Source organism: Rhodococcus daqingensis (assembly GCF_042665615.1).
GTDB lineage: Bacteria > Actinomycetota > Actinomycetes > Mycobacteriales > Mycobacteriaceae > Rhodococcus_G > Rhodococcus_G daqingensis.
The window spans coordinates 226,426-281,340 of record NZ_JBHTCS010000017.1 but is presented as its reverse complement, the minus strand read 5'-3'; the positions used below and the strand labels follow the sequence as shown (position 1 = coordinate 281,340).

Annotated in this window: 57 protein-coding genes (2 of these 57 cut by a window edge); 34 read left to right on the top strand and 23 right to left on the bottom strand. The window is 69.5% G+C overall.

Annotated elements, in window-relative coordinates; genetic code table 11:
* Both ACFQS9_RS15465 and ACFQS9_RS15460 read right to left on the bottom strand, forming a co-directional pair.
* Positions 1–881, bottom strand: partial view of a hypothetical protein gene (locus tag ACFQS9_RS15465; protein ID WP_378406144.1) — the 5' portion only. Its footprint begins 4 nt before the window's first position; only the first 881 of its 885 coding nucleotides appear in the window; it begins with the start codon at positions 879–881; its stop codon lies beyond the left edge, outside the window.
* On the bottom strand, positions 878–2,071 hold the full coding sequence (locus ACFQS9_RS15460; RefSeq protein WP_378406143.1) for a homogentisate 1,2-dioxygenase: 1,194 nt from the start codon (positions 2,069–2,071) through the stop codon (positions 878–880). The genes ACFQS9_RS15465 and ACFQS9_RS15460 overlap by 4 nt, the downstream gene beginning before the upstream one ends.
* Before the next feature lie 127 nt (positions 2,072–2,198).
* Between ACFQS9_RS15460 and ACFQS9_RS15455 the strand changes: the two genes are divergently transcribed.
* Both ACFQS9_RS15455 and ACFQS9_RS15450 read left to right on the top strand, forming a co-directional pair.
* Positions 2,199–2,624, top strand: a complete 426-nt coding sequence (locus tag ACFQS9_RS15455) for a winged helix-turn-helix transcriptional regulator (protein WP_378406141.1) — start codon at positions 2,199–2,201, stop codon at positions 2,622–2,624.
* Positions 2,625–2,687: 63 nt separating this feature from the next.
* Positions 2,688–3,017 carry a thioredoxin family protein gene (locus ACFQS9_RS15450; protein WP_378406139.1) on the top strand — a complete coding sequence of 110 codons (330 nt, stop codon included), beginning with the start codon at positions 2,688–2,690 and terminating at the stop codon, positions 3,015–3,017.
* Positions 3,018–3,059: 42 nt separating this feature from the next.
* Here ACFQS9_RS15450 and ACFQS9_RS15445 read toward each other — a convergent pair whose 3' ends face one another.
* The 3 genes from ACFQS9_RS15445 to ACFQS9_RS15435 form a co-directional block, all read right to left on the bottom strand.
* Positions 3,060–3,485: a RipA family octameric membrane protein gene (locus tag ACFQS9_RS15445; protein ID WP_378406137.1), complete on the bottom strand. Its 426-nt coding sequence runs from the start codon at positions 3,483–3,485 to the stop codon at positions 3,060–3,062.
* Positions 3,486–3,707: 222 nt separating this feature from the next.
* On the bottom strand, positions 3,708–6,404 hold the full coding sequence (locus ACFQS9_RS15440; RefSeq protein WP_378406135.1) for a TIR domain-containing protein: 2,697 nt from the start codon (positions 6,402–6,404) through the stop codon (positions 3,708–3,710).
* 206 nt (positions 6,405–6,610) lie between these two features.
* Positions 6,611–9,424, bottom strand: a complete 2,814-nt coding sequence (locus ACFQS9_RS15435; RefSeq protein WP_378406133.1) for a TIR domain-containing protein — start codon at positions 9,422–9,424, stop codon at positions 6,611–6,613.
* A 338-nt stretch (positions 9,425–9,762) separates the two neighbouring features.
* Here ACFQS9_RS15435 and ACFQS9_RS15430 point away from each other — a divergent pair, with 338 nt between their 5' ends.
* The 11 genes from ACFQS9_RS15430 to ACFQS9_RS15380 all read left to right on the top strand — a co-directional run bounded on the left by ACFQS9_RS15430 (position 9,763) and on the right by ACFQS9_RS15380 (position 20,501).
* Positions 9,763–10,623 (top strand): MlaE family ABC transporter permease, encoded by an 861-nt coding sequence (locus ACFQS9_RS15430; protein ID WP_378406131.1) that lies wholly within the window; start codon positions 9,763–9,765, stop codon positions 10,621–10,623.
* Positions 10,623–11,468 (top strand): MlaE family ABC transporter permease, encoded by an 846-nt coding sequence (locus ACFQS9_RS15425; RefSeq protein WP_378406129.1) that lies wholly within the window; start codon positions 10,623–10,625, stop codon positions 11,466–11,468. Before ACFQS9_RS15430 ends, ACFQS9_RS15425 begins: the two co-directional genes overlap by 1 nt.
* Complete coding sequence (locus ACFQS9_RS15420; protein ID WP_378406127.1) at positions 11,465–12,679, top strand: MCE family protein; 1,215 nt, start codon at positions 11,465–11,467, stop codon at positions 12,677–12,679. The genes ACFQS9_RS15425 and ACFQS9_RS15420 overlap by 4 nt, the downstream gene beginning before the upstream one ends.
* Positions 12,679–13,689: an MCE family protein gene (locus ACFQS9_RS15415; protein ID WP_378406125.1), complete on the top strand. Its 1,011-nt coding sequence runs from the start codon at positions 12,679–12,681 to the stop codon at positions 13,687–13,689. Before ACFQS9_RS15420 ends, ACFQS9_RS15415 begins: the two co-directional genes overlap by 1 nt.
* Positions 13,686–14,678 carry an MCE family protein gene (locus tag ACFQS9_RS15410; protein ID WP_378406123.1) on the top strand — a complete coding sequence of 331 codons (993 nt, stop codon included), beginning with the start codon at positions 13,686–13,688 and terminating at the stop codon, positions 14,676–14,678. Before ACFQS9_RS15415 ends, ACFQS9_RS15410 begins: the two co-directional genes overlap by 4 nt.
* Positions 14,678–15,769 carry an MCE family protein gene (locus tag ACFQS9_RS15405; protein ID WP_378406121.1) on the top strand — a complete coding sequence of 364 codons (1,092 nt, stop codon included), beginning with the start codon at positions 14,678–14,680 and terminating at the stop codon, positions 15,767–15,769. The genes ACFQS9_RS15410 and ACFQS9_RS15405 overlap by 1 nt, the downstream gene beginning before the upstream one ends.
* A complete protein-coding gene (locus ACFQS9_RS15400) occupies positions 15,769–16,851 on the top strand; it encodes an MCE family protein (protein ID WP_378406119.1) in 1,083 nt (360 codons plus the stop codon). Before ACFQS9_RS15405 ends, ACFQS9_RS15400 begins: the two co-directional genes overlap by 1 nt.
* On the top strand, positions 16,848–18,140 hold the full coding sequence (locus ACFQS9_RS15395; protein ID WP_378406117.1) for an MlaD family protein: 1,293 nt from the start codon (positions 16,848–16,850) through the stop codon (positions 18,138–18,140). The genes ACFQS9_RS15400 and ACFQS9_RS15395 overlap by 4 nt, the downstream gene beginning before the upstream one ends.
* Positions 18,137–18,688 carry a hypothetical protein gene (locus ACFQS9_RS15390; protein WP_378406116.1) on the top strand — a complete coding sequence of 184 codons (552 nt, stop codon included), beginning with the start codon at positions 18,137–18,139 and terminating at the stop codon, positions 18,686–18,688. The genes ACFQS9_RS15395 and ACFQS9_RS15390 overlap by 4 nt, the downstream gene beginning before the upstream one ends.
* Positions 18,689–18,719: 31 nt before the next feature.
* Entirely contained in the window at positions 18,720–19,061 is a 342-nt protein-coding gene (locus ACFQS9_RS15385; RefSeq protein WP_378406114.1) for a hypothetical protein, read from the top strand.
* 120 nt (positions 19,062–19,181) lie between these two features.
* Complete coding sequence (locus ACFQS9_RS15380) at positions 19,182–20,501, top strand: class I SAM-dependent methyltransferase (RefSeq protein WP_378406112.1); 1,320 nt, start codon at positions 19,182–19,184, stop codon at positions 20,499–20,501.
* On the opposite strand, the gene ACFQS9_RS15375 is transcribed toward ACFQS9_RS15380, so the two are convergent.
* The 3 genes from ACFQS9_RS15375 to ACFQS9_RS15365 all read right to left on the bottom strand — a co-directional run bounded on the left by ACFQS9_RS15375 (position 20,498) and on the right by ACFQS9_RS15365 (position 22,675).
* Entirely contained in the window at positions 20,498–21,535 is a 1,038-nt protein-coding gene (locus tag ACFQS9_RS15375) for an SDR family oxidoreductase (RefSeq protein WP_378406110.1), read from the bottom strand. The two genes, ACFQS9_RS15380 and ACFQS9_RS15375, sit on opposite strands and share 4 nt — an antisense overlap.
* Positions 21,532–22,137: a TetR/AcrR family transcriptional regulator gene (locus ACFQS9_RS15370; RefSeq protein WP_378406108.1), complete on the bottom strand. Its 606-nt coding sequence runs from the start codon at positions 22,135–22,137 to the stop codon at positions 21,532–21,534. The genes ACFQS9_RS15375 and ACFQS9_RS15370 overlap by 4 nt, the downstream gene beginning before the upstream one ends.
* Before the next feature lie 70 nt (positions 22,138–22,207).
* On the bottom strand, positions 22,208–22,675 hold the full coding sequence (locus ACFQS9_RS15365) for an Lrp/AsnC family transcriptional regulator (RefSeq protein ID WP_378406106.1): 468 nt from the start codon (positions 22,673–22,675) through the stop codon (positions 22,208–22,210).
* A gap of 119 nt (positions 22,676–22,794) precedes the next feature.
* Between ACFQS9_RS15365 and hppD the strand changes: the two genes are divergently transcribed.
* Together hppD and ACFQS9_RS15355 are read left to right on the top strand one after the other, a co-directional pair.
* Positions 22,795–24,003: a 4-hydroxyphenylpyruvate dioxygenase gene (gene hppD, locus ACFQS9_RS15360; protein WP_378406104.1), complete on the top strand. Its 1,209-nt coding sequence runs from the start codon at positions 22,795–22,797 to the stop codon at positions 24,001–24,003.
* A 76-nt stretch (positions 24,004–24,079) separates the two neighbouring features.
* Entirely contained in the window at positions 24,080–24,439 is a 360-nt protein-coding gene (locus tag ACFQS9_RS15355; RefSeq protein WP_378406102.1) for a hypothetical protein, read from the top strand.
* A gap of 10 nt (positions 24,440–24,449) precedes the next feature.
* On the opposite strand, the gene ACFQS9_RS15350 is transcribed toward ACFQS9_RS15355, so the two are convergent.
* Complete coding sequence (locus ACFQS9_RS15350; protein WP_378406100.1) at positions 24,450–25,988, bottom strand: ATP-binding protein; 1,539 nt, start codon at positions 25,986–25,988, stop codon at positions 24,450–24,452.
* A gap of 181 nt (positions 25,989–26,169) precedes the next feature.
* Between ACFQS9_RS15350 and ACFQS9_RS15345 the strand changes: the two genes are divergently transcribed.
* The 5 genes from ACFQS9_RS15345 (at position 26,170) to ACFQS9_RS15325 (ending at position 31,164) form a co-directional block, all read left to right on the top strand.
* Complete coding sequence (locus tag ACFQS9_RS15345; RefSeq protein WP_378406098.1) at positions 26,170–27,612, top strand: DUF1254 domain-containing protein; 1,443 nt, start codon at positions 26,170–26,172, stop codon at positions 27,610–27,612.
* Between the two features lie 89 nt (positions 27,613–27,701).
* Positions 27,702–29,033 (top strand): glutamate-1-semialdehyde 2,1-aminomutase, encoded by a 1,332-nt coding sequence (gene hemL, locus ACFQS9_RS15340; RefSeq protein WP_378406097.1) that lies wholly within the window; start codon positions 27,702–27,704, stop codon positions 29,031–29,033.
* A 33-nt stretch (positions 29,034–29,066) separates the two neighbouring features.
* Positions 29,067–29,735, top strand: coding sequence for a histidine phosphatase family protein (locus ACFQS9_RS15335; protein WP_378406095.1), 669 nt, complete (start codon positions 29,067–29,069; stop codon positions 29,733–29,735).
* Positions 29,732–30,325: a TlpA disulfide reductase family protein gene (locus ACFQS9_RS15330; RefSeq protein ID WP_378406093.1), complete on the top strand. Its 594-nt coding sequence runs from the start codon at positions 29,732–29,734 to the stop codon at positions 30,323–30,325. Before ACFQS9_RS15335 ends, ACFQS9_RS15330 begins: the two co-directional genes overlap by 4 nt.
* Before the next feature lie 5 nt (positions 30,326–30,330).
* Complete coding sequence (locus ACFQS9_RS15325; RefSeq protein ID WP_378406091.1) at positions 30,331–31,164, top strand: cytochrome c biogenesis CcdA family protein; 834 nt, start codon at positions 30,331–30,333, stop codon at positions 31,162–31,164.
* 34 nt (positions 31,165–31,198) lie between these two features.
* Here the strand turns inward: ACFQS9_RS15325 and ACFQS9_RS15320 are convergent, their stop codons facing one another.
* A complete protein-coding gene (locus ACFQS9_RS15320; protein WP_378406089.1) occupies positions 31,199–32,404 on the bottom strand; it encodes an RNA-guided endonuclease InsQ/TnpB family protein in 1,206 nt (401 codons plus the stop codon).
* Between the two features lie 32 nt (positions 32,405–32,436).
* On the opposite strand from ACFQS9_RS15320, the gene resB reads away from it, so the two are divergent.
* The 4 genes from resB (at position 32,437) to ACFQS9_RS15300 (ending at position 38,146) form a co-directional block, all read left to right on the top strand.
* Positions 32,437–34,140 (top strand): cytochrome c biogenesis protein ResB, encoded by a 1,704-nt coding sequence (resB, locus tag ACFQS9_RS15315; RefSeq protein ID WP_378406087.1) that lies wholly within the window; start codon positions 32,437–32,439, stop codon positions 34,138–34,140.
* A gap of 16 nt (positions 34,141–34,156) precedes the next feature.
* Complete coding sequence (gene ccsB, locus ACFQS9_RS15310; protein WP_378406085.1) at positions 34,157–35,140, top strand: c-type cytochrome biogenesis protein CcsB; 984 nt, start codon at positions 34,157–34,159, stop codon at positions 35,138–35,140.
* 28 nt (positions 35,141–35,168) lie between these two features.
* Positions 35,169–36,338, top strand: a complete 1,170-nt coding sequence (locus tag ACFQS9_RS15305) for a MinD/ParA family ATP-binding protein (protein WP_378406524.1) — start codon at positions 35,169–35,171, stop codon at positions 36,336–36,338.
* Positions 36,339–36,487: 149 nt separating this feature from the next.
* Positions 36,488–38,146 carry an NTF2-like N-terminal transpeptidase domain-containing protein gene (locus tag ACFQS9_RS15300; RefSeq protein WP_378406083.1) on the top strand — a complete coding sequence of 553 codons (1,659 nt, stop codon included), beginning with the start codon at positions 36,488–36,490 and terminating at the stop codon, positions 38,144–38,146.
* Positions 38,147–38,179: 33 nt separating this feature from the next.
* Here ACFQS9_RS15300 and ACFQS9_RS15295 read toward each other — a convergent pair whose 3' ends face one another.
* Together ACFQS9_RS15295 and ACFQS9_RS15290 are read right to left on the bottom strand one after the other, a co-directional pair.
* On the bottom strand, positions 38,180–38,383 hold the full coding sequence (locus ACFQS9_RS15295) for a hypothetical protein (protein WP_378406082.1): 204 nt from the start codon (positions 38,381–38,383) through the stop codon (positions 38,180–38,182).
* Positions 38,384–38,499: 116 nt separating this feature from the next.
* Complete coding sequence (locus ACFQS9_RS15290) at positions 38,500–39,123, bottom strand: TetR/AcrR family transcriptional regulator (protein ID WP_378406080.1); 624 nt, start codon at positions 39,121–39,123, stop codon at positions 38,500–38,502.
* A 139-nt stretch (positions 39,124–39,262) separates the two neighbouring features.
* Here ACFQS9_RS15290 and ACFQS9_RS15285 point away from each other — a divergent pair, with 139 nt between their 5' ends.
* On the top strand, positions 39,263–39,802 hold the full coding sequence (locus ACFQS9_RS15285; protein WP_378406078.1) for a DoxX family protein: 540 nt from the start codon (positions 39,263–39,265) through the stop codon (positions 39,800–39,802).
* 151 nt (positions 39,803–39,953) lie between these two features.
* Here the strand turns inward: ACFQS9_RS15285 and ACFQS9_RS15280 are convergent, their stop codons facing one another.
* Together ACFQS9_RS15280 and ACFQS9_RS15275 are read right to left on the bottom strand one after the other, a co-directional pair.
* Positions 39,954–41,159 carry a lipid-transfer protein gene (locus ACFQS9_RS15280; RefSeq protein WP_378406076.1) on the bottom strand — a complete coding sequence of 402 codons (1,206 nt, stop codon included), beginning with the start codon at positions 41,157–41,159 and terminating at the stop codon, positions 39,954–39,956.
* A complete protein-coding gene (locus ACFQS9_RS15275; RefSeq protein WP_378406075.1) occupies positions 41,156–41,638 on the bottom strand; it encodes a Zn-ribbon domain-containing OB-fold protein in 483 nt (160 codons plus the stop codon). Before ACFQS9_RS15275 ends, ACFQS9_RS15280 begins: the two co-directional genes overlap by 4 nt.
* 143 nt (positions 41,639–41,781) lie before the next feature.
* Between ACFQS9_RS15275 and ligD the strand changes: the two genes are divergently transcribed.
* On the top strand, positions 41,782–42,756 hold the full coding sequence (gene ligD, locus ACFQS9_RS15270; protein WP_378406073.1) for a non-homologous end-joining DNA ligase: 975 nt from the start codon (positions 41,782–41,784) through the stop codon (positions 42,754–42,756).
* A gap of 18 nt (positions 42,757–42,774) precedes the next feature.
* Here ligD and ACFQS9_RS15265 read toward each other — a convergent pair whose 3' ends face one another.
* Positions 42,775–42,987: a BldC family transcriptional regulator gene (locus ACFQS9_RS15265; protein WP_378406071.1), complete on the bottom strand. Its 213-nt coding sequence runs from the start codon at positions 42,985–42,987 to the stop codon at positions 42,775–42,777.
* A 162-nt stretch (positions 42,988–43,149) separates the two neighbouring features.
* Between ACFQS9_RS15265 and ACFQS9_RS15260 the strand changes: the two genes are divergently transcribed.
* From ACFQS9_RS15260 to ACFQS9_RS15250, 3 genes are all read left to right on the top strand, one after another.
* Entirely contained in the window at positions 43,150–43,488 is a 339-nt protein-coding gene (locus ACFQS9_RS15260; RefSeq protein WP_378406069.1) for a DUF4229 domain-containing protein, read from the top strand.
* The gene (gene cds1 / locus ACFQS9_RS15255) at positions 43,485–44,582 is read left to right on the top strand and encodes an L-cysteine desulfhydrase Cds1 (protein ID WP_378406067.1); all 1,098 of its coding nucleotides are present in this window, start codon (positions 43,485–43,487) and stop codon (positions 44,580–44,582) included. Before ACFQS9_RS15260 ends, cds1 begins: the two co-directional genes overlap by 4 nt.
* A 91-nt stretch (positions 44,583–44,673) precedes the next feature.
* On the top strand, positions 44,674–45,762 hold the full coding sequence (locus ACFQS9_RS15250; RefSeq protein ID WP_378406065.1) for a tetratricopeptide repeat protein: 1,089 nt from the start codon (positions 44,674–44,676) through the stop codon (positions 45,760–45,762).
* 330 nt (positions 45,763–46,092) lie between these two features.
* Here the strand turns inward: ACFQS9_RS15250 and ACFQS9_RS15245 are convergent, their stop codons facing one another.
* Both ACFQS9_RS15245 and ACFQS9_RS15240 read right to left on the bottom strand, forming a co-directional pair.
* Entirely contained in the window at positions 46,093–47,979 is a 1,887-nt protein-coding gene (locus ACFQS9_RS15245) for an ABC transporter ATP-binding protein (RefSeq protein WP_378406063.1), read from the bottom strand.
* Between the two features lie 131 nt (positions 47,980–48,110).
* The gene (locus tag ACFQS9_RS15240) at positions 48,111–48,584 is read right to left on the bottom strand and encodes a cupin domain-containing protein (protein WP_378406061.1); all 474 of its coding nucleotides are present in this window, start codon (positions 48,582–48,584) and stop codon (positions 48,111–48,113) included.
* A gap of 317 nt (positions 48,585–48,901) precedes the next feature.
* Between ACFQS9_RS15240 and ACFQS9_RS15235 the strand changes: the two genes are divergently transcribed.
* Both ACFQS9_RS15235 and ACFQS9_RS15230 read left to right on the top strand, forming a co-directional pair.
* Positions 48,902–49,270 (top strand): hypothetical protein, encoded by a 369-nt coding sequence (locus ACFQS9_RS15235; protein WP_378406059.1) that lies wholly within the window; start codon positions 48,902–48,904, stop codon positions 49,268–49,270.
* Positions 49,271–49,345: 75 nt separating this feature from the next.
* A complete protein-coding gene (locus ACFQS9_RS15230; RefSeq protein WP_378406058.1) occupies positions 49,346–49,822 on the top strand; it encodes a DUF8021 domain-containing protein in 477 nt (158 codons plus the stop codon).
* Positions 49,823–49,858: 36 nt separating this feature from the next.
* On the opposite strand, the gene ACFQS9_RS15225 is transcribed toward ACFQS9_RS15230, so the two are convergent.
* Complete coding sequence (locus ACFQS9_RS15225; protein ID WP_378406056.1) at positions 49,859–50,161, bottom strand: hypothetical protein; 303 nt, start codon at positions 50,159–50,161, stop codon at positions 49,859–49,861.
* 114 nt (positions 50,162–50,275) lie between these two features.
* Here ACFQS9_RS15225 and ACFQS9_RS15220 point away from each other — a divergent pair, with 114 nt between their 5' ends.
* Positions 50,276–50,491, top strand: coding sequence for a helix-turn-helix domain-containing protein (locus ACFQS9_RS15220; protein ID WP_378406054.1), 216 nt, complete (start codon positions 50,276–50,278; stop codon positions 50,489–50,491).
* Between the two features lie 2 nt (positions 50,492–50,493).
* The gene (locus ACFQS9_RS15215; protein ID WP_378406052.1) at positions 50,494–51,069 is read left to right on the top strand and encodes a Clp protease N-terminal domain-containing protein; all 576 of its coding nucleotides are present in this window, start codon (positions 50,494–50,496) and stop codon (positions 51,067–51,069) included.
* A gap of 25 nt (positions 51,070–51,094) precedes the next feature.
* Here the strand turns inward: ACFQS9_RS15215 and ACFQS9_RS15210 are convergent, their stop codons facing one another.
* Positions 51,095–51,400: a hypothetical protein gene (locus ACFQS9_RS15210; RefSeq protein WP_378406050.1), complete on the bottom strand. Its 306-nt coding sequence runs from the start codon at positions 51,398–51,400 to the stop codon at positions 51,095–51,097.
* Between the two features lie 76 nt (positions 51,401–51,476).
* Entirely contained in the window at positions 51,477–52,022 is a 546-nt protein-coding gene (locus tag ACFQS9_RS15205; protein ID WP_378406048.1) for a GNAT family N-acetyltransferase, read from the bottom strand.
* Positions 52,023–52,089: 67 nt separating this feature from the next.
* On the opposite strand from ACFQS9_RS15205, the gene ACFQS9_RS15200 reads away from it, so the two are divergent.
* Positions 52,090–52,473: a phage holin family protein gene (locus tag ACFQS9_RS15200; protein ID WP_378406046.1), complete on the top strand. Its 384-nt coding sequence runs from the start codon at positions 52,090–52,092 to the stop codon at positions 52,471–52,473.
* 72 nt (positions 52,474–52,545) lie between these two features.
* Here the strand turns inward: ACFQS9_RS15200 and ACFQS9_RS15195 are convergent, their stop codons facing one another.
* The 3 genes from ACFQS9_RS15195 to ACFQS9_RS15185 form a co-directional block, all read right to left on the bottom strand.
* On the bottom strand, positions 52,546–53,415 hold the full coding sequence (locus ACFQS9_RS15195) for a 1,4-dihydroxy-2-naphthoate polyprenyltransferase (RefSeq protein WP_378406044.1): 870 nt from the start codon (positions 53,413–53,415) through the stop codon (positions 52,546–52,548).
* Positions 53,416–53,483: 68 nt separating this feature from the next.
* The gene (gene menE / locus ACFQS9_RS15190) at positions 53,484–54,644 is read right to left on the bottom strand and encodes an o-succinylbenzoate--CoA ligase (protein WP_378406042.1); all 1,161 of its coding nucleotides are present in this window, start codon (positions 54,642–54,644) and stop codon (positions 53,484–53,486) included.
* A 4-nt stretch (positions 54,645–54,648) separates the two neighbouring features.
* Positions 54,649–54,915, bottom strand: partial view of a MarR family winged helix-turn-helix transcriptional regulator gene (locus ACFQS9_RS15185; protein WP_378406040.1) — the 3' portion only. It continues 192 nt past the right edge of the window; the window shows 267 of its 459 coding nt (coding positions 193–459); its start codon lies beyond the right edge, outside the window; it ends in the stop codon at positions 54,649–54,651.

Here is a 54,915-nt window from a genome sequence, read left to right as displayed (position 1 = left end):
GTTGATCCTCCACCTAGTCCGAAAGTGCCTGGCCCACCGTCCGATCGGGTGGGTGCCAGGCCGAGCCGCACCGCCTCGAGCATCGGGGTCTCGGTGTCGCACGACCCGAAACAGGTCAGCACCGCGCGTGCGGGCACCGGGTCGTGCAGGGCGCGGGCGGTCGCGCGCAGCCGGTTCAGGTCCTCGTCTGCCAGCACCCTCTCGGTGTCCGCGGCGGACCCGGAGCGGGCGGTGTCCGCGGCCAGGACAAGATTGAGGAAGCCGTGATGGGTGAGGCCGGTCGCCGGGTCGGTGCGGCGGATCGCATGGTGCAGGCCCGCGGTGGCCTTGGCGGGCACCCCCGCGCCTGCGGCCGCGACCAGCGCGGCGGCCAGCGCGGCCGGGGTGGGGAACAGCTCCGGTCCGGTCCCGCCGCAGCGCAGCTTCACCCCGAGCGGGCTCCCGTCCGCGGACCGACGCTCGGCCAGTGCCGAGATCAGCTCGGGGGCACCGGCGATCGTCGCGGGCTCGAGGAACAGGGGGACCGCCGCGGCCGTGGCGGCGTCGATCAGCGTCGTGAGGGCGGCGCGGGAATCGTCCGGTCCCGCAGGCAGAGTCGCCTCGATGCCGACCAACGTCGCGCCGGGGGAGCGGTGCAGCGCCGCGACGGCCTCGGCGAGTGCAGGGGCGTCGACGGTGACGAGCACCGCGAATCGGTCGTCGGCGTCGAGATGTGCGAGCAGTTCGGGTACCCGGGAGGCGGGGCACAGGAACCGGTCGGTGAGCATCGGTTGGCCCGACGCGGTGTCGCGGCGATGGCGCGCCACCGCCGCTGCCATGTCGAGCGCGGCGGGTTCGTACAGGCCGGCGTCGTCGACCAGGTGGGCGAGCAGCGCGGTCATGACGACGGTCCTCGTCCCGCCCAGGACCAGGCGTAGGAGGGATCCTCGACGGCCGCCCCGCCCTCGCCCAGCGCGAGCGGCCGGAAGGTGTCGACCATGACGGCGAGCTCGTCGAAGAACTCCGCGCCGATGCTGGCCTCGGCCGCCCCCGGCTGCGGTCCGTGCGCTATTCCGCCGGGGTGCAGCGAGATCGAGCCGCGCGCGATGCCGGAGCCCTTGCGCGCCTCGTAGTCACCGTCGACGTAGAACATCACCTCGTCGGAGTCGACGTTGGAGTGGTAGTACGGCACCGGGATCGCGAGCGGGTGGTAGTCGACCTTGCGGGGAACGAAGTTGCAGATCACGAACCCGGTGCCCTCGAACACCTGATGGGCCGGCGGGGGTTGGTGTACCCGGCCGGTGATCGGTTCGAAGTCGGCGACGTTGAAGGTGTACGGATACAGGCAGCCGTCCCAGCCGATGACATCGAACGGGTGCGTGGGGCAGACCAGGCGGGTGCCGACGAGCCCGGTTCCGCCGCGGTGCTTGACCAGCACTTCGACGTCGGTTGCCTCGCGCAGCAGCGGCTCGGTGGGTGCGTGCAGGTCGCGCTCGCAGTAGGGCGCCTGTTCGAGCAGTTGCCCGAATCTCGACAGGTACCGGTGGGCCGGGCCGATGTGGCTGCTCGATTCGATCGTGTAGGCGCGCAAGGGTTCACCGGGGTTCGGCAGCCATCGATGGGTGGTGCCGCGGGGGAGCAGCACGTAGTCGCCGCGGCGGGCGCCGAGCGCGCCGAACACGGTCTCGACGGTGGCGGATCCGGCCTCGACGAAGACGCACTCGTCGCCCACCGCGTTCCGGTAGAGGGGCGAATCCTGCTGCGCCGTGACGTAGGAGATCCGGACGTCGTCGTTGCCGAGGACGAGCCGGCGACCGGTCACGGGATCGGTGTCCATCGGTGTTCCGGACAGCTCGTGCAGCCGGAGGTGCCGCGACCTGAGGGGGTGGTTGGGGGTCAGCGTCTGGTCGGGCAGTTCCCACGCCGTGGCGTCGACGATCGCCGAGGGGGTACCGCGGTGGTAGAGCAGGGCGGAATCGGAGGAGAAGCCCTCCTCGCCCATGAGCTCCTCGCGGTAGAGACCGCCGTCGGGCGCGCGGAACTGCGTGTGACGCTTCGGCGGTACCTGGCCTACCTGGCGATAGAAGGGCATGGCGTTCCTCCCGACGACGCTCTGCGGACCGCCCCCTCAGCCCTTGATGTGATGCGGATCACATCTGTTGTCACTATATAGCCGAGGGCCTTTGCTGAAGCTAAGTCCTAGGTCTAGACTCAGCACCGTGACATGCACCCTCTCAGAGACCCTCGCCGTGATCGGGGAGCGATGGGCCCTGCTGATCGTTCGCGAGGTCGCGCTCGGCCTGCGCCGTTTCGACGAGCTCCGAACCGCGACCGGTGCCCCGCGCGGGGTGCTGTCCGATCGCCTACACCGACTCATCGCCGCAGGGGTGCTCACCACCAGGGACTACCAGGTCCCGGGTAGCCGGGCCAGGCACGAATACGTCCTCACCGACGCGGGCCTGGACCTACTGCCGGTGCTGGCCGCGTTCTCCGACTGGGGTGAGAAGCACCTCGCGTCGGGCGCACAGCCTGAGGTGGTCTACCGGCACACGGGGTGCGGCGGCCGGGTGACCGCACGGCTGGTGTGCGAGTGCGGCGGGGACGCGGATGTGCACGAACGCGTCATCGCTCAGGTCAATCGCTGAGCACGGAACCCGGGAAGCCCATCGTCCTACCGACACAGTCGTATCGAGACAAAGGAGGACTCCATGTCCCTCGCCACCACCACCGACGCCGCCTTCGCCGCCGACGTCCTCTCGTCCGCGACGCCGGTTCTCGTCGAGTTCGGAGCGCAGAGGTGCGGCCCGTGCAAGATGGTCGGGCCGGTGCTCGAGCAGATCGCCGACGATGAGTCCGGCCGACTCGCCGTCGTCGCGATCGACGTCGACGAGAATCCCGCGACGGTCAGGGAATATCAGGTGATGGGCACGCCGACCATGGCATTGTTCGTGGGCGGCGAGTTGGTGACGAGGGTGGTCGGCGCCAAGCCTCGTGCGGCGATCATGCGGGCGCTGGAGCCGCATCTGCCTGGGGCCTGACCGTCGCCGGCCGGACGACCTCCATCTGCGAGGCGTGCGAACTCAGGCGAACACGATGGCGAGGAACCCCGCGACGTACGCGAGAGCGAAGAGGATGGGAATCCACTGCTCGATGTGGGACAGCGGCCAGTACCGGGATCGGTCCTTCCCCTCGCCCAGGGCCCACCATTCGGCACGCCAGAAGGGGGAGGCGGGAAGTCGTTCCTCGAGGGCGCCGACGACCTGGTACTTGGCGCTGTTCAGGAGCCGGTAGCTGCGCACCAGATAGAACCAGGCGAAACACTGGCCCAGGATCGCCGCGAGAGGGATCGCCAGCCACCCGGCCATGTCCTGCGGCGGGGCCTTCGCGAACGCAGCGACGAACGTGAAGATGCCGGTGTTCAGCGTCAGGAAGAACGAATTCGCGAGTCCTCGTCGTGCGCTGACGCGGTCGGCCATCTCGACGTAGAGGCGGTACTGCTCGAGCACCGCGCTTTCGTAGGGCGTTGTGCGACTGTCGGATCCGGTCTTGTTTGGTGCGTCATTCCACAGTCTGCTGCCAAGCTCGGATCGGTGATCGTTGTGGTGCACCGTCCCCCACCTCCTTGCGGCTCGCAGTGTCTTGCTGGCGGATCCATTCTTCCGGGGCTCCTATGCACGGATCTCGCGTCTGAGTTCGTACCAAACCTGCACGATTCGCGGCCGGCAGGGTCACTCCGCATAGGGGCATGCCGTCTCCCAGCTCGATGGCACGTACTCGTGTACTTGGGCTCGGGTCACGTAGGGGACGGCGAGTTCACACGCCTCGTCTATGTCCCAGAGGCCGTCCCACAGCCGCACGGTGCCGTCCTGGCCGGCGGAGGCGAGTCGGGTACCGTCCGGGCTGAAGGTCACCGCGAACACTGTGCCGGTGTGGCCGGTGAGCGGCTCGCCGACCGGTTGCCCGGTGGCTACATCCCACAGCCGCACGGTGCCGTCGTCGCCGGCGGAGGCGAGTCGGGTGCCGTCCGGCCCGAACGTCACCGTCACCACGGTGCTGGTGTGGCCGGTGAGCGGGTCGCCGACCGGTTGTCCGGTGGCCGGGTCCCACAGCCGCACGGTGCGGTCGACGCCGGCGGTGGCCAGTCGGGTGCCGTCCGGGCTGAACGCCACCCCGTTCACCGGGTAAGTGTGGCCGGTGAGCGGGTCGCCGACCGGTTGTCCGGTGGCGGGATCCCATAGCCGCACGGTGCCGCCGGCGCCGGCGCCGGCGGTGGCGAGTCGGGTGCCGTCGGGGCTAAACGCCACCGTCACCACGGGGCCGGTGTGGCCGGTTAGCGAGTCGCCGACCTGTTGCCCGGTGGCCGGGTCCCACAGCCGCACCGTGTCATCCCAGCTGGCGGAGGCGAGCCGAGTGCCGTCCGGCCCGAACGCCACCGCGGTCACCGGGCCGAATGCCACCTCGTTCACCGGGGCGGTGTGTCCGGTGAGCGGGTTGCCGATCGGTTGCCCGGTGGCGGGATCCCACAGCCGCACGGTCCGATCAGCGCCGGCGGTGGCCAGCCCGGTGTCGTCCGGGCTGAACGCCACCCCGTGCACCGGGTCGGTGTGGCCGGAGAGTGGGCCGCCGACCGGTCGGCCGGGCGACAGGTCCCACAGCCGCACGGTGGAGTCGACGCCGGCGGTGGCGAGCCGGGTGTCGTCGGGGCCGAACGCCACCGTCACCACGGTGCCGGTGTGGCCGGTGAGCGGGTCGCCTACCTGTTGCCCGGTGGCGGGATCCCATAGCCGCACGGTGCCGTCGGTGCCGGCGGTGGCCAGTCGGGTGCCGTCCGGGCTGAACGCCACAGCGTTCACCGGGTCGGTGTGGCCGGAGAGTGGGTGGACGACCGGTTGTCCGGTGGCGGGATCCCACAGCCGCACGGTGCCGTCGGTGCCGGCGGAGGCGAGTCGGGTGCCGTCGGGGCCGAACGCCACCGACCACACGCTGTCGGTGTGGCCGGTGAGCGGTGTTCCGACCGGTGCACCGGTGGCGGGATCCCACAACCGCACCGTGTCATCCCAGCCTGCGGTGGCGAGTCGGGTGCCGTCGGGGCTGAACGCCACCGTCACTACAGGGCCGGTGTGGCCGGTGAGCGGGTCGCCGACCTGTTGCCCGGTGGCGGGATCCCACAGCCGCACGGTGCGGTCTTCGCTTCCTGACGCCACCCGGGTGCCGTCCGGGCCGAACGCCACCGACCACACAGGTTCGGTGTGACCGGTTAGCGGGTCGCCGACCTGCTTGCCGGTAGCGGGGTCCCACAGCCGCACGGTCCGATCGGCGCCTGCGGAGGCGAGTAGTGTGCCGTCCGGGCCGAACGCCACCTCGTACACCGGGCCGGTGTGGCCGGTTAGCGGGTCGCCGACCTGCTTGCCGGTGGCGGGGTCCCACAGCCGCACCGCGCCGTCGGAGCCAGCGGAGGCGAGCCGGGTGCGGTCCGGGTTGAATGCCACCGCGTTCACCGTGTCGGTGTGGCCGGTGAGTGGGGCGCGCACCTGCTGCCCGGTGCGCTGCCCGAAGGCGACGCGGGCGTCGACCAACTCGCTGGTGGCCTGCCACAGTGGAGCGGGTGTCGCCCGGCTGCTCTCGGCGGCTAGAGCGAGAGCAAGAGCGCTGTCGCTGGTGGCGACATCGCGGGAGGCTGCGGCCAGGGCGAGAGCCACCGCCTCGTTGCGTTGGCGCACCGCGTCTCTCCGTTGCACGATCGCGATCGCCGCCGCAGCGACAGCAATTACGGTGAGGAGGGCCAGGCCGACGATGGCTGCGCGCCGCAGCCGGCGGAAGCGGCGTTGCTCGCGCAGGTCGTCGCTGGCGAGTTCGTATTTGGGTTTGCCGTGGATCGGGGCGGCCAGGTCGGTGACTTTCTCCCGGAGTATCGGTGCGCGTGGGTCCCATGGCGCATCGTCGGTGACGTCGACGTAGAACGGCTCGGTGGGAAGGACCCCTGGCTCGGTCAGCACCGGCAGCGCCACATCGGATCGGTCCGGGTCGAACCGTCCGGTGTCCTCGTCCCATTCCAGCTGGCCGTCGGTCACGACGAACAGCAGCTGGTCCGGACCGCGTCGCTCCAGCCAGTGGGCGACCTCCCTGTTCACCCAGCCCGAGGCGACCGCGTGTGGGGACAGCACCACGATGAAATAGCGGGCGCGGTCCATCGCGTCGATCACCTTGCCCCACAGATCCGGGCTGGCGGTCAGGTCCGTCGCGTCGCGAAACACCCGCAGCGCGTGCAGGTGGCCCATTCGCCGGCCGATGCGGTGCAGGCCTTTCTGGATCCCGGCGGCGACCGGCCGATCATCGTGGGCATAGGAGATGAAGGCGTCGTAGTCGAACGACGCCCCCGGCCCGTGTGTCTGCTGCTCCGGAGCCTTGGCAGCCTGAGCGCACATATGCCATCACCTCCCTGCCCGCCACATGTCTTCAGACAGTCGGGACTGTTCTTACTGCTGTGATGGTCCTCGCCCGCGCCGACGATGTCATGGGTGATTCCGTTCGCTAACCATGTGCAACCAGCAGGTCTGGCCTGACACGGCGTTCGTCTCGTCGTGCCGCGGGTGGAGACACGAGTCGGCCTGAGTGAGCCCCGTTGTCTGGGTCACCCCGCATATGGGCATGCCGTCTCCCAGCCAGATGGCACGAACTCCTGTACCTGGGCTCGGGTCACATAAGGGGCGGCGAGCTCACACGCTTCGTCCACGTCCCAAAGGGAGGCCCACAGCCGCACGGTGTCGTCGAAGCTGGCGGAGGCGAGCCGGGTGCCGTCGCGGCTGAACGCCACCGCAGCCACCGGGGCGGTGTGGTCCGTGAGCGGCGGGCCGAGCGGCTGCGATGCGGCCGGGTCCCACAACCGCACCGCTCTGTCGTATCCAGCGGAGGCCAGCTGGGTGCCGTCCGGGCTGAACGCCAACCCGATAACCAGGTCGGTGTGGCCGGTGAGCGGGGGGCCGACCTGTTGCCCGGTGGCGGGATCCCACAGCCGTACAGTGCCATCCAGTCCGGCGGAGGCCAGGCGGGTGCCGTCGCGGTTGAACGCCAGCGCCGACACTGCGCCGATGTGGCCGGTGAGTGGCGGGCCGGCCGGCCCGCCACTGGCAGGGTCCCACAGCCGCACAGTGGCGTCGGCGCTCGCGGAGGCCAGCCGGGTGCCGTCCGGGCTGAACGCGACGTCGAACACGCTGTCGGTGTGGCTGGTGAGTGGGTCACCGACTGTCCCTCCGGTGGCGGGGTCCCACAGTCGTATGGTGGCGTCGGCGCTGGCGGAGGCCAGGCGGGTGGCGTCGTGGTTGAACGCCACCGCCGTCACCGAGCCCGTGTGGCCGGTCAGTGGGTCACCGACTGTCCCTCCGGTGGCGGGGTCCCACAGTCGTATGGTGGCGTCGGCGCTGGCGGAGGCCAGGCGGGTGGCGTCGTGGTTGAACGCCACCGCCGACACTGTGTCGGTATGGCCGGTGAGTGGGGGGCCGACCTGTTGCCCGGTGGCGGGATTCCACAACCGCACTGTTTTGTCGTATGACGCGGAAGCCAGCCGGGTGCCGTCCGGGCTGAAGGCAACCCCGATCACGTCATTGGTGTGGCCCATGAGTGGGATGCCGATCTGTTCCACAGTGGTCGGGTCCCACAGTCGCACAGTCCCATCCCAGCTGGTGGACGCCAGCCGGGTGCCATCGCGGTTGAATGCCACCGAAACCACCGGGCCGGTGTTGGTGAGCGGGGCGCCGACCTGTTGTCCGGTGGCCGGATCCCACAGCCGCACGGTGTTGTCGGCTCCCGAGGTGGCCAGTCGGGTGCCGTCGGGGCTGAATTCCACCGCAGTCACAATGCCGGTGTGGCCGGTGAGCGGGGCACCGATCTGCTGGCCGGTGGCGGGGTCCCACAGCCGCACCGTGTTGTCATAGCTGGCGGTGGCCAGTCGGGTGCCGTCCGGACTGAATGCCACCCCGCCTACCGCGTCGGTGTGGCCGGTGAGTGGGGCGCCGACTTGTTGTCCGGTGGCGGAATCCCACAGCCGCAGGGTGTTGTCGGCTCCTGCTGTGCCGAGCCGGGTGCCATCGTGGTTGAACGCCACCTCGATCACCGAGCCGGTGTGGCCGGTGAGCGGGGCGCCGACCTGCCGTCCGGTGGCCGGGTCCCACAACCGCACAGTCCCGTCGGTGCTGGCGGAGGCCAGGTGGGTGCCGTTCGGGCTGAAGTCGACCGAATTCACCAAACCGGAGTGGCCGGTGAGTGGGGCGCCGACATGTTGTCCGGTGGCCGGGTCCCACAACCGCACAGTGCCATCGTTACTGGCGGAGGCCAGTAGGCTGCCGTCCGGGCTGAACGCGACCCCGTTCACAGTGTCGGTGTGGCCGGTGAGTGGGGCGCCGGCTTGTTGGCCGGTGGCCGGGTCCCACAGTCGCACGGTTTGGTCCTGGCTGCCCGAGGCCAACAGAGCGCCATCCGGCCTAAGCGCCACCGCAATCACCGGGGCCGTGTGGCCTGTGAGCGGCATGCGTACCTGCCGCGTGGTCCCCTGCCCGAAGGCGACACGGGCGTTGACCACAGCTCCGGTGGCCTGCCACAGAGGGTCCGGCGTCGCCCGGCTGCTCTCGGCGGCTAGAGCGAGAGCAAGAGCGCTGTTGCTGGTGGCGACATCGCGGGAGGCCGCGGCCAGGGCGAGAGCGACCGCTTCGTTGCGTTGGCGATCCGCCTCTTGTCGTTGGCTTTCCGCCTCGTCTTGTCGATCGAATGCGATGGCTGCGGCGGCGAGGGCAATAACGGTCAGCAGAACCAGGCCGACGATGGCGGCTCGCCGCAGTCGGCGGAAGCGGCGTTGCTCGCGCAGGTCCTCGCTGGCCAGCTCGTATTTGGGTATGCCGTGGATCGGGGCGGCTAGGTCGGTGACCTTCTCGCGGAACATCGGTGCACGTGGATCCCATGGCGAGTCCGCGCTGACGTTGACGTAGAACGGCTCGGTGGGAAGAACCCCGGGCTCGGTCAGCACCGGCAGCGCAACGCCGGATCGGTCCGGGTCGAACCGTCCGGTGTCCTCGTCCCATTCCAGCTGGCCGTCGGCCACGACGAACAGCAGCTGGTCCGGCCCGCGCAGCCGAAGCCAGTGGGCAACCTCCCTGTTCACCCAGTCCGAGGCGACCGCGTGCGGGGACAGCACCACGATGAAATAGCGGGCGCGGTCCATCGCGTCGATCACCTTGCCCCACAGGTCCGGGCTGGCGGTCAGGTCCGTCGCGTCGCGAAACACCCGCAGCGCGTGCAGGTGGCCCATTCGCCGGCCGATGCGGTGCAGACCCTTCTGGATCCCCGCCGCGACCGGCCGATCATCGTGGGCATAGGAAATGAAGGCGTCGTAGTCGAACGACTTCCCTTGTCCCCGAGCCTGCTGCTCCGGGGCCTCCGCAGCCTGAGCACACATGGTCATCTCCCCGCTCTCCAGGCGGTGTCGATTCGCGTGGACGGGATCATCTGAGCCTGACTCAAGCAGGAACGGATGTCGCGGGTAGCCGACTACTCGGTTTTCGCAGAAAGTGTGCAGGCACGCCGCGAACGTGCACCTGCCGGAGCATCGCCCGAGAGTGGGCGACGGCAGGTGCACGTTCGGCGAACCGCGGGCACCCGCTGCCGGGGTGCACCCCCGCAACTTACTCAAAAGTAACCTTACTCAAAAGTCAGGATGGTGCTAGGCTCACTGTCCTGTGACGGGCGCCACGGGGGGTGTGCCCGCGAGGATCGAGTCACACGCGAGGGAGCGGGATGGCGGCGACTGAACACCCGGTGGCGGCGCTCGCCGTGCCCGCCGCCGCGGAGCCCGCCGTAGCGCCGGACAAGCCGAACATGTTCACCCATTTCTTTGCGGAGATGGGTCAGCTCTTCGTGTTCACCGTCCGGGTCGCCCTCGCCGCGCTGACCAGTCTGCGCCACCGCCGGCTCGCCTGGCGCGAGTGCATCGACCAGATGTGGTTCCTCGCGCATGTCACCACCGTCGCCTCGGCGCTGGTGATGATCCCACTCGGGGTGGGAGTCGCGCTTCAGATCGGGTCGCTGGCCGACCAGATCGGTGCCGGCGCCTACAGCGGTGCGGTCGTGGCGTTCCTCATCATCGGTCAGGCGGGCCCGCTCGTCTGCGCCCTGATCATCGCGGGCGTCGGCGGGTCCGCGATCTGTGCCGACCTGGGCGCCCGGACCATCCGTGAGGAGATCGACGCCCTCGAGGTCCTCGGCCTGCCGGTGCTCGAGCGGCTGGTAGTGCCGCGGATGATCGCGATCGCCGTGGTGTGCGTGCTGCTCAACTCGATCGTGCTCGTCATCGGGCTGGGCGCGAGCCTGCTCGTGCACGTGCTCATCCTCGACGGCAACGCCCAGAGCTTCCTGCGCAACGTCGTGCAGTTCAGCCAGCCCGCGGACTTCGTGGTCTCCGGCCTCAAAGCCGTTGCCTTCGCCCTCATCTCGGGAATCGTCGCCAGCTTCCGGGGCCTCACGGTGAAGAAGGGCGCGCAGGGCGTGGGGGACGCCGTCAACGAGACCGTGGTGCTCTCGTTCATCCTGGTGTTCATCGCGAACCTGGCGATCACCCAGTTCTATCCGCTCTTCGTCTCGGTGAAGGGTGCCTACTGATGCACCTTCCCGTCGCGATCCGCACGAAGCGATTCGGTGAGCGAGCCGTCGCGCAGCTGGCCCGCCTCGGCGAGCAGCTCACCTTCTACGTCCAGGTCGTCGCCGCCGTCCCCGCCACCCTCGTCCGATACTGGCGCGAGGTCATGCGCCTGATCGCCCAGATCGCGTTCGGGTCCGGCACCCTGCTGGCCGGCGGGGGCAGCGTCGTCGTCATCTTCGCGATCTCCTTCTTCGCGGGCTCGCAGATCGGGCTCGAAGGCTATCGCGGGCTCAACCTGGTCGGGCTCGCGCCGCTGTCCGGGGTCATGTCGGCGATCGCGAACACCCGGGAGGTGGCGCCGCTGGTCGCCGCGATCACCTTGGCCGCCAAGGTCGGAACGGGTTTCACCGCCCAGCTGGGCGCGATGCGGATCTCGGACGAGATCGACGCGCTCGACGTGATGGCCATCCCGTCGCTGCGCTATCTGGTGACCACCCGGGTGCTCGCCGCCATGATCGCGGTCATCCCGCTGTATCTGGTCGGGCTGTTCGCCTCCTACATGGCCACGGCGCTCGCGGTGGTCGGTGTGAAGGGCCAGTCCCAGGGCACCTACGGCTACTACTTCAGCCTGTTCCTCTCGCCCAGCGACATCTGGCTCTCGCTGGTGAAGGTGTTGGTGTTCGCGGTGGTGGTGACGCTGGTGCACTGCTACTACGGGTACACCGCCACCGGCGGCCCCGAGGGGGTCGGCCGGGCCGCGGGCCGGGCGCTGCGCACCAGCATCGTCTTCCTCGCGTTCACCGACGTCGCCATGACCGTCGCGCTGTGGGGGCTCAAGCCGCAGGTACCCGGGTTGACCGGATGAGCGTTCGGTCGGCGGTACTCGGTGGCGGCACGGCCGGACTCGCGCTGCGCGGCGCGCTCGCCGTGCTCGTGTCCGCCGGCCTGTACATGTTCCTCTTCGCCTGGGGAGCACGGACATTCGAGTCGCCGGCCCAGGTCACCGCGACCGTCCCGGCGAGCGCGGGCGCGTTGAAGGTGGACTCGGCGATCCAGTACCGCGGAGTGAACGTGGGCAGGGTCGAGCAGATCGACGCGGGCACCCGGGATTCGCTGATCACCCTGGGATTCGACGAGAACGCGATGGCGAACATTCCCGCCGACGTCCAGGTGCGACTCATGCCGCGAACGGTCTTCGGTGACTACTACGTGGATCTGGTGTCGCCGGAGGCCGCCGTCCCGGCCGCGGCTGTGCCCTCCCTGCAACCGGGCGGCACCGTGCAGGCGGACCAGTCGGAGGCCGCCGTCCAGCTGTACCAGGCCTTTTCGCGGATCTACGAGTTGGTCGGCGCGATCGATCCCGCCGACCTCAATGCCGCACTGACGGCGGTGGCCACGGCGCTGGACGGGGAGGGTGCGCGGCTGGGGGAGTCGATCGACGCGCTGCACCGGAGCCTGGTCGCGTCGCAGCCGGTGCTGGACGGACTCGGCGACGACCTCGACGACATCGCCGAGCTGGCGGGAGACCTCGACTCGACGGCGCCCGACGTGCTCGCCTCCCTGAACAACTCGATCACGACGTCCCGGACCATCGTCGAGAAGCAGCAGGGCCTGGCCGCACTGCTCGCCGCCGGCACCCGGACCGTCGACGAGGCCGCCGTGTTCGCCGACAACCGCGATCGGATCATCACCCTCGTCGACGACACCGATCAGTTGCTCGACGCGCTCACCGCCAGGCCCGATCAGATCACCACCGTCTATCGGGGCCTGCAGAACCTGGTCACGACGCTGCCGCCCGCGGTGGCGGGCGGGCCCTGGTTGAACTCCGACCTCAAGCTCTCGGCCAAGGATCTGCAGCCGTATTGGAAGGCGCAGTGCCCCGAATACGGCGATCTCCAGGGGCCGAGCTGCACCCGGACCGCGCCGAACCCGTTCGCACCGCTGTTCGGTGGAACCGCGGGCCCGGTCGGCAGCCCTGCCGAGAAGTCCCAGATCTCCGAGTTGTTCGGCACGAGTGGGGATCTCGAGTCAGTGATGGCCGGACCGATCCTGCGCGGAACGACGGTGGTGCGCTGATGTCGGTCCGGTCCAGTCTGATCCGCTTCGCCGTCTTCGCCGCGCTGTCCTTGGCCAGCACCGTCGTCGTGTTCAGCACGCTCATCAACCCCGTCGCGGGGGCCTCATCCGAGTACAAGGCGGTCTTCACCGACAGCACCGGGCTGGTACCGGGCAGCGACGTGCAGATCTCCGGCGTGCGCGTCGGCCGGGTGAACGGTGTCGAGCTGGTCGACAACCAGGCGGTGGTGACCTTCCGGATGGAGTCCGATCAGCGCATCCCGCTCGACGGTCGCGCCGTGGTTCGCTACGCCGACCTGCTCGGGGCCCGAGCGGTGACCCTCGAACCCGGACCGAGCGGCCCGATGACGTCGGAGTTCCTGTCGCCGGGGTCGACGATCCCCGTCGAACGGACCCAGCCGGCCCTGGACCTCACCTCGGTGCTCGGCGGATTCCGTCCGCTGTTCGACGCGCTCGATCCCGCCGGGGTGAATCAACTCGCGCACGAGATCGTCCGGGTGTTCCAGGGCCAGGGCGCGACCATGGAGAGCCTACTGAACCGCACCGTCGCGGTCACCGAGAACCTCGCCTCGAAGGACGCGATCATCGACGAACTGATCGCGAACCTGAACGGGGTACTGGAGGTGACCATGGCCAACCGCCCGAACTTCGTCGAGTTGATCGACTCGTTGAACACCCTCGTCGCCGGGTTGGCCGAGGACCGCGACCAGATCGCCGACGCGCTGGATTCGGCGGGCGCCCTGGCGAGCAACCTGGCCGGGGTGTTCGACCAGGTGGAGCCCGATCTGGCGCCGACGCTGCGCTCGCTCGACGCGACCGCGGATGTGGTGGTCGCGAATCAGGCCGCCCTCCACGACGGCACCGTCGCGTTCGATCAGCTGTTCACCAAGCTCGGAGTCGCCGCGAGCTACGGCAGCTGGGTCAACATCTACCTGTGCAACGTCCGCTGGAGCGCACTGGACCGGACGGTGTCGCTCGAGGGTCCGCAGCGATCGGCGAGGTGCCGATGAACTGGTTGACCGTCAAGCACCCGGTCCGGGCCGGGGTGATCTGCGTGATCCTGGCGCTGGGGGTCATCGCGGCCGCGATCGGCGTCCCCAAGTTGATCCTGGCCTTCAAGACCGACGAGTACCACGCCCTGGTCGCCAACGCGACCGGACTCCAGCCGGAGGACACCGTCAACGTCGCCGGGGTGCCCAGCGGGGTGGTGACCTCGATGACGGTGCGCGGCAACAGCGTCGACGTCGGCTTCCGCTTGGACGACGGTGTCGTACTCGGAGACCGAACCTCGGCGGCGATCAAGATCTTCACCCTGCTCGGTCGACGGTCGCTGGACATCGTCCCCGCGGGCTCGGGTGAGATGGCGCCGGGCTCGACCATCGCCCTCGAGCGGACGAGCGTCCCGTTCACGCTCGACGATCTGGGCCGAAATGCCCAGAACACCACGGAGAACCTCGATCTCGAGCAGCTGCGCGCGATGGTCGAGACCATCGCGCAGGTCGCCCCCGACGATCCGGAGTTGATCGGGCGGTCGCTGGACGGCATCACGACCGTGAACGAGACCATCACCCGCAACTCCGATGCGATCGGAGCGCTCCTGACCGGTGCGCAGGCCACCACCCAGACCCTCGTCGACCAGAAGGACACCCTGGTGACCCTGCTGGGCAACGCCGAACTTCTCACCAGCACGCTCGCCGAACGCCGTGAGGTCATCGGGTCGCTCATCACCGACATCAACCGGCTCAGTACCGCGGCCAGCCAGTTCCTCGGCGAGAACCAGCCGCTGTTGGACTCCGTGCTCACCGAGCTCGACGCCGTCACGGCCGTGCTCACCGAGAACGAGCAGACCCTCACGACCCTGCTCGAGAACTTCGCGCCCAGCGTCCGCTACATCACCAACGCCACGGGCAATGGGAACTGGCTCGACCTGAACTCCCCGTCGACCCTGATCGGCGACAACTGGCTCTGCGTGTCCGGACTCGTGCAGGGGTGCCGGTGATGCGCCGGGCCGTCGGATGGCGTCTCGGCGCTCTCGCCGCCGTCGTGGCGGTCGCGGCCGGGCTCGTCTATTTCGTGGTGCGACCCGAGGCCACGATGACGATCACCGCCGAGTTCGCGCAGACGGACGCCGTGTTCCCCGGCAACCGGGTGACCGTGCTCGGGGTGCCGACCGGACGGATCGAGTCGGTCACCCCGGAGGGATCGCGCGTGCGGGTCACGATGAGCCTGCCGAGGGGGACGAAGATCCCGGCGGACGCGCAGGCCTGGGTGATGTCGCCGTCGGTGGTCAGCGACCGCACCGTGGAGCTGGACCCGGGCTACGTCGACGGGCCCAGCCTGCCGGACGGCGCGGTGATCCCGCTCGAGCGCACCCATTCCCCGCTCTCCTGGGATCAGCTGACCCGGTCGGTCAACGAGCTCACCCTGGCCCTCAACCCCGAGGCCACCGCACCCGGCGCGGGGATCGGCGACCTGCTGCACACCACGGCCGACGCGTTCGAGGGGAACGGTCAGCCCTTCCACGACGCCGTCACGACGATCACCCAGGCCACGTCGGTGGTGGCCGGGAAGTCCGCGGACATCACCCAACTCGTCGACAGTCTCAACGTCCTGGTGCAGACGATCTCCGCCAACCAGGGCACCGTCAACTCCCTCGTGAACTCGATCACCGTCACCGCCGACGAGTTCTCGGAGCAGCGCGACGACATCACCGGTGCGCTCTCCTCGCTGACCGACCTGCTCGGACAGGTGTCGGCGCTGCTGTCCGCGCACGGCGCGGGCCTGACCTCCGATGTCGCCCAGTTGGCGCAGCTGACCGGCGCGATCGCGACCAAGCAGGACCAGCTCGCGGAGATACTCGACACCGCGCCAACCGGATTCGAGAACGTGTCCAATCTCGTGACGGCCGACGGCAGGGCGAGGGTCCGGCTGAACGTGTCGACGAACCTCTCCCAGTTCCCCGCGACGAAGGCGCTGTGCGAGAGGCTCCCGATCCCGATGTGCCAGGGACCCGGACTGGTCAACCCGATCGAGTTCCCGCCGAACCTCGAGGGCACCGACCTGAGCCGCCTGTTCGCAGGGGGACAGTGATGGGCCGCGTGACCGGTTGCGCCGCAGTGCTCCTCGCGGGTGCCGTCCTCTCCGGGTGTGGTGCCAACTTCCAGCACCTGCCGGTGGGGCGCGATGTGGACGGCCCGTCGTACCCGATCGCCTTCGAGTTCACCGACGCCTCGCTGTTGCCGGTGGGCGGTGAGGTACGGATCGGCCAGGCCGTGGTCGGCCGGGTGAGCTCGATGACGGTGGAGCGGTTCCAGGCCGTGGTGCAGGCCGACATCGACGAGGACATCCGCCTCCCGGTCGGTACCACCGCCCGGATCGAGCTGACCACCCCCATCGGGGATGCGTTCATCAACCTGCGGGTGCCGGACCAGGGGGATGCGACGACCATCCCCGCGGGCGCGACGATCGACGCGTCCGACACCGCGCGCGGACCGGACGTGGCGCAGTTGCTCGCCGTCGTGGGGACGATGCTCAACGGCAGCGGGATCGCGCAGGTCAAGACGATCGTCGAGGAGTCGAACCAGATCCTGGCCGGCCGTGAGGACGTGGTCCGGGACCTGCTGGGGCGGGTGGACCACCTGCTGGGCACCCTCGACAGCAGGAGGGACTCGATCAACTCGGCCATCGATTCGCTCAATCGGCTGTCCGCGACGGTGGCCGCGGAGAGCGCGACGATCGACCAGGGCCTGCGAGCCGCCGCGCCGGCCGTCGATGTACTCGCCGAACAGCGGCAGTCCGTGGTGACGCTGCTCGAGAAGTCGCATGCGCTGAGCGTGCAGGCGAACGCGGTGCTGGAGCAGTCCGGTGACCAGATCGTCGACATCGTCGGCAGCCTCACCCCGATCCTCGACCAGTTCGCGGCGATGGGCCCGACGCTCGGAGACACGATGGGCAAGCTCGAGAGTGCACGGGACCTGGTGCTGCGCGCTGCTCCCGGTGACTACGTCAACATCGACCTCGACGTCGATCTCGGGGAGTCGGTGCGGGGACTGCTCAGTGAGGTCATCCCGGGTGCGGCGCCGCCCGTGCCCGCGCCGCCCCCGGCCGCGCCCGCTTCGCATCATCCTGCGATCGAGGGGCTCTCCCAGCTCGTGACGGGGGGCACGCGATGAAGAAGCGGACCATCTACTTCGAGATCGTCGCCTTCCTCGTCCTGGCCGTGGTGAGCTCGGTGTACGTGATCAAGCAGGTCGGCGGACCGGATCCGCTCCGGGGCTCCTACGAGGTCACGGTGCAGATGGACAACAGCGCCGGGATCGCGGAGGGTTCCGAGGTGGCCTACCGCGGCGTGACCGTCGGCAAGGTCAGCGCCGTCGAGCTGGCACCGGACCGATCCACCGTCGACCTCACCCTGACGCTGCGCAGGAACGCCGAGATCCCCGTCGACACGCACGCTGCGGTCGCACAGGACACCGCGGCACCCGTCCTCAAGATGCAGCTGTCCTCCGATTCGGATTCGGGACCGTTCCTGGAGCAGGGTTCGGTGATCCCCAGGGAGCAGACCAGCGTCCCGGTCCCGCTCGGCACCGTGATCGCGAACTTCAATGCGATCGCGGACACCGTGGATCCGGCGGACCTGCAGTCGCTCGCCAAGGAACTCGGTGACGGTCTGCGCGGGGTGGGACCCGACCTGCGGCAGACGGTGGAGAACTTCGACACCATCGTGACGATGATCGAGATGAACCAGCCCAAGATCGTCTCGATGGTGGACAGTTCGCGGGAACTGTTCGACGCGAACGAGCAGAACGTGCGGGCACTTCCGCAGATCGCGGCGTCGCTGCGCCAGATCACCGATCAGGTCCGTGAGGCGGATCCCGAGATCCGCGAGTTGCTCGACCAGACCCCCTCGATCCTGGCCCAGCAGGTGGTTCCGTTCATGGAACAGAACCGGGAGTCCTTCACGCTGCTGCTCGCCAACTCGCTGGTCTCCTCGCAGATCGTCTCCGCTCGCATGCCCGCCGTCGACGCGCTGCTCGTCGCGGTGCCGAACGGCTTCACCAAGCTCGGCGGCATCGTCGAGAACGGTCGCGCTCAACTCGATCTCGTGACCGCGGTCGGACCGGTGTGCTTCTACGACACCGAGCGCCGCTCCGTTCAGGACACGACCCCCCGCGAGCTGAACCGGGACCAGTACTGCACCGACGAGTCGGGCAGGGTGCAGAAGCGTGGTTCGCAGAACGTGCCGCGCCCGGACACGCCGAACCCGGCTTCGCCCGCGGTCGCGGATGTGCGGGAGTTCGCCGGCGTCACCTCCTACGACCCGGCCTCGGGTCGGATCCCGGCCGGCGATGGCACGGCCGTGCGGATGGGCCTGGCGGGCGGTCAGCAACAACTCTTTGACCAATACCCAAGCCTCGGTGACCAATCGTGGGCAGCTCTACTACTACAGGGAACGCAATGAGTGACAGCGAGACAACGACAGTCGAACCAACGGTCGAGCCGGACGCGGGAACCGTCGGGCAGGAAAGGGGTCCGCGGCTCACGCGGCGCGTGATCGCGGGACTCGCCGCCGCACTGGTTCTGCTCGGGCTGCTCGGCTGGGGTTCGTACGCGATCTGGGAGGGCCGCCAACTGGAGCAGTCCCGGACCGACGCGCTCGACGCCGGGCGGCGGTACGCCACCGACCTGGCGACCTACAGTTTCGAGAACCTCGACAACAACCTGTCGGTGGTCCGGGGGAACTCGGTCGGCGAGTTCGCCGGGCAGTACACGCAGGTGGCGTCGAATCTCAAGGACATGATCGTGCAGTACAAGGCGACCTCCTCGGCCGAGATCATCGCGGCCGGACTCGCCGAGGCCGACCGCGACAGGGCGGAGGTGATCGTGTTCCTCGACCAGACCGTCACCAACACCAACTCGCCGGAGCCGAGGGTGGATCGAAACCGCATGCGGCTCTCGCTCGTGCACGAGGGCGGGGCGTGGAAGCTCGCCAACGTGCAACTGCTCTAGTCCCATCCGTCAACCCCATCCAGGAGGACACATGACCCGCAGGAAGCGCAGGGCCGCACAGGCGTTGGTGACCGGGAGGGAGCCGAAGAACCCGGTGGTCATCCAGGCCCGCGGCGCGGACAGCCTGCCCGCACGGTTGCTCGGGGTGGCCCTGGCCGGCACCGGTGCGGCGCACTTCACCGCGCCGCGCGCCTTCGACGGGTTGACGGCGAAGGCCTTCCCCCGGGGGACGCGGCAGTGGACCTACCGCAACGGCGCGACCGAACTGCTCCTCGGGCTGGCGATCGTCTACCACCGGACCCGCGTCCTGGGCTCGGTCGGCCTGTTCGCCTACACCGCCTGGCTCGGCGGTCAGCTGGCCCGACGCCGCTGAGCGGTGGCCGCCGAGCGTGCACCTGCCGGGCGCATCGGCCGAGTGGGAGTGTCGGGAGGTGCACACTCGGCGGGCGTTCTAGGGTGAGCGGATCGGACTGCACACCTCGTTGGAGGCTCGATGAGTGCGACGCGTCCCGAACCGGGCTCGACAACCGCGGCAGCGCGGCTGCTGTCGGCGTTCGAAACGATCGCGGACGGCCCGCTCCCGGTGCGGGTGCGGGGCTGGGACGGATCCGTCGCCGGCCCGGCCGACGCCGAGGTTACGGTCGTCTTCCGAAACCGTCGGGCGCTGCGCCGAATCCTGTGGTCCCCCAACGAGTTGGGACTCGGTCGCGCCTACGTCGCGGGCGACATGGAGATCGACGGGGACATCTTCGCCCTGATCGACGGCCCGGACGTGATCGAGCGGGTCGGTCGACGCGATCTGCGCACGCTCGACCGCGCGAGCATCCGACGGGTCGCCTCGACCTTCCTGCGGCTCGGCGCGGTCGGGTTGCGCCCACCCCCGCCCGCCGAGGAGATCGGCAGGCGGCGCGGGACCAAGCACAGCAAGGCGCGCGACGCCGCGGTCGTCTCGCATCACTACGACGTCGGCAACGACTTCTACCGGCTCTTTCTCGGCCCGAGCATGGTCTACTCCTGCGCGTACTGGACCGACGCGGACACCGGCACCCTGGAGCAGGCGCAGGACGCGAAGCTCGACCTCGTCTGCCGCAAACTCCACCTGTCCCCGGGCATGCGGCTGCTCGACGTCGGCTGCGGCTGGGGCTCGATGGCCATCCACGCCGCGCGCCACCACGGGGTGAGTGTGGTGGGCGTGACGATCAGCCGGGAGCAGTGCGAGCTCGCCACCGCCCGTGTCGCGGAGGCGGGGCTGTCCGACCGGGTGCAGATCCGGCTCCAGGACTACCGGGACGTGGACGACGGACCGTACGACGCGATCTCCAGCATCGGGATGTCCGAGCACGTGGGCGAATCCCGGATCGGGGAGTACGCCGATCGGTTGGCGGATCTGCTACGGCCGCAGGGGCGCCTGCTCAACCACGCGATCGCCTCCGTCGCGCCGCTGGTCACCGAGCGGCACCCGAAGCCGGCCTTCGTCGACCGGTACATCTTCCCGGACGGCGAACTGCTGCCGCTCAGCCACGTCGCGGCCGCGTTCGAGCAGGCAGGCCTCGAGGTCCGGGACACCGAGGCGCTGCGCGAGCACTACGCGCTGACCCTGCGCCGCTGGGTCCACAACCTGCGCACGAACTGGGATGAGGCCGTGCGGCTGGTCGGCGCGGCGCGGGCCCGGACCTGGCTGCTGTACCTGGCGGCGAGCGCGCTGTCCTTCGAGCGGGGCCGGATCACCATCCATCAGGTCCTCGCGGTCCGTGCCGGGTCCGCCGGTGCGAGCGGGATGCCGCTGACCCGGGGAAAATGGTTGGGGGACTAGCGAACCGACGCCTGAGTGGTCGGCGCGGGGTCCTGCGCCCCGAAGTCGGTCGCGACCAGATGGTCCGTCCACGCCCGCAACGCCGGCAGCAGGGGAGGGAATGCCAGCCCGGCCCGCCCGGCCAGTTCTCGCGCGGATTCGGTGGGGTACCGGTCGGCGGAGAGGAAGCCGAGGGTCTCCGGGTCCGCGCCGGTCAGCTTCGCCGGCAGCCGGCGGATCACCCCGATCGGCACGTGGAGGCGTGGGGGCCGCACGTCGAGGCTCTCCGCGAGGATGCGGAGCAGCTCACCGAGCAGCGGCGTGTCCTCGTCGAGAACCCACAGCGCCGCACCGGGTTCCGCGTGCTCGGGCACGGCGGCGAGGAACCGCGCGAAGTAGTCCGCGGTGACCACCGGGACCCACACATCCTTGCCGCCGGGGATGACCGGGAGCTTCCCCGCGTGAAGGTCGCGGACCATTGCGGCCAGGCCGATGAACTGGGTGGTCTCGCCCGTGGTGGAGTCGCCGATGACGGTCGACGGGTTGACGATCGCGTACGGGATGCCGTGCGCCTCGGCGTGATCGCGCACCGCGTGGTCGGCTTCGACCTTGCTGGCCTCGTAGGCGCCCTTGTCCCGGTAGAGCTTCTCGCTCACGGGGGCATCGGCGACTCGGTAACCGCTGATGTGCACGAACCGTCGCAGGCTCGGCAGGGCCTGCGCCCAGCGCAGGGCGGCCAGGGCGCCGTCGACGTTGACCGCGCGGGCCTCGCCCTTGGTCAGTCCGAAGGCGAACCGGCCGCCGAGGTTGTAGACGTCGCGCACGGTCGGCAACGGGTCCAGCCCGAGCCCCGGCGCGGTCAGGTCCCCGTCGACGACGGTCAGCAGCTCGGTGTCCCCGCCGTGGGCGGCCACCCAACCCCGGAGTTCGTCGCCGCGTACGTCCGCGTTCCGGACCATCGCGGCGACGTGCCTGCCCTGTCGGGTGAGTTCGGGGATCAGCCACCGGCCGATCAGCCCGGTGGAACCGATGACGAGGGTGTCGGGCGTGCTCATGAGGCCTCCAGTGTTGTCGGGTCGCTCCGCGGGCTCCGCGCCAGTGTTGTCGGGTCGGTACGCGGGCTCCGCGCCAGCAGTTTCCGGACGGCGCGCACCGCCGCGTCGATGGGTTCGCGGGACCGCCGGACCCGGCCGACGAGGAGCGCGCCCTCGATGAGGGCGAAGACCTCGGTGGCCAGCGCGGCGTCCCCCAGGAGCTCCGCGAGTGATGCCTCCCAGGCGGTGTAGATCTCGGCGCACACCCCGCCGAGCGGGTCGGTGCCCGCCGTCTCGAGGGCGACCGTCGCGATCGGGCACCCCTTGCTGAAGTCGGAGGCGACCTGCCGGTCGGCGAGCGCCCCGAGGAACCGCGCGATGACATCGGCGGGCGAGCCGCCGAGGGAACCGGCCATCAAGTCGTCGAGGGTGCCCGCGCTCTGTCGGAGGGCGGCCTCGACCAATTCGTCCTTGCCGCCCGGGAAATGGAAGTAGAGCGAGCCGCGTGGCGCCCCGCTCCGTTCGAGAAGCTCGGTGACGCCGGTCGCCGCGACGCCCTTCTCCTCGACCGCGGCCGCCGTGACCGCGATCATCCGCAGCCTGGTCTCCTCGCCCTTCTTCATGCGGCAAATATAGACCGGTCTACATATTCTTGGGAAGGGTGGGTGCCGACCGGGATCCCCGACTGGGCGCTCAGCGCACCGCGGCCCGAACCAACGGCAGATGGCGAAGCGGGATCTGGTTCTCCAGGGCGATCACCGTGGACGACCGCAACACGTTCTCCCCGTCCACGATCTGGTTGATCACCCGCTGCAGGTCCGAGTGCGTCCGCGCGACCACCCTGATCAGCACGTCGCCCGCGCCGGTGGTGGTGTGGGCCTCGAGCACCTCGGGGATCGCGGCGAGGTGCTCGACGACGGCCCGATGCCCCCTGCCCTGGGCGATCTCCAGGGTGGCGAACGCGGTGACCGGGAATCCGAGGGCCTCGGCGTCCAGGGTGGGGGCCAGGTCGGCAATGATCCCGTCGCGTTCGAGCCGGTTCAGGCGGGCCTGCACGGTGCCGCGGGCGACGCCGAGCCGGCGGGACGCCTCGAGCACGCCCACCCGAGGCTCGGCGTGCAGGAGCTCCAGCAGGTCGGCGTCGAGGCGATCGATGCTCATCGGTGCGCTCCTGGTCAAAATGTCCAACAAATCACCGTCAACCTCCAGCATTCTGTACAGATTGAGCAGGGTCAATACTGATCGTTGCGCAACGACCGGGCCGAGCTCACAGTGACATCATGACGATCGCGGACATCCGGTTGACCCCGCACGAGCGTGCCGCGCACCTGCGCGCCCGAGATCTGCACCGGCTCGTTGGGCTGGTCGAACACGACGACGCGGCCGACCCCTTCCCGGTGGTCGGGATGGACGCGGTGGTGTTCGTCTGCGGCAACGCCACCCAGAGCGCCCACTACTTCGTCTCCACCTGGGGCATGACCCTGGTCGCGTACGCCGGACCGGAAACCGGTCAGCGCGACCACAAGTCGTTCGTGCTCGAGTCCGGCTCCGTGCGGTTCGTCCTCGAGGGAGCGGTCAGCCCGGACAGTCCACTCGCCGACCATCACCGCGGGCACGGCGACGGCGTGGTCGACCTGGCGCTCGAGGTGCTCGACGTGGACCGCTGCATCGAGCGGGCACGAGCGCAGGGCGCCACCGTCCTCGAGGAACCGCACGACGTCGCCGACGAGTTCGGCACGGTGCGCCGCGCCGCCATCGCGACCTATGGCAGCACCCGGCACACCCTCGTCGACCGGAGCCGATACACCGGGGTGTACCTGCCCGGATTCGCCCCGCGCAGTTCGGGTTTCATGCGCCGCCCCGGTGCGCCGGAGCGTCTGTTCCAGGCGCTCGACCATGCCGTCGGCAATGTCGAGATGGGTCGGATGGACCACTGGGTGCGCTTCTACAACCGCGTCATGGGCTTCACCAACATGGCCGAGTTCGTCGGCGACGACATCGCCACCGAGTACTCGGCGCTGATGTCCAAGGTGGTCGCCAACGGCAATCACCGGGTCAAGTTCCCGCTCAACGAGCCGGCACCCGGCAGGAAGAAGTCGCAGATCGACGAGTACCTCGAGTTCTACGGCGAACCCGGCTGCCAGCACCTCGCCCTGGCCACCAGCGACATCCTGCGCACCGTCGATGCGCTGCGGGCGGAGGGGGTCGAGTTCCTGGACACGCCCGACGCCTACTACGACGACCCCGAACTGCGGGCCCGGATCGGCCGGGTGCGGGTACCCGTCGCCGAGCTCAAACGTCGCGGCGTCCTGGTGGACCGGGACGAGGACGGCTACCTGCTGCAGATCTTCACCAAACCGCTCGGAGACCGGCCGACCGTCTTCTTCGAGCTGATCGAGCGGCACGGCTCGCTCGGCTTCGGCAAGGGCAACTTCCGGGCCCTGTTCGAGTCGATCGAGCGAGAGCAGGCGGCGCGCGGAAACCTCTGAGCCTGGATGGCCCGTGACCGGATCGGTATTCGTTGCGCTGGCGAACTGTGCACGAGTCGTGTTCTATCGACTAACTATGAGCTCAGTCACCCGCATCGTCGCCGGAACTCTCGGAGCAATCGCGATCGCAGCCGGTACGGCCGCGACGGCCACGGCCGCGCCCGCCCCGTCTGCTTTGCCGTACACCCTGCTGGTCGACGGCAGTCACACCGAGTACCAGGTCAACCCGGTGCTCACCGAGGACGACCTGCTGAACACCAACAAGGACTTCACCACGGTGCCCGGCGTCCGTGCGCACAGCCTCGACGGACGGAACTTCTCCTTCTACCGGATCGTCGACGGCGCCCGGATCGGGATGGTCCGGATCAACGAGGTCTGCCTGCCGACCGGCTTCTGCCACGGCGTGATCGTGGACAGCCCCAGCCCGGTCTTCTGACCGCGGGAGCTCACCCCGCCCAGGTGGTCGGCACGTCGCCGCCGCCCTCGGGACTGACCCGGGTACCCACCTGGGCGAGCAGCGGCACCGGCGCGATCGGCCCGGCGAACAGCGCCTGACCGAGCCCGAACCCGGTCGCGCGGTGCAGCATCGGCGCGGGCACGTGTGAGAACAGGGTGCTCAGGTCCTCGATGTCGGCGGCGCCGTTCATCCGCATCAGCACCAGGTTGTCGCACTGCGAGACCACGTTGGGGTGCACCTTGCCCGGCCGCTGGGTGGCGACGAACAGGTGCAGACCGAACTTGCGGCCCTCGCCGGCGATCAGCGCGCCGAGTTCGGCGGTCGCCGCCAGCAGCGGATCGTCGGTCGCCGCGGGCAGCACGTTGTGTGCCTCGTCGATGACGAGCAGCACCGGCTCGCGGTCCCGGCGACCGGCCCACCGCCTGCCGAGGATCGCCAGCGCGACCGCGGTCCGCTCGTCCGGCCGCGACAGGCTCCCGACGTCGACGATGACGCAGCGGGCGTTGCGGACGTCGTACTCGATCGCCGACCGCTCGTCGCCGCGCCGCCACAGGTCCCACTCGCCGATCCGGAGGTTGCCGATCCGGGCGGCGAGCCGCTCGGTGTCGTGGTGGGCGGCGGCCGCGGCCTCCAGGTCGTCGACGGAATACGGCGCCGTCAATGTCGCGGTGACCTGGCGTAGCGCACGGAAATCGTCGAGGTCGCGGATCGGGTCCATGCGCAGCAGCAGCGCCTGGGTGTCGAGGTCGAGGTCGCTGAAGTCCAGGCACAGCGTGTGCGCGGCGCCGTAGCCGCGCGCCCGGGCCACGTGCACCCCGTCTGCGACCTCGCGGTGACGCGCGGCGGCGGGCGAGCAGTCCTCGGGGTCGCAGGACCCGAGGAACACGTGATCGGAGTTCGGGTCGAGCACCACGATCGGCAGTTCGGTCGAGCCGAGCAGCCGCTCGAGGAGGCCCCCCGTGGTGTAGGTCTTGCCGGAACCGGACTGTCCGCACATGAACGTGTGCCGCGCGAACCCCGTCGACCGGAGCCGGGCCGGGACGCTCGACGCCTGCTTCAGCACTCCGATCTCGATGGAGGCTGCCGTCCCGGTGAGGCCCTCGGCGATCAGGGCGACCTCGTCCTCCGTCGCGGGACGGATCGGGCGTTCGCCGAACGGCTCGACCGCACGCCGATCGAGGAAGAAGGCGCCGTCGAACTCGCCGAGGGTGGTCGCGGATCCGCTGAGCGCGCGCATCAGCGGACGGGCGCTCGCTGAGACGATGCCGAGCTCGGCCATCTGGTCGCGCACACTGAAGTCGAGCCGGGGACCCTCCCGTTCGACCATGCGGACCTCGCGCACCTGCACCGCGACGCGGCGCGCGCCCTCGAACTCGATCACCGCGAACCCGCCGACCTCGACGCCGGTCTCGACCGGGCCCATGAAGGACACCTCCCGGCCGTCGGCGGACACGGCCACCTGCGCGGCCGCGAAGCGTTCGTAGAGCTCGTGTCGGTGGTCCTGGATCGCGTCCAGCATCGGTTCCATGCCGAACATCCTGGCATCAGCTCTCGCGGCCCTACGCACGCCAGCACCTACGCAGGCTTCCGGCTCGCGAGTCGGATCGCTCGCGTCGGCCGGCTTCACCCCCATCGCATGAGGCGGCCGGCCGATGCGAGTCCATAGCGTGGCAGCACAACGGTTCATTCTCGTGGAGAGGTTCTGTTCCATGATGGTTCACGGCAATCCCGACCCCCGGTCGACCCCGCAGGAGTTGCTCGAGGCAATCGCGTCCATCTCCTCGCCGGACGTCGTCGACACACCCTTCGGGCGACTCGACTTCTTCGACGGTGTCCCGCTGCCCGAGACGGTGTCGACGATCTACGACGCGCTGGACCTGGTCCGCGGGATCGACGTGTTCCTCAACTGCGTGCCCGGCGCCTCGCTGGTGGCGTTCCGTCGCGGCCTGCGCGCGCTCGGCATCGACTCGCCCCGCACCATCGCCTACTCGGATCCGCGGGCGAACTCGCGCGCCCTCGCCCTGACCCCGAACACCGAAACCACCTATGGCACCACCTTCCTCGATCTGAGGGCCTGGGGGCCGACGGTGGTCGAGGCGCCACCCAATTCGATGTGCGTCGTCGACGACTTCTGGTTCCGCTACGTCACCGACATGGGTATCCCGGGACCCGACCACGGTCAGGGCGGCAACTACCTGTACCTCCCGCCCGGCTACGAGGGCGACGTGCCGGACGGCTACTTCGTCCTGCGCAGCCCGACCTTCACGAACTGGGTGGTCCTGCGCGCGCTCGGCGGTGTTGCCGACATGAAGAAGGCGCGCATCTACCCGTTGAGCGAGGCGGATTCCCCGCGCGCCAACGAGTGGATCAACTGGGTGGAGGAGAGCTTCAACACGGTCCACGCGAACGACCTGTCGTTCTTCTTCGAGATCGACGAACTCGTCCAGGAGGAGCCGACCGAGGCGCTCGACCCCGAACGCGCCGGCCAGCTCGCCGCGATCGGGATCGTCAAGGGGCGGCCGTTCGATCCGGACGAGCGGATGCGCGGCATCCTCGACAAGGCGGCCCGCATCGGCGCCGGGATGGCGCGGACGCTGTCCTACGCGCCGCGCGATCCGCAGGCCTCGCTGTACGGGTCGTGGAACAACGCCTTCGTCGGCGGCAGCCACGAGTTCCTCCGCGACGGCGCCCGGCTCCTCGACGCGCGCACCCAGTTCCACTACATCGCCACCGTCATCACCCCGGCGATGGCCCGCGCCAGGGCCGGTGCCGGCTCGGCCTACGCCTACACGGTGCATGACGCACGGGGCGCGATACTCGACGGCGGCCGCACCTACCGGCTCCGTGTCGACCCGAACCCGCCGGTGAAGAACTTCTGGGCCGTCGACGTCTACGACACTCAGACCCGATCGCTGATCCAGGTCCCGTCGACCATCTGGCCTGCCGTGGCGAGCAACTCCGGCGAGCTGATCGCCAACGACGACGGCTCGCACGACCTCTTCTTCGGACCCAACCCGCCGGAAGGCGGGAAGTCCAACTGGGTCGAGACGATCCCGGGGAAGTCCTGGTTCCCTCTGTTCCGTCTGTACGGGCCACTCGAGCCGTGGTTCGACCAGACCTGGCGGCTGGGCGAATTCGAACCACTCGACTGACGCTCCGCGGGCTCCCCTCCGCTGTGTCCCCGGTCGCTCTCCTACACCCTGTCGTTGGCAATTTCTCGACAACTGGGACACTGGAGGCCGTGACTGTTCCCACCAGCGCCTCTTCTCAGCCCGCCAGCACCTCCGCCCAGCTCTTCGAGCGGGCGGGCGCGGTCATCCCCGGGGGCGTCAACTCCCCGGTGCGGGCGTTCCAGTCGGTGGGCGGCACCCCCCGTTTCATCGCCGAGGCGTCCGGTTGCATGCTCACCGACGTCGACGGCAACGATTACGTCGACCTCATCTGCTCGTGGGGGCCGATGATCCTCGGGCACGCGCACCCGGCGGTCGTCGAGGCCGTGCAGAAGGCCGCGACCACCGGACTCTCGTTCGGTGCCCCCACCGAGGGCGAGATCGAGCTCGCCGAGGCGATCGTCGACCGGGTCGCGCCCGTCGAGCAGGTCCGGCTCGTCAACTCCGGCACCGAGGCCACCATGAGCGCGGTCCGGCTGGCCCGCGGATTCACCGGCCGCACCAAGATCATCAAGTTCTCGGGTTGCTACCACGGTCACGTGGACGCGCTGCTGGCCGACGCGGGTTCCGGCGTCGCCACCCTCGGTCTGCCCACCTCGCCCGGCGTCACCGGCGCGCAGGCCTCCGACACGATCGTGCTGCCCTACAACGACCTCGACGCGGTCGCGCAGGCCTTCGCCGCGAACCCCCAGCAGATCGCGTGCGTCATCACCGAGGCCGCCGCGGGCAACATGGGCGCGGTCGCGCCGAAGCCCGGGTTCAACGAGGGCCTGCGCCGGCTGTGCACCGCACACGACGCGCTGCTGATCATGGACGAGGTGATGACCGGCTTCCGTGTCAGCTCGGCCGGCTGGTACGGGATCGACGGTGTCGCGGGCGACCTGATGACCTTCGGCAAGGTGATGAGCGGGGGATTGCCCGCCGCCGCATTCGGTGGCCGTGCCGACGTGATGGGCCACCTCGCGCCCGCCGGACCGGTGTACCAGGCGGGCACCCTGTCCGGGAATCCCGTCGCCGTCGCCGCCGGCCTCGCCAGCCTCCGCGCCGCAGATCAGAGCGTGTACGACGCCCTCGAACGCAACTCCGCGACCCTCGGCCGGCTGCTCGGTGACGCCCTCACCGAGGCGGGCGTCCGGCACCAGGTGCAATTTGCAGGCACCATGGTGAGCGTGTTCTTCGCCGACCGTCCGGTCACCAACTACGCGGAGGCGAAGGAAGCCGACACCTGGCGCTTCCCCGCCTTCTTCCACGCGCTGCTCTCCCGCGGCGTCTATGCGCCTCCGAGCGCCTTCGAGGCATGGTTCGTCTCCTCGGCCCTCGACGACGCCGCATTCGACCGTATCGCCGCCGCACTGCCGGCCGCGGCCAAGGCGGCTGCCGCCGCGCAGCCGCCCACCAACTAGCCCCCGCACCCCTAGATCACGGAGCCAATCCACGTGAGCACCCTCCATCAGACGCCGACGCCCGACCCCGCCGAGTCGCGCACCATCGTGCACGTCCTTCGCCACGGCGAGGTGCACAACCCGAAGGGCATCCTGTACGGCCGGCTGCCCGGCTACCGGCTGTCCGTGACCGGTCAGGCGCAGGCCCGCACGGTCGCCTCGGTGCTCGCCGGTCACGACATCACCCACGTGGTGGCCTCGCCGCTGCAGCGCGCGCAGGAAACAGCGGCCCCCATCGCGGGTGAGCACGGGCTGACCCTCGTGACCGACGAGAACCTGATCGAGGCGGGCAACGACTTCGAGGGGCTCAAGGTCTCGGTCGGCGACGGTGCCCTGCGCAGGCCGCGGCACTGGTGGAAGCTGCGCGACCCGTTCACCCCGTCGTGGGGCGAGCCGTACCTGCAGATCGCGCACCGCATGCTCGCCGCCGTCAACACCGCGCGCGTCGCCGCCGTCGGGCACGAGGCCGTGTGCGTCAGCCACCAGCTGCCGGTGTGGACGCTGCGCCGGTTCCTGCAGGGCGAGCGGCTCTGGCACGACCCGCGGCACCGCCAGTGCGGGCTCGCCTCGCTGACCTCGCTGGTCTACGAGGGCGACACGCTGGTCGACATCGTCTACTCGGAGCCCGCGGGCGCATCCGATCCGAGGGTGACCGGGGCATGAGGCGGTTCGTCCGGGTGGCAGCCGCGGTGCTGGCGGTCGCCGCCGTCACCGCCGGCTGCGGCACCGGCACCGATGCCGTCGCGCAGGGCGGCACGTTCGACTTCGTCTCGCCCGGCGGGCAGACGGAGATCTTCTACGACCCGCCGAGCGAACGCGGCACCATCGGCAACATCTCCGGTCCCGACCTCATGACCGAGGGCAAGACCACCTCGCTGTCGGACTTCGAGGGTCAACCCGTGGTCATCAACCTGTGGGGCCAGTGGTGCGGGCCGTGCCGCGGGGAGGCGGACGATCTCGAGAAGGTCTACGAGAGCACCAAGGACCTCGGCGTCGCCTTCCTCGGCATCAACGTCCGTGACCTGCAGCAGGACAAGGCCCAGGACTTCGTCATCGACAACAAGGTCGGATACCCCTCGGTCTACGACCCGTCGATGCGGACCCTGACCGCGCTCGGTGGCAAGTTCCCGACGAGCGTCATCCCCTCCACCCTCGTGCTCGACAAGGAGCACCGGGTCGCGGCGGTGTTCCTCAAGGCGCTGCTGGCGGAGGATCTCCAGCCTGTGGTGGAGAGGGTCGCGCGGGAACAGTGAGCACCATGAACGACGCCGTCCTGGCCGCGGGGATCGGCGAGACCTTCGGCAACACCGCGGCATCCGGCCCGCTTTTCCTCGCCCTCGGCGCCTGCGTGCTCGCGGGTCTGGTGTCCTTCGCCTCGCCGTGCGTGGTGCCGCTGGTGCCCGGCTACCTGTCCTACCTCGCGGGGATCGTCGGTGCGGACGCACCCGCGGTGACCGCGGCCGAGGCGGGGGCACTCAAGACCGCGACCGATACGAGGTCCGCGGCGCGCCTGCGGGTGGCGGGGGCCGCCGGGCTGTTCGTGCTCGGGTTCACGGTCGTCTTCGTGCTGGCGACGGCCTCGGTGTTCGGCCTGATCTCCGCGCTCACCATCAACAGGGAGGTGCTGCAGCGCGTCGGCGGGGTGATCACCATCGCGATGGGCCTGGTGTTCATCGGGCTGGTGCCGGCGCTGCAGCGGGACGTGCGCTTCGAGCCGCGGCGGGTGTCCGGACTGATCGGCGCGCCGCTGCTCGGTGGCGTGTTCGGTCTCGGCTGGACGCCGTGCCTCGGCCCGACCCTGGCCGGGGTGCTGTCCGTGGCGGCGGGCACCGAGGGCGCGACCGCCGCGCGGGGCGTGGCCCTGATCGTGGCGTACTGCATCGGCCTCGGGATGCCGTTCGTAATCCTGGCGTTCGGCTCGGTGAGTGCGCTGCGCGGGGTGGGCTGGCTGCGCCGTAACGCGCGCACCATCCAGATCTTCGGCGGCCTGATGCTGGTGGCGGTCGGCGTCGCCCTCGTCACCGGCGCCTGGGACGTCTTTGTCAGTTGGGTACGTGACGCGTTCATCTCGGAGGTGACGTTGCCGATTTAACGCTTCTCCCGCCGGAAGGCAGGAGATTCCAAGCTCAGACCGCAACCGGACCACCCACCCGAAGGGAGGGATCAGATTGACTGACGTCGTCAACACCTGTGTGGCCGCGCTCTGCCACAGCCAGAATCACCCTGGCAGCATTCCGATCCCGACCGGCGGTGTAGCCGCAGTCATGACAACGGAAGGTTCGTTGTGCGAGTCCGAGGCGCTGCTTGGCTCTCGCGAAACACCTCGAACACGTCATGGACGTGTACGCGGGCCGCACCAACACCACCTTCCGGCCGGCCCGCACACCACGATCGATCAACTCCCGCTTCGCCGCACCGATAGCCGCATCGGCGGCCTTGCGGGCCATCGTGGACTTCGCCAAGAACTTCGGCGTGAAGTCTTCCAACGCAATCAGCGCATGCCGGTCAACCACCGACTTCGCCCAAACCCGGGCATCGTGGACAGTCTGGCGGGCGGCCTTCTTGTGCATCCTCGCCGCATCCCGTTTCGCACGGTCGTAGCCCCGAGACTGCGGACCCTGCCTACCGCTACGGCGTCGCGACATCTTCCGTTGTGCCTTCGCCAACTCCGCCGCGCAGCGTTTGCGATGCCCGAGATGCGGCAGATCGAACTCACTGTTCGTCGTGGTGGCAGTGGTGGTCACACCCCAATCGATTCCAATCCCGCCCCCCATCTCGGGTGCAGGTACAGCAGCGCGGCGGACAACGAACGAGGCATACCAATGCCCCAACGAATCCTGGGTCACACGCACCGACGTCGGGTCCGACGGCAACTCCCGCGACCACACCACCGGGATACTCACACCCTTCGCCAGCACCAACCGCCCGTCGCGCAGGGAGAACCCCCGCACGGTGTACTCGAGCGAGGGCAACGACTTCTTTCGCGCCTTGAACACCGGCCGGCCCCGGCCCTTGACCCTGAAGGAATTGTCCAACGCCTGCGCATAGGTGCGGAGGATTTGTTGTTGGGCGACCTGCGATCCGTCCCGCAACCACACGCTGTGCGACCGGGCGTGCGTGAGGAGCTTCGACAGTTTCCCGAACGTCGGCCGCTGACCCGACTTCTGTTGATGGACAGCCTCATTCCACAGGAACCTGCACCGATGCCACTCAGCGATCAGGGCACGCTGCGCTGCCGCACCCGGCCGGAGCCGGTAGCTGTAGCGCACCACTTCGTCCACACCCGGCAACGTAATCGACACCACCGACAGGAAGGAGGACGGCGCATCCACTCCCTCGTGAACGACGGAGCGCCGAACCACCGATGACGGGCAACGAGGAACAGACCGCGAACAAGGCCGCGGCGTCGACCCCGCAGACCCGGCAATCCTTCGGTGGTCGCGCAGTCGCGCTGGTACGCAACACCTGGCGCGGGCTCACCTCCATGCGGACCGCGCTGGTGCTGCTGTTCCTGCTGGCGTTCGCGGCCATCCCGGGCGCGCTGCTGCCGCAGCGCAGCCTCAACGCGGGCAAGGTCGACGAATACATCGCGAACCGGCCGACCCTCGGTCCGCTGATGGACCGGCTGGAACTGTTCGACGTGTTCGGCAGCTTCTGGTTCACCGCGGTGTACGTCCTGCTGTTCGTGTCGCTGGTCGGCTGCATCACCCCCCGCTGCTGGGAGCACTACCGGGCGCTGCGCACCAAGCCGGTCGCCGCGCCCCGGAACCTGGCCCGGCTCCCGCACCACACCGAGGTCACCGTCGCCGACGACCCGGAGGCCGTCGCGGCCGCCGTCCGTGGGCAGCTGCGCGGCTGGCGCACGGTCACCCGCACCGGCGACGAGCTGCGTGCGGGCAGGCCCGGCGAGGTGACGGTCTCGGCGGAGAAGGGCTACCTGCGCGAGGCGGGCAACCTGCTCTTCCACCTGTCGCTGGTCGGCCTGCTGGCAGCTATCGCCATCGGGAAGCTGGTCGGCTACGAGGGCAACGTCGTGGTGATCGCCGACGGCGGCCCCGGTTTCTGCACCACCTCGCCGGCGGTGTTCGACTCGTTCCGGGCGGGCAACACCCAGGACGGCACCGGGATGACGCCGCTGTGCGTGAAGGTCAAGGACTTCAAGGCCGACTACCTGGACAACGGTCAGGCCGAGATGTTCACCTCCAACATCGAGTACCAGGCAGGCGAGGACCTGACGAACAACACCTGGCGCGAGGAGCGGCTGCAGGTCAACCATCCGCTGCGGGTCGCGGGCGACCGGGTGTACCTGCAGGGCCACGGCTACGCGCCGACCTTCACCGTGACGTTCCCGAACGGGGAGACGCGGACCGAGACCCTGCAGTGGCGCCCCGACGACGCGACCACCTTCCTCTCCAGCGGGGCGATGCGGTTCGACCCGCCGGGCGGGATGTACCCCGATCCCGCGGAGCGCCGCAAGAACCAGATCGGCATCGAGGGCCTCTTCGCGCCGACCGCGCTGTTCCACGGCAACCTGCTGGCGTCGAGCTACCCGGCGATGACCGATCCGGCCGTCGCGATCGACATTTACAAGGGCGACACCGGGCTCGATACCGGCAACCCCCAGTCGCTGTTCTCGCTCAGCAAGGAGCTCGTCAACCAGGGCCGGATGGCCAAGCAGGACCGGGTCAACCTGCGTCCGGGCGAGAGCGCGACCCTGCCGGACGGCACGAAGGTGCAGTTCGACGGGGCCAAGGAATTCGTCAACCTCCAGGTGTCGCACGATCCCGCGCAGCAGTGGGTGCTGGTGTTCGCGATATCCATGATGGCGGGCCTGTTGGTCTCACTGCTGATCAAGCGACGCCGGATCTGGGTGCGGGTGTATCCGGCTGAGCCAGATGCCGACACGGCGTCGGATACATTGGACCCGCATCGACGACGTACCGTAGTAGAGCTGGGTGGGCTCGCCCGCACCGACCAGGCCGGTTGGGGCGACGAGTTCGACCGGCTGAGCAGCCGTCTGCTCGCGGACCTCGAGACCGCGAAGACCACCTCGGAGAACCGCGCCTGAGGCGCAGGAGAGAACCATGCCGATCAACGAGACCATTGCCCAATACAGCGACTGGGCCTTCGAGTCTGCGTTCGCGATCTACGTCCTGGCGTTCGTGCTGCTGATCGCCCAGTACGCGACCGCGCGGGCGAACGAGGTGCAGGCCCGCGAGGCGCGCGAGTTGGTGGCCGCAGGCGGCGTTACCGCGCCCGCGGCACCGTCCGTGCCCGGCAAGGTGGTCGAGGCGCCGCGCAAGCCGTGGTCCGAGCGGCTCGGCAACATGGCACTCGCGCTGCTGGTCGTCGGCGTCGCGATGCAGATCGGCTCGATCGTGCTCCGCGGCTTCGCCACCGACCGGTTCCCGCTCGGCAACATGTACGAGTTCGTCACGATGGCGACCGCGGCCGCGATGGTGATCGGCCTGGTGCTGCTGCGCAAGCAGACCTACCGCTCGCTGTGGGTGTTCGTGCTCGTGGTGGTGATCCCGCTGATGTTCATGGCCGCGACCGTCCTGTACGCGGACGCCGCACCCGTCGTGCCCGCGCTGCGGTCGTTCTGGCTGCCCATCCACGTCACCATCGTGGCCACCGGTAGCGGCATCTTCCTGGTCTCCGGCGTCGCCAGCCTGATGTTCCTGCTCCGCATCCGGCAGCCGAAGGGCGAGGAGAGCGACGGATTCTGGGGCAAGCTCGCCGAGCGCCTGCCCGACGCGCAGACCCTCGACCGGCTCGCCTACCGCACGACCATCATCGCCTTCCCGCTGTTCGGTGCGGGCGTGATCCTCGGCGCCATCTGGGCGGAAGCGGCGTGGGGCCGGTTCTGGGGCTGGGACCCCAAGGAGACGGTGTCCTTCATCGCCTGGGTGATCTACGCCGCCTACCTGCACGCGCGGGCGACTTCCGGCTGGCGTGACACCAGGGCCGCGTGGATCAACATCGCGGGATTCGTCGCGATGCTGTTCAACCTGTTCATCATCAACATGGTGGTCTCCGGCCTGCACTCCTACGCCGGCCTGAACTGATTCTCCGATAGGAACCAGACCGCGCGGCCTGCTAGTGTCCCCAGCGCGGACCCGACGCTGGGCGGGTTCGGGGGGGAAGTCAGCAACACACAGGGGGAGTGCCGCCGTGGCGGAGAACAACGTCGGTTCGTGGGAGTCCGTGAGCCCGCAGGCGCCGGAGCCGTCTGCGCCGGTCCGTCCAGCCACTGCGCCGGATCCGTTCGCGCAGGCCGGGCCCTCGACGGCTCAGCAGACGCCCGAGCGGCACCACGTCGTCTCGGCCCGCGACCTCTCGACGTCGCTGTTGCTCAAGCAGGTCAAGCCCGCCCCGACGGCGGGGTGGCGCAAGGCGCTGTACCAGCTGTCGGGCCGGCGCATCAACGTCGGGAACAGCGCCAAGGAGCAGCGCCGCCTGGAACTGACCAAGCAGGTCAACCAGCCGCTGCAGGGCTGTTACAAGATCGCGCTGCTCAGCCTCAAGGGCGGCGTCGGCAAGACCACGACGACCGCGACGCTCGGTTCCACCTTCTCCTCGCTGCGCGGCGACCGGGTCATCGCGGTCGACGCGAACCCGGACCGCGGCACCCTGAGCCAGAAGATCCCGCTCGAGACGCCCGCGACGGTGCGCAACCTGCTGCGGGACGCCGACAGCATCGAGAAGTACAGCGACGTCCGCGGTTACACCTCGCAGAGCAGGCACCGCCTCGAGGTGCTCGCCTCGGACAGCGACCCGGCCGTTTCCGAGGCGTTCAGCGCCGAGGACTACTCGACCACCATCGACATGCTCGAGAAGTTCTACTCGATCGTGCTGACGGACTGTGGCACCGGGCTGATGCACTCGGCGATGCAGTCCATCCTCGAGGAGGCCGACTCGCTGGTCGTGGTGAGCTCGGGCTCCGTCGACGGCGCCCGCAGCGCGTCGGCGACCCTGGACTGGCTCGACGCGCACGGGTACGCGGACCTGGTGCGCAAGTCGGTGGCGGTGGTCAACGCCGTGCGTCCGCGCTCGGGCAAGGTGGACCTCGCCAAGGTCGTCGAGCACTTCGAGCAGCGCTGCCGGGCGGTGCGCCTGATCCCGTTCGACCCGCACCTGGAGGAGGGGGCCGAGATCGACCTCGACCGGCTCCGACCGCAGACCAGGAACGCCCTCCTCGAGCTGGCCGCGGCGGTCGCCTCGGACTTCCCGATGTCGAGCTTCGCGATGCAGGATCGGCTCTGACACAAGAGATTTGCTCTTGATCGGGCCGTGAGCGTCGCGTGATCCAAACCTGACGGTCGGCCTCAGCGTTCGCGCAACGTCACCCAACTGTGGCGGACTTGTGACCCCGTGTCCGCTGAGATAACGGGCTTTGAGCGCATGATCGGAACATGCGCGCGGTCCGGCACAAGCTACGGATGTGGAACGGTCTTGCGCTGGCCACTGCGCTCTCGCTCGCGGTCGGGGTGGTCGGCGGATTTTTCGACGGCCCCGAGACCGACCCGGAATCGGTGGTCGAGCGCTTCGCCGCCGCCCTCACCGAGGGTGACGTCAGCGAGGCGGCCGAGCTGACCTCGTATCCGAACGCGGCCAAGGCGGCCATCACTCAGGCCTTCGACGGCCTGCGCGCGGAGAAGGCCGCGTTCGAGGTCAACCAGTTCATCCCGCTCGGCGACGATGCCGGGATCTTCAACGCGACCGCGGACTGGACGTTCGGCGACGGAAAGAACTGGCAGTACAACATCAACGGCCGCGTCCGGAAGCTCAGCGTCGGCTGGCGGGTGTCGTGGCAACCGCAGATCCTCGCGCCGGGGCTGGGCCACGGCCGGATCCTCCGCTACGACCGCACGGACGCCGCACCCCCGCGGGTGTTCGACCTCGCAGGGAACCTGATGATGACCGAGCAGCGGATCAACACGGTCACCCTCGATCCCGCCGCCATGCCCGACCCGGTGCTCAGCACGAACCGGCTGGCCAAGGTCATCGAGCCCGTCGCGCCGCTCATCACCGGGGCGACGATGATGCAGGAGCTCGCCGGCGCGCCGGGCCAGCGGCTCACCGCCGTGAGCCTGCGCGACGATGATTTCGCGGTACTCGAGGACGACCTGCGGGCGATCCCCGGCGTCGTGATCGTCCAGACGCCCAAACTGATCTCCCACGACCGCCGGATCTCGGGACCGCTCGTCGACGCGATGCGCGACGTGTGGCAGTTGAACCGGGACGCGACCCAGGGCTGGGCGGTGAACGCGGTGGAGCCCGACGGCACCGCCCTCAAGCAGACCGGCTTCCAGGGCCCACCCGGGCCGGACATCCGCTCCGCGCTCGACCCACGGGTGCAGCTGGCGGCCACGGAGGCGGCCGTCACCGTCGGCACCCCCGCCGCCGTCGTCGCGATCCAGCCTTCCACCGGCGCGGTGCTGGCGGTGGCACAGAACAACCAGGCCTCCGAGCTGGGGCCGATCGCGTTCACCGGGCTGTACCCGGCGGGGTCGGCGCTGGCCGCGGTGGATGTCGCCGCCGACGCCCAGCGCACCGACCGGCTCACCGCGGCGCGGCAGCTGGGACTGGCGATGGACTACCAGATCCCGGGCCTCGAGCAGCGGACGGACGACCTGACCGGGGGAGCGGACAGCGTGCTGCGCGTGACCGGGTCCCGTGACGGTGAGGGGCCGCGGGTGAGCCCGTTCGGCATGGCCCTCGTCGCCGCCTCCGTGGCGCGCGGGTCGACGGCGGTCCCGGTCATCGCCGGCGGGCAACCCGCCACCACCGATGCCTCGGCGGAACCGCTGCCGCAGCCGGTCACCGACCGACTGCGGGGCATGATGCGCGACACGGTGGCGCGCGGGGCGGGTTCCCTGTTGAACGGGTATCCCGACCTGATCGGTATGGCCGGGGCGCACGAGGACGACCGGTGGTTCTTCGGGTCCCGGGGGGACCTCGCGTTCGCGGTCTACGTACAGGACGCGGACGGATCGGACCGCGCCGTCAAGATGACCGATCGGATGTTCCGGGAACTGGCCAAGCCGCCGGAGGCCCCGGCGGGGCGCTGACCCGCGTGAGTCCCGAGACGTCAGACCGACGCGTCAGTCCGGGGGATCCTTCGGGCCGCCGTCCGGGGAATCGCCGGACGAGGGCCGGGCCTTCCGGCTCATCCGCCACAGGAACTCCGGATCGTCGTCGGGACCGAGGACGCGGCCTGCGGGCGGCGTGGACGTGTCGGGGCCGAAGGCCTTCCACAGCAGCACGGCCAGGACCACCAGGACGACGAGCGCCAACAGGTAGATCACGATGCACCTCCAAGCCCACAGCGTGCAGTCGTCCTGCAGCACCCTTCACTCAGGTTCGAGTCTAGTCCGTCCCGGTATCCCGGACCTGTCGCATCCGTGCCGCGCTTCGGCGCGATTCAGGCCCGGTAGTAGTTGAGGAACATGTCGACCCCGGTGGTGATCAGCTCCTCGGTCAGCTCGTCGTCGAGGCGGTCGCCGTACGCGCTGTGGATGATGTGCGGGTACAGCACGAGCGCATAGAACTGGATGACCGCCAGGTCCATGTTCGGGATGTCGAGTTCGTCGCGATCACGCAACGCGGCGACGAGAACCGGCGTGAACCTGTTGGGCCCCTGATCGCGCCAGGCTCGGCCCAGCTCGGGAAACCGCCTGCCCTCGCCGGTGACGAGGGCGCGCAGTGCGAGGACCTCGGGCTGGACGATCCCGTCAACCCATCCGCGCGCGGTGATGGTGAGGACCTCCCTGATGTCCTCGGTGTCGCGCAATCGCTCGTCCATCTTGAGGAAGGTCTGTCCCAGCGCCTGCTCGAGCGCGTCGCTCACGACCTCGGCGAACAGCTCCTCCTTGCTGCCGAAGTGGTTGTAGACCGTCACTTTCGACACGCCGGCCTCCGCGGCGATGAGATCCATGCTGGCGCTGAAGCCCTGCTGGAGGAACTCGGCGCGGGCCGCGCGAACGATCGCGACCCGCTTGCGCGCGGCGCGATCTCCGGTCGGGGATTGCCTCGGGCTCGGAACCATCGGCCGATACTAGATCAAAATGAACTGTACCGTTGAGTTCACATGAACTGATCTGTACCGTACAGTTCAGTTGGCGTCCGGCACCGGGTGCCCGCGCAACCACGGGCGGCGATCCGCGCCGCCGAGAAAGGGAACGGCCATGACCAAGAGCGTCCTCAGCACCGCGACCGCCGGCTCGAATCGGGGCGACACCGATCGACCGCCGGCGGGATCGGTCGCGGCGCCGGCGCCCGCCGCGGTGCGCGGCGACGATGTGTACGCACGGCTGGCCGGACCGACGCTGTCAGCGGTTCGCGTCGTGATCGGCTTCCTGTGGCTCTGCCACGGCCTCATGGCCATGTTCGGCTGGTTCGGGGGAGTCGACGGGCACGGCGGCGCCGCCGCGGTCGGGTCGTGGCCGGGCTACTGGGCGGGCCTGATCGAACTGGTCGGGGGATCGCTGATCCTGATCGGCTTGGCCACCCGGCCTGCGGCGCTGATCGGGTCGGGCGCGATGGCGTACGCGTACTTCAGCGTGCATCAGCCCGAGGCGGCATTGCCGATCCAGAACATGGGCGAGTCCGCGGCGTTGTACAGCTGGATCTTCCTGCTGTTCGCGGTGCTGGGTGCGGGCCCGTTCTCGGCGGACGCGCTGTTGCGACGGCGCCGCGCGCGGTCGTGGGCCGTGCGCGGGGCGTGATCACCGAGGACGTGATCACCGAGGGCATGAGCGCCGAGGGTGCTGCCCGGCGGGAATGTGCTGTGAAAGACGAACGGGTGGTTGTCGGGCAGGCCTGATGGCCGATGCTCCGACAACCACCCGTTCGGGGGAGGTGCTGGGGTGTGCCGCGTCAGGCCGAGACGATCACCGAGGAGCCGTGGCCGAACAGGCCCTGGTTCGCGGTGATGCCGATGCGGGCGCCCTCCACCTGACGGCCCTCGGCCTGCCCGCGCAGCTGCCAGGTGAGCTCGCAGACCTGCGCCAGTGCCTGGGCGGGCACGGCCTCGCCGAAGCAGGCCAGGCCGCCGGACGGATTGACCGGGATGCGGCCGCCGATGGTGGTCTCGCCCGCGCGCAGCAGGTGCTCGGCCTCGCCGCGCTTGCACAGCGCGAGGTCCTCGATCCAGTCCAGCTCGACCGAGGTGGCCAGGTCGTAGACCTCGGCGACGTCGACGTCCTCCGGCGAGATGCCGGCCTCCTCGTACGCCGCGTAGCCGATCGACTCCTTGAAGGTCCGCTCCGGTGCGGGCACAGCGGAGGCCGAGTCGGTGGAGAAGTTCGGCATGTCCATGATGGTCTGCGGGAACGTCGGCGTGACGGTCGAGATCGCCTTGATCCGAACCGGTTCCGCGATGCCCATCTTGCGGGCGTACTCCATCGAGGTGAGGATGATCGCCGCGCCGCCGTCGGAGGTCGCGCAGATGTCCAGCAGGTGCAGCGGGTTGGACACCACGGGGGAGGCCAGCACGTCGGCCGCCGTGACCTCCTTGCGGTAGCGGGCGTTCGGGTTGTTCAGGCCGTGCTTGGCGTTCTTGACCTTGACCGCGGCGAAGTCCTCCGGGGTGGCGCCGTACAGGTCGATGCGGCGGCGCGCGTTGAGCGCGAAGTAGGCCGGGTTGGTCATGCCCATCAGGCGGAACCGCAGCCAGTCCGGGTCGTCCCAGCGCTCGCCCGCGACCGGTGCGAGGAAGCCCTTGGGGGTGGTGTCGGCGCCGACGACGAGGGCGACGTCGGACAGGCCTGCCAGGATCCGGGCGCGGGCGGTGTCGAGCGCCTGGGCGCCGGTCGCGCACGCGGCGTAGGAGGTGGCGACGCGGGCGCCGTTCCAGCCGAGGGCCTGGGCGAAGGTCGCGCCCGCGACGTATCCGCCGTAGCCGTTGCGGACGGTCTCACCGCCGACGATGAAGTCGACGTCCTGCCAGTTCACACCGGAGTCGGCGAGGGCGGCGCGCGCGGCCGCGACGCCGTACTTCACGAACGACTGGCCCCACTTGCCCCAGGGGTGCATGCCGACGCCGAGGATCGCGACGTCGTTGTTGGATCCTGCGCCGCTCATGCCTGTGCTCCGTTCGCGTTCGTGTCGGTGGTGGTCGGCTTCCAGCGCCAGGTGGTGCGCACACCGGTCTCGTCCGTGTAGAGCGGCTCGACGACCAGCTCCACGTCGTCACCGACCTTCAGATCGTCGACGCCGAAGCCGTCGGCGACCTGTCCGAGGACGACGAGGCCCTCCGGCAGCTCGACCGCGGCGAGCGCGAACGGCACGTACGGGTCGGTGGCCGGGATGTACGGGGCGGGCGGCTGGTACTGGGCGTCGGTGTACGACCACACCTTGCCGTGGCGGGAGAGCTCGACGTCCTCGAACTCCTCACCGGAGCAGGCCGGGTTCTTGCAGAAGGTGGTCTCCCGCGGGAACGAGATCGTGCCGCACGATTGGCACGAGGTGCCGATCAGGGCCGGAGCCGGGCCGGTGGTGAACCAGCCCGCTACCGCTGGTGTGACGCTGTCGCCGGCGGCCTGTGTGGCGGTGTCGCTCATGCAAACCTCATCTGCTGTCGAGCCTGATCGGACGGTCGGGGCCCGGGCCCCGAAGTAGAACGTGTTGCAGTATCGCACGGGATCGGCGTTGTCGAGGCCGAGATCCCGCCCAGCGGGCGCCCGATCCGGATACGTTGTGAACCATGACTGCCGAGAAGGGCAGGAGTCCGGCCGTCGAGATCGAGGTCGACGGCCGGATGGTGCGCGTCTCGAACCCGGATCGCGTCTATTTTCCCGCAATCGGCGCCACCAAGCTCGATCTCGTCGAGTACCACCTGTCCGTCGGCGACGGCATCGTGCGCGCGCTCTACGAGCGGCCGTGCATGCTGCACCGCTTCCCCGAGGGGTTGGCGGGGGAGAAGGTGCACCAGAAGCGGATCCCGCGCGGCGCGCCGCCGTGGCTCGAGACGGTCCGCCTGCATTTCCCCCGCTACGACAGGTACGCCGACGAGCTGTGCGTGACCGAGTTGGCCGCCGTCGCGTGGGCAGTGCAGATGAGCACGGTCGAATTCCATCCGTGGAACAGCCGCCGCGGACACACCGAGATGCCCGACGAATGGAGGATCGACCTGGACCCGATGCCGGACTGCGACTTCGGCCGGGTGCGTCGCGTCGCAGCGATCGCGCACGAGGTCCTCGACGAGATCGGTGCGACCGGATGGCCGAAGACGTCGGGCGGCCGCGGCCTGCACATCTACGTCCGGATCGCGCCGGAACACGATTTCGCCGAGGTCCGGCTGGCGGCGCTGGCGTTCGCGCGGGAGGTCGAGCGGCGCGCGCCCGACGAGGTGACCACGACGTGGTGGCGCAAGGATCGGGACCCTGCCGCGTTGTTCGTCGACTACAACCAGAACGCCCGCGACCACACGATGGCCGCGGCGTACTCGGTGCGCGGGGTCCCGGACGCGCGGGTCTCCGCGCCGCTGCGGTGGGACGAGATCGACGAGGCGAGGCCCGCGGACTTCACGATCCGCACGATGCCCGGCCGATTCGCGGAGTGCGGCGACCTGCACAAGGAGATCGACGATGCGGTGTTCGACATCGCGCCGCTGCTCGAGTGGGCCGAGCGCGATGCGCGTGGCGGCGCCGAGGTGCCGCCCGAGCCGGAGCGGACCTGACGGTGGCGCCGGCCCCGGTCAGCGAGTGGTGGCCTCGGTGGTGAGCGACTCCAGCAGCGCCATGACCTCGGACTCGCGGAAGCGTCGGTGGCCGCCGGGGGTTCGCACGGAGCCGAGGCGTCCGGCATGTGCCCATCGGGTGACCGTCTTCGGGTCGACGTGGAACAGGGCGGCGACCTGACCTGGGGTCAGCAGCGATTCCTGGGTGGCGCGGAACGACGGGGCGCTCATCGAGGATCCTCCATGGGCTTGGCGGGACGGACGGTGCGGACATCCTGGCACCCGGCGCCCCGGGTACTCGAACGATCCCGGTTTGGTAAAGCGGAGGTAATTCGCAAATCGGATAAGTCCGGCACCCGAGTCCGGTGATCGGCGGGTCGGTAACCTGGGAGGGTGACTGATTCCTCGCAGAACCCCGCCCCGTCGAACGCCAAACGCTCGCTGGCCAGGGATCTCGGTCTGTACACCCTGGCCCGGTTGGGTCTCGTCGTGGTGATCGCGGCGATCATCCTCGGCGTCAGTCAGTTGGTGGACGTGGACGTGCCGCTGCTGGTGGCGCTGATCTTCGCGGTGATCATCGCGCTGCCGCTCTCGCTGGTGCTGTTCGGGAAGCTGCGCACCCGGGTCAACGAGGAGATCTCCGCGGTGGACGCCAAGCGCCGCGCCGACCGCGACGATCTGCGCGCCAAGCTCCGCGGCGACGGATCCGGTGACGCCGACGGCCGACGGTGAGGGCCACCACGGGCGTCGTGGACCACAGCGCGCCCAGGGACTGGGTGGACAACGCGGTCCGGCTGATCGACGCCGACTCGCAGCGGAGCGCGGACACGCATCTGCTGCGCTACCCGCTGCCGGTCGAGTGGGACATCCAGCTCTACCTCAAGGACGAGTCCACGCACATCACCGGGAGCCTCAAGCACCGGCTCGCGCGGTCGCTGTTCCTGTACGCCATCTGCAACGGCTGGGTGACCGAGGGCACCACCGTCATCGAGGCCTCGTCCGGGTCGACCGCCGTCAGCGAGGCCTACTTCGCGAAGTTGCTGGGGCTGGACTTCGTCGCGGTGATGCCGCGCAGCACCAGCCCGGCGAAGATCGCGCTCATCGAGGCGCAGGGCGGCAGTTGTCACTTCATCGATCGCCCGTCGGAGATCTACGCGGAGGCGAGCCGGCTGGCGTCCCAGTGCAACGGTCACTACATGGACCAGTTCACCCACGCGGAGCGGGCAACCGACTGGCGCGGGAACAACAACATCGCCGAGTCGATCTTTCAGCAGATGACTCTCGAGCAGCACCCGATCCCGGAATGGGTGGTGGTCGGCGCGGGCACCGGTGGCACCAGCGCCACCATCGGGCGCTACATCCGCTACCGCAGGCACGCCACCCGACTGCTGGTGGTGGACCCCGAGAACTCGGCGTTCATCGGCGGCTACGAGACCGGATCCGCCGCGTACGAGACCGGCATGCCGTCGAGGATCGAGGGCATCGGCCGGCCGCGTGTCGAGCCCTCGTTCGTCGGGCAGGTCGTGGACCGGATGGTGCCGGTACCGGATGCGGGGTCGATCGCGGCGGCCAGGCACGTCAGTGAGGTCCTCGGCCGCCGGGTGGGCGGGTCGACCGGGACCAACGTGTGGGGTGCGTTCGGCGTGATCGCCGAGATGCTCGCCGCGGGTCGCACGGGCAGCGTCGTCACCCTGCTCTGCGACGGCGGGGAGCGGTACGCGGGGACGTATTTCAACGACGAGTGGGTGCGCGGCGAGGGCATCGACCTGGCGGCGCCCACCGCGGTGCTGGAGGATTTCGCGGTCACCGGGCGCTGGTCGGCCTGACATTCGCCTCGCCGGGTGCGGCCGATCGCCGCGGGAGGATGCGACGATGGTCGCAGTGGAAGTGCACCTTTGCAGCCCCTAGGCAGGTGACATGGCCGATCCGGATATCGTTCGGCAGGCAGTCGAACTCCACAATGTTGCCCTACGTGAACGTGTGGCCGGCCGAACGGCTCTCGCGTACGACGCCTGCCTCAAAGCGCTCGGCGTCCTCGAACGTGAGTGCGGCGTCGACTCGCCCGACGTCGCCGTTGCTCTCATCACCTTGGGACTGTTACGCGAGGATGCGGGCCAGTTCAGCGAAGCCGAGGACGCGTTTCGTCGCGCGGTGCGGATCCTCTCCGTTCACGACGAGGAATCAACGGTCGTGGCACGGGTGCGCGCTCTGGGCAATCTCGGTCGCCTGCACCGGGTGCAGAGTCGTCTCGAGGAGGCCGAGCGGTGCTACCTCGAAGCAATCCGGCTGACCGAGCGCGTGCTGGGCTCGGACAGTCCAGAACTATCCGTGCTACAGAACGAGCTGGCCGTCGTCTACAAATATGCGGCACGCTATGACGAGGCGGTCGCCTGGTACCGGCGTGCACTCGACGCTGTCGAGGCCGAGTTCGGCCCGGAGCACGTCGAGGCGGCGACCATCTGGCACAACCTCGGCGGAATCGAACATGCGCGTGGCCGTTTCGCCGAGGGTGAGCCGTACGCGCGGCGATCGGTTGAGATCCGGGAGGCCGCTCTCGGCGCCGATCATCCCGCGGTGGCGGCTGACGTCGCGGCCCTCGCAGCGCTCGTGCAGGAGCAGGGCCGGCTCGACGAGGCGGAGAGGCTCTACCGAAGGGCCATAACAGTTTTCGAGTCCGCGACCGAGTCGGACGCGTATGAGCTGGCGGTGAACTACAACAATCTGGGGGCGCTGTACGCGACACGCGAACAGTGGTCCGCGGCAGAGCAGTTGTATCGGCGTGCATTGCGCCTCAAGGAAGACCTGCTCGGGCCCGACCACCCGGACGTGGCCATGACCGTGCACAACCTCGCCGTGCTGCGCACCGAGCAGGGCCGTACCGAAGAGGCGCAACAGCTTTACCAGCGGGCGCTGGCCAGTTTCGAGGCCGGCCTCGGGCCCGACCACCCGAAAACCCGCACCTGCCGTGGCGAATTGGATGCATTGCAGCGCGGGTCTGTGGGCTGAGCAGCGTTATCGGGGCGCCTTCGTCAGGACCCGACTGGTGGTGAGGAGCACCTCGTTGTGTTGGCCGGTACGGCCTGCCTCCGCGAGGGCGAGACCCGGCCCGAGCGACGGTGTTCATCCGATCTCCTTTGGCGGCTGGGATTCTGGAGTGCCCCCTACGGTCGGCCACCGGGGCCGCCCCGACTACACACCCAAGGGTGCACTTCAGCGCACGAGAGTGTGAACTGGCGAACGTCCCGCGGCGTCTATGTCGAACCGATACCCGCGGCCAAGACCTGAGCCGGGCTCGGGCAGGACGCGACGGTCGATCACGTCCTGCCCGAACGCATCTCAGTGGGCGGCGACCTTCGCGTCGTCGGTGTCCGCGAACTGGGTGCGGTAGAGCTCCTCGTACCGTCCGCCGACGGCGAGCAACTCGTTGTGCGTGCCGCGCTCGACGACCCGCCCGTCCTCGACGACCAGGATCAGGTCCGCGGCCCGGATGGTGGACAGTCGGTGTGCGATGACCACCGAGGTGCGTCCGGCCAGCGCCTCACCGAGGGCAGCCTGGACGGCCGCCTCCGAGGTGGAGTCCAGGTGCGCGGTGGCCTCGTCGAGGATCACCACCCGCGGGTGCGCGAGCAGCAGGCGGGCGATGGTCAGTCGCTGGCGCTCGCCGCCGGAGAGGCGGTATCCCCGCTCGCCGACGACGGTGTCCAGGCCGTCGGGCAGCGACTCGATGAGCTCGGTCAGGCGGGCCCGGCCGAGCACCTCCCACAGCTGCTCCTCGGTCGCCTCGGGCCGGGCCAGGAGCAGGTTCGCGCGGATCGACTCGTGGAACAGGTGCCCGTCCTGGGTGACCATCCCGACCGCGCCACGGATCGACGCGGCGGACAGCTCACGCACGTCCACCCCCGACAGCCGGATGGTGCCGGTGTCGGCGTCGTAGAGCCGGGGAACGAGCTGCGCGATGGTGGATTTGCCCGCGCCGGACGAGCCGACGAGCGCGACCATCTGGCCCGGCTCAGCGCGGAACGACACCTCGTGGAGGACCTCCACGCCGCCGCGGTTGTCGAGCTGGGCGACCTCCTCGAGCGAGGCGAGCGAGACCTTGTCCGCGGACGGGTAGGCGAAGCGCACCTTGTCGAACTCCACCGAGACCGGCCCGTCGGGGACCGGAAGGGGGTTCGGCTTCTCCGCGATCAGCGGCTCGAGGTCGAGCACCTCGAAGACCCGCTCGAAGCTGACCAACGCGCTCATCACCTCGACCCGGGCGCTCGCGAGGGCGGTCAGCGGCGCGTACAGCCTGGTCAGCAGCAAGGCAAGGGCCACAACCGAACCCGCGTCGAGCTGACCCTTGAGAGCGTAGAAGCCGCCGAGTCCGTAGACCAGGGCGAGGGCCAGCGCCGAGACGAGGGTCAGCGCGGTGACGAAGGCGGACTGCACCATCGCGGTGCGCACCCCGATGTCGCGAACCCGACCCGCGCGGGTCGCGAACTCCGCGGATTCGTCGGCGGGCCGGCCGAACAGCTTGACCAGAGTCGCGCCGGGAGCGGAGAAACGCTCCGTCATCTGCGTGCTCATGGTCGCGTTGTGGTTCGCCGCCTCGCGCTGCAGGTGGGCCATCCGCGATCCGATCCGGCGGGCGGGCAGGACGAAGACCGGCAGCAGCAGCAGCGAGAGCAGGGTGATCTGCCAGGAGATGCTGAGCATCACGACGAGGGTCAGGGTGAGGGTGACCAGGTTCGCGACCACACCGGAGAGGGTGTCGCTGAAGGCCCGCTGTGCGCCGATGACGTCGTTGTTGAGGCGGCTGACCAGCGCCCCTGTCCGGGTGCGGGTGAAGAACGCGATCGGCATCTTCTGCACGTGGTCGAAGACCGCGGTGCGCAGGTCGAGGATCAGGCCCTCGCCGATGCTCGCGGACAGAAAGCGGTTGTAGAGCGCGAGGCCGGCCTCGACGATCGCGATCAGGGCGATCAACACCGCGAGCCGGATCACGACGCTGGTGTCCGAGCCGTTGACGATGGCGTCGACCACGCGTCCCGCCAGTACGGGGGTGGCGACCGCGAGGACGGCCGTGACGATGCTGACCAGCAGGAACTGGGCGAGCTTGCGGTGGTGCGGGGTGGCGAAGCCGAGGATTCGACGGACCGTCGCCATCGAGAACGGCCGCTTCTCGTCGTGGGCGTTCATCATGCGGTACATCGAGCTCCACGCGACCGATTCCATACTCATGGTGGACCTCTCGGGGTTGTTGTGACCGGTGCAACGCTACGGAGGGGGTCCGACATACCCGGATGTCCCCGCCCGTCTGCACCGACCGTAGAACCTCGAGTTAACTTGAGGTCAAGCGTGCCGCGAGGCGGTCACTCGCAGCGGGCGGGCGCGTCCTGCGAGAAGGGTTCGTCGTCGGGGAGCAGGTAGGTCACCAGCAGGACCACCGGCTCGGTGCCGAGGTTCAGCCCGACGTGGTCGCCGCCCGGGTCCTCGGTGACCCAGGAGCCGGCGGGCGAGGCCTGCCGGGAACAGTCCGCGAACACCCGGGTCAGCGTGCCTGAGGCGACGATCCCCTGGACGTGGCCGTTGTGGTGGTGCCACCCCGTGCTGCCGCCCGGGGCGATCACGATCCGGCGCAGGGTGCCCTCCACCTCGTCGGAGACCGGCGGATGTCCGGGTGGCGGCGGGGGGAGCAGGATCGGATTGAGCTCGAGCTCGGCGAGGGTCTCCGCGGTCACGCCCGACGGCGGTGTGGCCAACGCGGGTCCGGCGACGCCCGCCGTGCACAGCGCGGCGAGGGCGGCGGGTACGGCCAGTCGTGCGAACGCGGTCACGGTGCTCATGTCCGGATCCATTCGGTTCGGAGAACCGGGGCGGCGGCGGGGCGGGATTGCCCGCGGCACGGCTCTCGCCTGTATCGATGGTGCCGCAGTCCGGCCGATTCCGCGACCGAACGGGCGGTTTGGCGATTCGTTGACTTTCCCCAGGGTGCAGCGAAGACTCTTGATTGGAAGAGTTCCGCAAACAGTGCGGTTACCAGCTTCCCGCAGCCTGTCAGCTGAGTAGCCGTCATCCATCGGAAGTGGCTGTCGATCCCATGTGAAATGGACGGTCGGGCAGGGATCGAGACGTCGGTGACGTTCAAGGAAGTGTTTCGATCATGTCGATCTCTGTTGTCCGGACCGCCGCGATGGCGGCCGCGACCATGGCCGCAACGGTGGCGCTGGTCGGCGCCGGTGCCGGAACCGCGGAAGCCCGGGTGACCTACTGGACCTACTTTTCCCCGGCCCCGTACACGGTGGTGTTCGTGATGTACCACGGCGCCCCGTACAACACTCAATGGTGTCAACTCAGGATCTTCAACTCCATACCCGCGGAAACCGTTGAGATACCGAGGGGAGTCGTCACGGTGACGAGGCCGTTCCCGGCGGTGCCGCTCGACCTCCCGGCAACGATGTACTGCGCGAGCAACCCCAACATGGCCGGGGCCTACCCGGTGCCTGGGCCGGCGACGGTCAGGTCTCTGTAGCTGACGTGCGTGCGTTCGAGGGGTGTCCTTCCTGATCCCGTCGCATCTGGAACAGGTTCTAGCTACGATGCGCCCATGCGCACCAGTCGAGTTCTCGCCCTGTCCGCCGCCGGGATCGCCACCGCGGTGGCCGTCGCGATGATCGCGGCGGGACCCGCGGCCGCCGGTCCCGCCGTGTCGGCCGATCCGACCCGAGTCGACAGCGAGCGCGAGGCGGTAGCCCGGGCCTACATCGACGCGCTGGTCTCGCACGACGCATCCGCGGTGAAGTTCGCCCCCGATGCCACCCGCGTCGAGGCCGGGCTCAAGACCGGCTTCTCCGGTCCGCAGATGACCCGGGATCTCGAGCACGGCCCCCAGTACCGGGTCATCCGGGGCATCAGGGAGCTGCGGATGTCCGAGTCCGGCGACGTGGTGACCACCACCTACCTGCTCGACGCGGGCGTCGGCGACGTGCGCCTGATGACCGTCGAGATCACCGAGACCTTCGAGGTCCCGGACGGGACCATCCACGCCATCGTCGCGCACATCAAGCCCAAGTCGCTCTTCTGAGCGGACGGTAGGTGGGCGGTCGGGTCGTGCCCCGACTCAGCCCTTGCTGATCAGCTGCGAGGCGAGCGCGGTGCCCGCGGCAACCGCGCCGACCGACGGCCACGCGCCGATCTTCTTCGCCAGCGGATGCGAGGCGCCGAACGCGCCGAGGTAGGTGCCGAGCAGCGCGGCGCCCCGCGCGGGTCCCGAGCCCCGTACCCAGTTGGCGGTGCACACGGCGCCGACGGCTGCGAGTACGGCGCCGCCGAGTGGGCGATTCCCGGTCTGGCGGGCCACGGCGAACCCGCCGACGAGTCCCCCTGCGGCGAGCGCGGATACGGCGGTCTTGGGCAGTGTCATCGGTGTTGCTCCTCGGTCGACGTCAGTTCACGCCACGGTAGCCGTCGTCGGCGCCATGCCGGTGATGTCAACTTGGCTTGACAAGCCGGGGCATGTCAATTTAAGTTGACAACCATGACCGAAGCAACGGATCTGGCCGCCGCGGCGGGCAGCCCCGACCCCAAGGTGGGCCTGCGGGCCGTGCTCGCCCTGCGCAGGCTGCTCGAACGACTGGAAGCGATCCAGGTTCAGAACGCCCGCCAGCAGGGCTGGTCCTGGCAGGCCATCGCCGACTCCCTGGAGGTCAGCAGGCAGGCCGTCCACCAGAAGCACAACCGGAGAGGGAGGTAGCCATGTTCGAACGTTTCACCACCGAGGCGCGCGACGCGGTGATCGGGGCACAGGCGGAGGCCAGGGCGCTCAGGTCCTCGCAGATCGGTACCGAACATCTGCTGCTCGGCGTGGTCGCGGCCGCGGCGGGCACGCCGCTGGGGCAGGTCCTCGACGACGCGGGGCTCACGCTGGGTGCGACGCGTGCGGCGGCTACGGAGGCGCGGGGTGGCCAGGCGCTCGGAGCGGAGGATGCCGAGGCCCTCAGATCGATCGGCATCGACCTCGACGCGGTGCGCGAGAGCCTGGACGCGAGCTTCGGTGAGAACGCGCTCGATCGTGCGGAACCGGGGGAACGGCGTGGCTGGTTCGGGCGACTGATGGGCGAACACGTCCCGTTCACGGCGGCGTCGAAGAAGGCGCTCGAACTCTCGCTCCGGGAAGCCCTGGCGCGCAAGGATGATCGCATCGGCGCCGAACACATCCTGCTCGGCATTCTCCGCGGAGACGACGCCGGTGCGCGCGGGGTGATTGCGGCGCAGCTGAGCGCGGAAGAACTGCGCAGGCGGATCGTCGAGATGCTCGACCGCGCGGCCTAGGGTCTGTGGGGGCGGCCCGGCCCGATCAGAACGTGCCGGCCGCCTCGACCGGCTGAAGGAACTCGATGGAGGGTGGGCCTTGGACGCCTGCCGTCGCCGTGACCTGGGCGATCTTGTCGTTGCCGTCGAAGAATCCCTGGAACGATTCGGCGCTGTCCCACTCGTCGATCACCACCAGCCCGCCCGAGTTCTGGGTGAACCGGTGATGCTGCGCCCCCTGCGCTTTCGCGTCCTCGGTGATCTCCGCGAGCAATGCGGCGTTGTTGCTGAGCGACTGCTTTGCCGCGGCGAGATCCGCGACCTCGAAACGCACAATGACGACCACGCTCATGATGGGCTCCTCGTGCCCCCGGTGTTTCGCCCGCTCGAGTCACCCGCGTGCGCGGGCCCCGGCTGCGGCGCTCCCCTCAGTCAGTATCGCGCCCGTTCGGCTGTGTTGGAAGTGCCGATCCCACGATGCGCCGCATCGTGACCCGCGGCCAGGAGTCGAGGCCGTGTGCACCCTCGCGTTCGCGGATCGCCGTCAGTCCGGGGGTCATCTCGTCCGCGGGCACGACCCGGAACCCCAGGCGCTCGTAGTACGGCGCGTTCCAGGGCACGTCGGTGAACGTGGTGAGGGTCAACCAGGGGAAGGACCGTTCGGCGGCCCAGCTCTCGATCTCGTCGATCAGCGCGGCCCCGAGCCGTTGCCCGGCGTGAGCGGGATCGACGGACACCTGCTCGACGTGGACGGAGTCGTCGAGCACCAGGGCGAGCGCGTAGCCGATCGGGGTGTCGTCGTCACCCGTCGCGACCCAGGCGCGGCCGGCGCGCTGGTACTCGGCCAGTTCGCTCACCGAGGGCGGGGCATCGTCCGCGATCGCGTCCATCCCGACCGCACGGAACGGCCGGCCCGCGGCGACCTCGATGGCGGGCAGGTGGGGGAGGTCTGCGGCGGTGGCCGAACGGATCACTCGTCCTTTCTAGCCGGTGCAGCACTTCCGGGACGCCTGTGCCGCGCGGATGTGCCAGCATTCACTCATGACTTTCCTGATTCGTCTGGTGATCAACGCGATTGCGATCTGGCTTGCCGCCGCGTGGGTGACCGGCATCGACATCGCAGGCTCCGACAAGGGGACGGGCAACGACATCCTGGTCATCCTCTTCATCGCGCTGGTGTTCACCGTGGTGAACGTGTTCATCAAACCCTTGGTGCAGCTGCTGTCGCTGCCCCTGCTGATCCTCACGCTCGGGCTGTTCACCCTGGTGATCAATGCCCTGATGTTGCTGCTGACCTCATGGATCACCGAGACGACGGAGTTCGGGATCTCCGTGGACGGCTTCTGGACCGCGGTCTGGGGTGCGCTGATCATCTCGATCGTGAACTTCGTGCTCACCGCGGTGGTGCCCTCGGCGAAACGCTGAGGCTCTCGGGGGCTGTACGGGATACGACGGGCGCGTCCGGCGTCGGTCGTGTCTCGACGGAGTTGCCTGCGGTCAGCCCAGGCCGAGCGCCAGCGCGGTGGTCGCGCCCCACGCGAGCATCGCCAGCCCGGTCCCGGCCAGCGCCGGGATCAGGGCCAGGCCCAGGCCGCCGGAGCGCACCGGGGCATTGGCCTTGACCGCCAACGGAAGCGCGAGCAGGCCGACCAGCGCCCACGGGGTGCGGGCCACCAGGATCAGCGTCACCACGAACGGCACCACCAGCAGCGCCAGGTGCAGGGTGCGGGTGCCCTTGTCGCCGAGCCGCACCGCGAGGGTGCGCTTGCCGGACTCGGTGTCGGTCGGGATGTCGCGCAGGTTGTTCGCGACCAGCACCGCGCTCGAGAACGACCCGACGGCGACGGCGGAGACCGCGCCGGCCCAGTCGATCCGCTCGGCCTGCACGAACTGGGTACCCAACACGGCGATCAGGCCGAAGAACACGAACACCGCGATCTCACCGAAACCGCTGTAGCCGTACGGATTCCTGCCGCCGGTGTAGAACCAGGCACCCGCGATGCACAGCGCGCCCACCAGGATCAGCCACCAGGCGGAGGTCAGAGCGAGCACCGCGCCGACGACGCCTGCGAGCCCGAAACACGCGAACGCCGCCCGCTTCACGGCGGCGGGCGAGGCCAGCTTCGATCCCACCAGTCGCAGCGGACCGACCCGGACGTCGTCGGTGCCGCGGATGCCGTCGGAGTAGTCGTTGGCGTAGTTCACCCCGACGATCAGTGCCATCGAGACCACCAGCGCCAGCAGGGCCTTCCACCACACCGCGCCGTCGAGGGAGGCAGCCGCGCCCGTACCGACCAGTACCGGGGCGACCGCGTTCGGCAGGGTGCGCGGTCGGGCACCCTCGATCCACTGCGAGACAGAAGCCATGAGCAGATCCTTGCATCTACCCGCAATCCACATGTGGCCCGCCGCGCCCATCAGCATTGGCGCCGGTGCTATCCCTTTGTACGGCTGGTGAGCTGGGCGGCCAATGCGCGGCGGTCCACCTTGCCTGGCCCGCGCAGCGGCAGTGCCACCATCAGGTGCAGTTCGCGTGGCGCCGCGGTCGAATCCAGGGCCGGTTCGACGTGCGCGCGCAGCTCCTCGAGGGTGGGTGCGGTGCCCGGGACGGGCACGACCGCCGCCGCCACCCGCTGCCCGAGTCGCGCATCGGGAACGCCGAAGACCGCGCATTCGGCCACCGCGGGATGGGTGGACAGTGCGGCCTCCACCACCTGCGGGACGACCGTCAGCCCGCCGGTCGAGATCGCCTCGTCCAGTCGACCGCTGATCGACAGCACGCCGCCCGACAGCAGGCCCGCGTCGTCGGTGCGGAACCAACCGGGCTCCGCGAACGCCGGATGGTCGGGCAGTCCGCGATAGCCCGTGGCGAGCACGGGGCCGCCGAGCAGCACGCGAGAGTCCTCGATCCGCACCCGCACCCCGTCGAGCGGCACCCCGTCGTACACGCAGCCGCCGCAGGTCTCGCTCATCCCGTAGGTACGGACGACGGTGATGCCCGCCGTGCGTGCCCGCTCGAGCACCGGCGCCGGGGTGGCAGCACCACCGAGCAGCACCGCGTCGAGTTCGGCGAGGGCTGCGGTCGCGGCGGGGTGATCGAGCGCCTTGATCAGCTGGGTCGGAACCAGCGAGGTGTAGCGGCGGGCCCCGGTCATCGCAGCGATCGCATCGGGCAGCAGCGCGGGGTCGAAACCCGTTGCGACGTCGACGATCACGGGCTCGGTCCCGGCCAGTATTCCCCGCAGCAGCACCTGGATCCCCGCGATGTGGTGTGGGGGGAGCGCCAGCAGCCACGAACCCGGACCGCCGAGACGGGCGTGTGTGGCCTGACCGCTGGCTCGCAGCGCACCGGCGGTGAGCATCGCGCCCTTGGGGGTCCCCGTGGTCCCGGACGTCGCGACGACGAGGGCGGTCGACTCGTCGATCGGATCGCCCGGGTGCAGGGCCTCGGTGAGTCGCCGGATCTCGCGGTCGTCGGCGGCGGGCACAGGGAGCAGCGCCGGGCCGCCGCCTGCCAGCGCGCGTTTGAGCTGGGGGAGTACCTCGCGGGCGGCCGGACCGGGCTTGACGTGCAGGACCTCGAGAGTGCTGGTCACGGACTCAGGCCTCGGTGCACTCGCGCTGCACGGAGGCCACCTCGACCCTTTCGAGCATGGCCCTCAACGAGGCGAGGTCGCGCTCGGAGAAGGCGGCGAACAGCTCGCGCTCGGCCTCGTTCAGCGCTGAGTGGACACCCTGCAGGGCCTTCGCTCCGGCCTCGGTGATCTCCACGATGTGGCGCCGGCGGTCGGACGGGTCCCGGCGACGTTCGGCCAGGCCGTCTCCTTCCAGCTCGTTGAGGATCGCGACGAGCTGGCTGGGGTCGAC

Bases quoted from the DNA above. Each gene is read 5' to 3' on its own strand.
- ACFQS9_RS15460 (WP_378406143.1), bottom strand. From the start codon at position 2,071: ATGCCCTTCTATCGCCAGGTAGGCCAGGTACCGCCGAAGCGTCACACG.
- ACFQS9_RS15450 (WP_378406139.1), top strand. From the start codon at position 2,688: ATGTCCCTCGCCACCACCACCGACGCCGCCTTCGCCGCCGACGTCCTC.
- ACFQS9_RS15440 (WP_378406135.1), bottom strand. From the start codon at position 6,404: ATGTGCGCTCAGGCTGCCAAGGCTCCGGAGCAGCAGACACACGGGCCG.
- ACFQS9_RS15435 (WP_378406133.1), bottom strand. From the start codon at position 9,424: ATGTGTGCTCAGGCTGCGGAGGCCCCGGAGCAGCAGGCTCGGGGACAA.
- ACFQS9_RS15430 (WP_378406131.1), top strand. From the start codon at position 9,763: ATGGCGGCGACTGAACACCCGGTGGCGGCGCTCGCCGTGCCCGCCGCC.
- ACFQS9_RS15425 (WP_378406129.1), top strand. From the start codon at position 10,623: ATGCACCTTCCCGTCGCGATCCGCACGAAGCGATTCGGTGAGCGAGCC.
- ACFQS9_RS15420 (WP_378406127.1), top strand. From the start codon at position 11,465: ATGAGCGTTCGGTCGGCGGTACTCGGTGGCGGCACGGCCGGACTCGCG.
- ACFQS9_RS15415 (WP_378406125.1), top strand. From the start codon at position 12,679: ATGTCGGTCCGGTCCAGTCTGATCCGCTTCGCCGTCTTCGCCGCGCTG.
- ACFQS9_RS15410 (WP_378406123.1), top strand. From the start codon at position 13,686: ATGAACTGGTTGACCGTCAAGCACCCGGTCCGGGCCGGGGTGATCTGC.
- ACFQS9_RS15405 (WP_378406121.1), top strand. From the start codon at position 14,678: ATGCGCCGGGCCGTCGGATGGCGTCTCGGCGCTCTCGCCGCCGTCGTG.
- ACFQS9_RS15400 (WP_378406119.1), top strand. From the start codon at position 15,769: ATGGGCCGCGTGACCGGTTGCGCCGCAGTGCTCCTCGCGGGTGCCGTC.
- ACFQS9_RS15395 (WP_378406117.1), top strand. From the start codon at position 16,848: ATGAAGAAGCGGACCATCTACTTCGAGATCGTCGCCTTCCTCGTCCTG.
- ACFQS9_RS15390 (WP_378406116.1), top strand. From the start codon at position 18,137: ATGAGTGACAGCGAGACAACGACAGTCGAACCAACGGTCGAGCCGGAC.
- ACFQS9_RS15385 (WP_378406114.1), top strand. From the start codon at position 18,720: ATGACCCGCAGGAAGCGCAGGGCCGCACAGGCGTTGGTGACCGGGAGG.
- ACFQS9_RS15380 (WP_378406112.1), top strand. From the start codon at position 19,182: ATGAGTGCGACGCGTCCCGAACCGGGCTCGACAACCGCGGCAGCGCGG.
- ACFQS9_RS15375 (WP_378406110.1), bottom strand. From the start codon at position 21,535: ATGAGCACGCCCGACACCCTCGTCATCGGTTCCACCGGGCTGATCGGC.
- ACFQS9_RS15370 (WP_378406108.1), bottom strand. From the start codon at position 22,137: ATGAAGAAGGGCGAGGAGACCAGGCTGCGGATGATCGCGGTCACGGCG.
- ACFQS9_RS15365 (WP_378406106.1), bottom strand. From the start codon at position 22,675: ATGAGCATCGATCGCCTCGACGCCGACCTGCTGGAGCTCCTGCACGCC.
- hppD (WP_378406104.1), top strand. From the start codon at position 22,795: ATGACGATCGCGGACATCCGGTTGACCCCGCACGAGCGTGCCGCGCAC.
- ACFQS9_RS15355 (WP_378406102.1), top strand. From the start codon at position 24,080: ATGAGCTCAGTCACCCGCATCGTCGCCGGAACTCTCGGAGCAATCGCG.
- ACFQS9_RS15350 (WP_378406100.1), bottom strand. From the start codon at position 25,988: ATGGAACCGATGCTGGACGCGATCCAGGACCACCGACACGAGCTCTAC.
- ACFQS9_RS15345 (WP_378406098.1), top strand. From the start codon at position 26,170: ATGATGGTTCACGGCAATCCCGACCCCCGGTCGACCCCGCAGGAGTTG.
- ACFQS9_RS15330 (WP_378406093.1), top strand. From the start codon at position 29,732: ATGAGGCGGTTCGTCCGGGTGGCAGCCGCGGTGCTGGCGGTCGCCGCC.
- ACFQS9_RS15325 (WP_378406091.1), top strand. From the start codon at position 30,331: ATGAACGACGCCGTCCTGGCCGCGGGGATCGGCGAGACCTTCGGCAAC.
- resB (WP_378406087.1), top strand. From the start codon at position 32,437: ATGACGGGCAACGAGGAACAGACCGCGAACAAGGCCGCGGCGTCGACC.
- ccsB (WP_378406085.1), top strand. From the start codon at position 34,157: ATGCCGATCAACGAGACCATTGCCCAATACAGCGACTGGGCCTTCGAG.
- ACFQS9_RS15300 (WP_378406083.1), top strand. From the start codon at position 36,488: ATGCGCGCGGTCCGGCACAAGCTACGGATGTGGAACGGTCTTGCGCTG.
- ACFQS9_RS15290 (WP_378406080.1), bottom strand. From the start codon at position 39,123: ATGGTTCCGAGCCCGAGGCAATCCCCGACCGGAGATCGCGCCGCGCGC.
- ACFQS9_RS15285 (WP_378406078.1), top strand. From the start codon at position 39,263: ATGACCAAGAGCGTCCTCAGCACCGCGACCGCCGGCTCGAATCGGGGC.
- ACFQS9_RS15280 (WP_378406076.1), bottom strand. From the start codon at position 41,159: ATGAGCGGCGCAGGATCCAACAACGACGTCGCGATCCTCGGCGTCGGC.
- ACFQS9_RS15275 (WP_378406075.1), bottom strand. From the start codon at position 41,638: ATGAGCGACACCGCCACACAGGCCGCCGGCGACAGCGTCACACCAGCG.
- ligD (WP_378406073.1), top strand. From the start codon at position 41,782: ATGACTGCCGAGAAGGGCAGGAGTCCGGCCGTCGAGATCGAGGTCGAC.
- ACFQS9_RS15265 (WP_378406071.1), bottom strand. From the start codon at position 42,987: ATGAGCGCCCCGTCGTTCCGCGCCACCCAGGAATCGCTGCTGACCCCA.
- ACFQS9_RS15250 (WP_378406065.1), top strand. From the start codon at position 44,674: ATGGCCGATCCGGATATCGTTCGGCAGGCAGTCGAACTCCACAATGTT.
- ACFQS9_RS15245 (WP_378406063.1), bottom strand. From the start codon at position 47,979: ATGAGTATGGAATCGGTCGCGTGGAGCTCGATGTACCGCATGATGAAC.
- ACFQS9_RS15240 (WP_378406061.1), bottom strand. From the start codon at position 48,584: ATGAGCACCGTGACCGCGTTCGCACGACTGGCCGTACCCGCCGCCCTC.
- ACFQS9_RS15235 (WP_378406059.1), top strand. From the start codon at position 48,902: ATGTCGATCTCTGTTGTCCGGACCGCCGCGATGGCGGCCGCGACCATG.
- ACFQS9_RS15230 (WP_378406058.1), top strand. From the start codon at position 49,346: ATGCGCACCAGTCGAGTTCTCGCCCTGTCCGCCGCCGGGATCGCCACC.
- ACFQS9_RS15225 (WP_378406056.1), bottom strand. From the start codon at position 50,161: ATGACACTGCCCAAGACCGCCGTATCCGCGCTCGCCGCAGGGGGACTC.
- ACFQS9_RS15220 (WP_378406054.1), top strand. From the start codon at position 50,276: ATGACCGAAGCAACGGATCTGGCCGCCGCGGCGGGCAGCCCCGACCCC.
- ACFQS9_RS15215 (WP_378406052.1), top strand. From the start codon at position 50,494: ATGTTCGAACGTTTCACCACCGAGGCGCGCGACGCGGTGATCGGGGCA.
- ACFQS9_RS15210 (WP_378406050.1), bottom strand. From the start codon at position 51,400: ATGAGCGTGGTCGTCATTGTGCGTTTCGAGGTCGCGGATCTCGCCGCG.
- ACFQS9_RS15200 (WP_378406046.1), top strand. From the start codon at position 52,090: ATGACTTTCCTGATTCGTCTGGTGATCAACGCGATTGCGATCTGGCTT.
- ACFQS9_RS15195 (WP_378406044.1), bottom strand. From the start codon at position 53,415: ATGGCTTCTGTCTCGCAGTGGATCGAGGGTGCCCGACCGCGCACCCTG.